Annotated in this window: 53 protein-coding genes, 2 tRNA genes and 1 pseudogene (1 of these 56 running past the window's edge); 43 read left to right on the plus strand and 13 right to left on the minus strand. The window is 45.5% G+C overall.

Annotation, left to right across the window (positions count from 1 at the left end; translation table 11 throughout):
* The first annotated feature begins 159 nt into the window (after positions 1-159).
* From QD47_RS15880 to QD47_RS15935, 12 genes are all read left to right on the plus strand, one after another.
* Positions 160-576, plus strand: coding sequence for a hypothetical protein (locus QD47_RS15880; protein ID WP_044647063.1), 417 nt, complete (start codon positions 160-162; stop codon positions 574-576).
* A gap of 216 nt (positions 577-792) precedes the next feature.
* A complete protein-coding gene (locus QD47_RS15885) occupies positions 793-1662 on the plus strand; it encodes an SDR family oxidoreductase (RefSeq protein WP_044647121.1) in 870 nt (289 codons plus the stop codon).
* A gap of 111 nt (positions 1663-1773) precedes the next feature.
* A complete protein-coding gene (gene pnpS / locus QD47_RS15890; RefSeq protein ID WP_044647064.1) occupies positions 1774-3576 on the plus strand; it encodes a two-component system histidine kinase PnpS in 1803 nt (600 codons plus the stop codon).
* Between the two features lie 128 nt (positions 3577-3704).
* The gene (locus tag QD47_RS15895) at positions 3705-4436 is read left to right on the plus strand and encodes a response regulator transcription factor (protein ID WP_044647065.1); all 732 of its coding nucleotides are present in this window, start codon (positions 3705-3707) and stop codon (positions 4434-4436) included.
* 161 nt (positions 4437-4597) lie between these two features.
* On the plus strand, positions 4598-5722 hold the full coding sequence (locus QD47_RS15900) for a methyl-accepting chemotaxis protein (RefSeq protein WP_044647066.1): 1125 nt from the start codon (positions 4598-4600) through the stop codon (positions 5720-5722).
* A 127-nt stretch (positions 5723-5849) separates the two neighbouring features.
* Positions 5850-6608, plus strand: a complete 759-nt coding sequence (pstB, locus tag QD47_RS15905) for a phosphate ABC transporter ATP-binding protein PstB (protein WP_044647067.1) — start codon at positions 5850-5852, stop codon at positions 6606-6608.
* Between the two features lie 39 nt (positions 6609-6647).
* Positions 6648-7307, plus strand: coding sequence for a phosphate signaling complex protein PhoU (gene phoU / locus QD47_RS15910; RefSeq protein ID WP_044647068.1), 660 nt, complete (start codon positions 6648-6650; stop codon positions 7305-7307).
* A 176-nt stretch (positions 7308-7483) separates the two neighbouring features.
* The gene (polA, locus tag QD47_RS15915; RefSeq protein WP_044647069.1) at positions 7484-10138 is read left to right on the plus strand and encodes a DNA polymerase I; all 2655 of its coding nucleotides are present in this window, start codon (positions 7484-7486) and stop codon (positions 10136-10138) included.
* A gap of 71 nt (positions 10139-10209) precedes the next feature.
* A complete protein-coding gene (gene mutM / locus QD47_RS15920; protein WP_044647070.1) occupies positions 10210-11040 on the plus strand; it encodes a DNA-formamidopyrimidine glycosylase in 831 nt (276 codons plus the stop codon).
* Positions 11041-11152: 112 nt separating this feature from the next.
* Positions 11153-11845: a sporulation membrane protein YtaF gene (gene ytaF, locus QD47_RS15925; protein ID WP_044647071.1), complete on the plus strand. Its 693-nt coding sequence runs from the start codon at positions 11153-11155 to the stop codon at positions 11843-11845.
* A gap of 11 nt (positions 11846-11856) precedes the next feature.
* Positions 11857-12453 carry a dephospho-CoA kinase gene (coaE, locus tag QD47_RS15930; protein ID WP_044647072.1) on the plus strand — a complete coding sequence of 199 codons (597 nt, stop codon included), beginning with the start codon at positions 11857-11859 and terminating at the stop codon, positions 12451-12453.
* Complete coding sequence (locus QD47_RS15935; RefSeq protein ID WP_044647073.1) at positions 12450-13013, plus strand: lytic transglycosylase domain-containing protein; 564 nt, start codon at positions 12450-12452, stop codon at positions 13011-13013. Before coaE ends, QD47_RS15935 begins: the two co-directional genes overlap by 4 nt.
* Positions 13014-13148: 135 nt before the next feature.
* On the opposite strand, the gene QD47_RS15940 is transcribed toward QD47_RS15935, so the two are convergent.
* Positions 13149-13373: an alpha/beta-type small acid-soluble spore protein gene (locus QD47_RS15940; RefSeq protein ID WP_044647074.1), complete on the minus strand. Its 225-nt coding sequence runs from the start codon at positions 13371-13373 to the stop codon at positions 13149-13151.
* Positions 13374-13479: 106 nt separating this feature from the next.
* On the opposite strand from QD47_RS15940, the gene nrdR reads away from it, so the two are divergent.
* The 3 genes from nrdR to QD47_RS15955 all read left to right on the plus strand — a co-directional run bounded on the left by nrdR (position 13480) and on the right by QD47_RS15955 (position 14229).
* On the plus strand, positions 13480-13947 hold the full coding sequence (gene nrdR / locus QD47_RS15945; RefSeq protein WP_013309614.1) for a transcriptional regulator NrdR: 468 nt from the start codon (positions 13480-13482) through the stop codon (positions 13945-13947).
* A 121-nt stretch (positions 13948-14068) separates the two neighbouring features.
* Positions 14069-14144 (plus strand) — tRNA-Ala (locus tag QD47_RS15950).
* Positions 14145-14156: 12 nt separating this feature from the next.
* A tRNA-Lys gene (locus QD47_RS15955) sits at positions 14157-14229 on the plus strand.
* Between the two features lie 199 nt (positions 14230-14428).
* On the opposite strand, the gene QD47_RS15960 is transcribed toward QD47_RS15955, so the two are convergent.
* Positions 14429-14890 carry a MarR family winged helix-turn-helix transcriptional regulator gene (locus QD47_RS15960; RefSeq protein WP_044647075.1) on the minus strand — a complete coding sequence of 154 codons (462 nt, stop codon included), beginning with the start codon at positions 14888-14890 and terminating at the stop codon, positions 14429-14431.
* Positions 14891-15098: 208 nt separating this feature from the next.
* Between QD47_RS15960 and QD47_RS15965 the strand changes: the two genes are divergently transcribed.
* The 5 genes from QD47_RS15965 (at position 15099) to QD47_RS15985 (ending at position 21190) form a co-directional block, all read left to right on the plus strand.
* The gene (locus tag QD47_RS15965; RefSeq protein ID WP_044647076.1) at positions 15099-15983 is read left to right on the plus strand and encodes an SDR family NAD(P)-dependent oxidoreductase; all 885 of its coding nucleotides are present in this window, start codon (positions 15099-15101) and stop codon (positions 15981-15983) included.
* 247 nt (positions 15984-16230) lie between these two features.
* Positions 16231-17886 carry a helix-turn-helix domain-containing protein gene (locus QD47_RS15970; RefSeq protein WP_044647077.1) on the plus strand — a complete coding sequence of 552 codons (1656 nt, stop codon included), beginning with the start codon at positions 16231-16233 and terminating at the stop codon, positions 17884-17886.
* Between the two features lie 181 nt (positions 17887-18067).
* Positions 18068-19018 (plus strand): iron-hydroxamate ABC transporter substrate-binding protein, encoded by a 951-nt coding sequence (locus QD47_RS15975; RefSeq protein ID WP_044647078.1) that lies wholly within the window; start codon positions 18068-18070, stop codon positions 19016-19018.
* Positions 19019-19178: 160 nt separating this feature from the next.
* Complete coding sequence (locus QD47_RS15980) at positions 19179-20186, plus strand: FecCD family ABC transporter permease (protein ID WP_044647079.1); 1008 nt, start codon at positions 19179-19181, stop codon at positions 20184-20186.
* Complete coding sequence (locus QD47_RS15985) at positions 20183-21190, plus strand: FecCD family ABC transporter permease (RefSeq protein WP_044647080.1); 1008 nt, start codon at positions 20183-20185, stop codon at positions 21188-21190. The genes QD47_RS15980 and QD47_RS15985 overlap by 4 nt, the downstream gene beginning before the upstream one ends.
* A 156-nt stretch (positions 21191-21346) precedes the next feature.
* Here QD47_RS15985 and QD47_RS15990 read toward each other — a convergent pair whose 3' ends face one another.
* The 3 genes from QD47_RS15990 to QD47_RS16000 are packed head-to-tail and all read right to left on the minus strand — an operon-like array spanning position 21347 to position 23793.
* Positions 21347-22351, minus strand: a complete 1005-nt coding sequence (locus QD47_RS15990) for an alpha/beta hydrolase family protein (protein ID WP_044647081.1) — start codon at positions 22349-22351, stop codon at positions 21347-21349.
* A complete protein-coding gene (locus QD47_RS15995; RefSeq protein ID WP_044647082.1) occupies positions 22348-23001 on the minus strand; it encodes a GNAT family N-acetyltransferase in 654 nt (217 codons plus the stop codon). Before QD47_RS15995 ends, QD47_RS15990 begins: the two co-directional genes overlap by 4 nt.
* Before the next feature lie 27 nt (positions 23002-23028).
* The gene (locus tag QD47_RS16000; RefSeq protein ID WP_044647083.1) at positions 23029-23793 is read right to left on the minus strand and encodes a helix-turn-helix domain-containing protein; all 765 of its coding nucleotides are present in this window, start codon (positions 23791-23793) and stop codon (positions 23029-23031) included.
* A gap of 201 nt (positions 23794-23994) precedes the next feature.
* Here QD47_RS16000 and QD47_RS16005 point away from each other — a divergent pair, with 201 nt between their 5' ends.
* Positions 23995-24873: a radical SAM/SPASM domain-containing protein gene (locus tag QD47_RS16005; RefSeq protein ID WP_044647084.1), complete on the plus strand. Its 879-nt coding sequence runs from the start codon at positions 23995-23997 to the stop codon at positions 24871-24873.
* 143 nt (positions 24874-25016) lie between these two features.
* On the opposite strand, the gene QD47_RS16010 is transcribed toward QD47_RS16005, so the two are convergent.
* Positions 25017-25583, minus strand: a complete 567-nt coding sequence (locus QD47_RS16010) for a TetR/AcrR family transcriptional regulator (RefSeq protein WP_044647085.1) — start codon at positions 25581-25583, stop codon at positions 25017-25019.
* Between the two features lie 196 nt (positions 25584-25779).
* Here QD47_RS16010 and lpdA point away from each other — a divergent pair, with 196 nt between their 5' ends.
* From lpdA to QD47_RS16030, 3 genes are all read left to right on the plus strand, one after another.
* On the plus strand, positions 25780-27165 hold the full coding sequence (lpdA, locus tag QD47_RS16015; RefSeq protein WP_044647086.1) for a dihydrolipoyl dehydrogenase: 1386 nt from the start codon (positions 25780-25782) through the stop codon (positions 27163-27165).
* Positions 27166-27285: 120 nt separating this feature from the next.
* Positions 27286-29268: an AraC family transcriptional regulator gene (locus QD47_RS16020; RefSeq protein WP_044647087.1), complete on the plus strand. Its 1983-nt coding sequence runs from the start codon at positions 27286-27288 to the stop codon at positions 29266-29268.
* A gap of 470 nt (positions 29269-29738) precedes the next feature.
* A complete protein-coding gene (locus QD47_RS16030; RefSeq protein WP_044647089.1) occupies positions 29739-31433 on the plus strand; it encodes a methyl-accepting chemotaxis protein in 1695 nt (564 codons plus the stop codon).
* A 112-nt stretch (positions 31434-31545) separates the two neighbouring features.
* Here the strand turns inward: QD47_RS16030 and QD47_RS16035 are convergent, their stop codons facing one another.
* The 4 genes from QD47_RS16035 to QD47_RS16050 form a co-directional block, all read right to left on the minus strand.
* The gene (locus QD47_RS16035; protein ID WP_044647090.1) at positions 31546-31956 is read right to left on the minus strand and encodes a DUF4183 domain-containing protein; all 411 of its coding nucleotides are present in this window, start codon (positions 31954-31956) and stop codon (positions 31546-31548) included.
* A gap of 88 nt (positions 31957-32044) precedes the next feature.
* Positions 32045-32857: a DNA alkylation repair protein gene (locus QD47_RS16040; protein ID WP_044647122.1), complete on the minus strand. Its 813-nt coding sequence runs from the start codon at positions 32855-32857 to the stop codon at positions 32045-32047.
* Between the two features lie 87 nt (positions 32858-32944).
* Complete coding sequence (locus QD47_RS16045; RefSeq protein ID WP_044647091.1) at positions 32945-33595, minus strand: peroxiredoxin-like family protein; 651 nt, start codon at positions 33593-33595, stop codon at positions 32945-32947.
* 76 nt (positions 33596-33671) lie between these two features.
* A complete protein-coding gene (locus QD47_RS16050) occupies positions 33672-34346 on the minus strand; it encodes a Crp/Fnr family transcriptional regulator (RefSeq protein ID WP_044647092.1) in 675 nt (224 codons plus the stop codon).
* A gap of 192 nt (positions 34347-34538) precedes the next feature.
* On the opposite strand from QD47_RS16050, the gene QD47_RS16055 reads away from it, so the two are divergent.
* Positions 34539-35621: an ankyrin repeat domain-containing protein gene (locus tag QD47_RS16055; protein ID WP_044647093.1), complete on the plus strand. Its 1083-nt coding sequence runs from the start codon at positions 34539-34541 to the stop codon at positions 35619-35621.
* A gap of 101 nt (positions 35622-35722) precedes the next feature.
* Here QD47_RS16055 and QD47_RS16060 read toward each other — a convergent pair whose 3' ends face one another.
* The gene (locus tag QD47_RS16060; protein ID WP_082067202.1) at positions 35723-36475 is read right to left on the minus strand and encodes a LysR substrate-binding domain-containing protein; all 753 of its coding nucleotides are present in this window, start codon (positions 36473-36475) and stop codon (positions 35723-35725) included.
* Between QD47_RS16060 and QD47_RS16065 the strand changes: the two are divergent.
* From QD47_RS16065 to QD47_RS16080, 4 genes and pseudogenes are all read left to right on the plus strand, one after another.
* Positions 36449-37047: pseudogene (locus QD47_RS16065) on the plus strand (O-methyltransferase); the annotation flags it as partial. The gene QD47_RS16060 and the pseudogene QD47_RS16065 sit on opposite strands and share 27 nt — an antisense overlap.
* Before the next feature lie 312 nt (positions 37048-37359).
* Positions 37360-38106, plus strand: coding sequence for a DeoR/GlpR family DNA-binding transcription regulator (locus tag QD47_RS16070; RefSeq protein ID WP_044647095.1), 747 nt, complete (start codon positions 37360-37362; stop codon positions 38104-38106).
* 2 nt (positions 38107-38108) lie between these two features.
* On the plus strand, positions 38109-39020 hold the full coding sequence (pfkB, locus tag QD47_RS16075; RefSeq protein ID WP_044647096.1) for a 1-phosphofructokinase: 912 nt from the start codon (positions 38109-38111) through the stop codon (positions 39018-39020).
* A 67-nt stretch (positions 39021-39087) separates the two neighbouring features.
* The gene (locus tag QD47_RS16080) at positions 39088-41016 is read left to right on the plus strand and encodes a PTS fructose transporter subunit IIABC (RefSeq protein ID WP_044647097.1); all 1929 of its coding nucleotides are present in this window, start codon (positions 39088-39090) and stop codon (positions 41014-41016) included.
* Positions 41017-41156: 140 nt separating this feature from the next.
* On the opposite strand, the gene QD47_RS16085 is transcribed toward QD47_RS16080, so the two are convergent.
* Positions 41157-42032: a LysR family transcriptional regulator gene (locus tag QD47_RS16085; protein ID WP_044647098.1), complete on the minus strand. Its 876-nt coding sequence runs from the start codon at positions 42030-42032 to the stop codon at positions 41157-41159.
* A gap of 111 nt (positions 42033-42143) precedes the next feature.
* Here QD47_RS16085 and QD47_RS16090 point away from each other — a divergent pair, with 111 nt between their 5' ends.
* The 11 genes from QD47_RS16090 (at position 42144) to tkt (ending at position 56028) form a co-directional block, all read left to right on the plus strand.
* Positions 42144-42530: a tautomerase family protein gene (locus QD47_RS16090; RefSeq protein ID WP_044647099.1), complete on the plus strand. Its 387-nt coding sequence runs from the start codon at positions 42144-42146 to the stop codon at positions 42528-42530.
* Between the two features lie 68 nt (positions 42531-42598).
* Positions 42599-42934 carry a carboxymuconolactone decarboxylase family protein gene (locus QD47_RS16095; protein ID WP_044647100.1) on the plus strand — a complete coding sequence of 112 codons (336 nt, stop codon included), beginning with the start codon at positions 42599-42601 and terminating at the stop codon, positions 42932-42934.
* A 212-nt stretch (positions 42935-43146) separates the two neighbouring features.
* Positions 43147-44004 carry a BglG family transcription antiterminator LicT gene (licT, locus tag QD47_RS16100; protein ID WP_044647101.1) on the plus strand — a complete coding sequence of 286 codons (858 nt, stop codon included), beginning with the start codon at positions 43147-43149 and terminating at the stop codon, positions 44002-44004.
* A gap of 184 nt (positions 44005-44188) precedes the next feature.
* A complete protein-coding gene (locus tag QD47_RS16105) occupies positions 44189-46048 on the plus strand; it encodes a beta-glucoside-specific PTS transporter subunit IIABC (RefSeq protein ID WP_044647102.1) in 1860 nt (619 codons plus the stop codon).
* A gap of 76 nt (positions 46049-46124) precedes the next feature.
* A complete protein-coding gene (locus QD47_RS16110; RefSeq protein ID WP_044647103.1) occupies positions 46125-47534 on the plus strand; it encodes a glycoside hydrolase family 1 protein in 1410 nt (469 codons plus the stop codon).
* A gap of 145 nt (positions 47535-47679) precedes the next feature.
* A complete protein-coding gene (locus QD47_RS16115; protein ID WP_044647104.1) occupies positions 47680-48582 on the plus strand; it encodes a LysR family transcriptional regulator in 903 nt (300 codons plus the stop codon).
* 123 nt (positions 48583-48705) lie between these two features.
* Complete coding sequence (locus QD47_RS16120; RefSeq protein WP_044647105.1) at positions 48706-49845, plus strand: 5-methyltetrahydropteroyltriglutamate--homocysteine S-methyltransferase; 1140 nt, start codon at positions 48706-48708, stop codon at positions 49843-49845.
* 417 nt (positions 49846-50262) lie between these two features.
* Positions 50263-52308, plus strand: a complete 2046-nt coding sequence (locus tag QD47_RS16125; RefSeq protein WP_044647106.1) for a BglG family transcription antiterminator — start codon at positions 50263-50265, stop codon at positions 52306-52308.
* Positions 52305-52586: a PTS sugar transporter subunit IIB gene (locus QD47_RS16130; protein WP_044647107.1), complete on the plus strand. Its 282-nt coding sequence runs from the start codon at positions 52305-52307 to the stop codon at positions 52584-52586. The genes QD47_RS16125 and QD47_RS16130 overlap by 4 nt, the downstream gene beginning before the upstream one ends.
* 15 nt (positions 52587-52601) lie before the next feature.
* Positions 52602-53960, plus strand: a complete 1359-nt coding sequence (locus QD47_RS16135) for a PTS ascorbate transporter subunit IIC (RefSeq protein ID WP_044647108.1) — start codon at positions 52602-52604, stop codon at positions 53958-53960.
* A 55-nt stretch (positions 53961-54015) separates the two neighbouring features.
* Positions 54016-56028, plus strand: coding sequence for a transketolase (tkt, locus tag QD47_RS16140; RefSeq protein WP_044647109.1), 2013 nt, complete (start codon positions 54016-54018; stop codon positions 56026-56028).
* Positions 56029-56170: 142 nt separating this feature from the next.
* On the opposite strand, the gene QD47_RS16145 is transcribed toward tkt, so the two are convergent.
* Positions 56171-56515 carry a helix-turn-helix domain-containing protein gene (locus QD47_RS16145; RefSeq protein ID WP_044647110.1) on the minus strand — a complete coding sequence of 115 codons (345 nt, stop codon included), beginning with the start codon at positions 56513-56515 and terminating at the stop codon, positions 56171-56173.
* 145 nt (positions 56516-56660) lie between these two features.
* Between QD47_RS16145 and QD47_RS16150 the strand changes: the two genes are divergently transcribed.
* The 3 genes from QD47_RS16150 to QD47_RS33225 all read left to right on the plus strand — a co-directional run.
* Positions 56661-57134, plus strand: a complete 474-nt coding sequence (locus QD47_RS16150) for a hypothetical protein (protein ID WP_044647111.1) — start codon at positions 56661-56663, stop codon at positions 57132-57134.
* A 119-nt stretch (positions 57135-57253) separates the two neighbouring features.
* Positions 57254-57352 carry a YjcZ family sporulation protein gene (locus QD47_RS33220; protein WP_235332280.1) on the plus strand — a complete coding sequence of 33 codons (99 nt, stop codon included), beginning with the start codon at positions 57254-57256 and terminating at the stop codon, positions 57350-57352.
* A gap of 314 nt (positions 57353-57666) precedes the next feature.
* On the plus strand, positions 57667-57671 hold the 5' portion of the coding sequence (locus tag QD47_RS33225) for a DUF6386 family protein (protein WP_235332281.1). The gene runs 94 nt beyond the window's last position; the window shows 5 of its 99 coding nt (coding positions 1-5); it begins with the start codon at positions 57667-57669; its stop codon lies beyond the right edge, outside the window.

The raw sequence follows: 57671 nt of genomic DNA on the forward strand, positions 1-57671 counted from the left end.
TTTGACCCATTTCCCCGGTATAATAGAGTTCATATGCATTGATAGTTACATAGAAAAGCATGTCCCAAAACACTGAAAAGATGGTAGTCATTCGTTGGAATATGATCGTTCTATGGAAAAAGAGTTTGTAAGAAAACAAAGAAATGGAGGTTGTAAAAAATGTCTTTTATTCACATTATTGGATCACTGGCGATGGGTTTTTATTTATTGCTCCCCTTCGTGGTTGGCAAAATCGACAAATTGGCTCCTAGCGTACAGGAAGGAACGATATCGGCTGTTCAGCTATTGAACCGTTTGGCTCAATTCGCACTTATCCTTGTGCTTGTTAGCGGTATCTATATGATTTTTGCCTGGGGTCCATATTCCGTAGCATGGATCGTGGTCGTTTTGTTGTTGTTTCTCGCCATTTCTGGTATCGCTGGGGCCATGGGTAAGCCGTTACGGCTGGCGCTGGAAGCGATTCGTAACCAACAACCTATTACGCAATACGCTGGCAAAATGCGAATGTTCAGTACGCTGCTTGCCGTCTTCATGATCTTGATTACGTTTTTAATGATATATAGCGATATTATTTAATTAAGCATTTGGCGAGCGCCTGTAATCGAATGATGATAAATGCTAAATTGAAAAAAGCGGTCTGTGCTGAATAAGCATAGGCCGTTTTTTTGTGCGCTCAAATAACTACATTTTTCTTTTTTCGTTTAACGGATAACTTTGTGTGGTAAATCAGGAGTAGAGCGGATGCAAATGTTGCATCCTAAAAAATATCTGATTTTGAAGGGAGAATGTACAATGCCTAAAAGTAACCAACCTCAGCAAACCTTGCCCCCACAGCATCAGGACCAGCAACCGGGGATAGAGTCCAAAATGTCGCCTGCACCCCAGTTTGAAAAACCAACTTACAAAGCCGCTGGCAAGCTAACAGGTAAAGTTGCACTTATTACTGGTGGAGACAGTGGAATTGGACGGGCTGTAGCTGTCACGTACGCAAAGGAAGGTGCTGACGTAGCTATCGTCTATCTGAACGAGCATAAGGATGCTGAGGAGACAAAGCACCAGGTAGAGCAGGAGGGCCGCAAATGCGTACTGATTCCAGGCGATATCGGAGATGACCAATTTGCCAAAAAAGCAGTTCAACAGACGGTTAACGAGCTGGGCAAGCTGGACATAGTCGTGAACAATGCCGCAGAGCAGCATCCACAGCAGAAGCTGGAGGATATCACGAAAGAGCAGCTGGAGCGTACATTCCGTACGAATATTTTTGGTATGTTCTTCCTGACGCAAGCGGCATTGCCTCATTTGAAGAAAGGCAGCGCCATTGTGAATACCACGTCGATTACGGCCTATGCCGGGAACAAGACACTCATTGATTATTCATCCACCAAAGGGGCGATTACTTCATTCACCCGTTCCCTTTCGCTCAATTTGGTCGATCAAGGCATTCGGGTAAATGCTGTAGCACCGGGTCCGGTCTGGACACCGCTAATCCCTTCGACCTTTGATGCCAAGACCGTCAGTGAGTTCGGAGGCGCACAGCCGATGAAACGTCCCGGTCAGCCGGAAGAATTGGCACCAGCCTATGTGTACCTTGCTTCGGATGATTCATCTTATGTAAGCGGGCAGGTTATTCATATCAACGGCGGTGAAGTCGTCAACGGATAAGAGAGAGGTTGGGGCAACGTGTGCCCTGACCTTTTTTCCTTTTTAACAGTGGAACAAAAGGCAGGTAGCCTGTAGAATGGGACTTAACTTATATAAAGGATGGGCATATTTATGAAGTCGTTTCGTTTCAGGCTTACCTTGATTATGCTGATTCTGATCGGCGTATCTGTCCTTGCTGCTGGAATCACCATGGGACAAATCTTTAAAAACTCGAACATGAAGGTGCTTGAGGAAAATATGGGGCGTGAGATCGACCTGCTTCGTGCTACATTTCCTTTTGTCAGCGCAGACGCTCTTTCCAGTACCGATTACGTCTCCTACTATTCGGAAAAGGCAAAGGAAATTGCACGTCTGACGGACTCACGGGTGACCTTCATTCGCAAGGATGGAACGGTTGTTGGCGATTCACTAAGCGATCCGCGAAAGATGGAGAACCATGCATCACGTGAAGAAATCCGGGAAGCCGCGTCAGAAGGAATCGGACGGACGATACGCTACAGTGAAACTTTGCAGCGGAATATGCTGTACGTGGCAGAGCCTGTCATATCCGACAAGGGGTTCGACGGATATATTCGTTTGTCCATGAATCTGAAAGCAGTAGAGGAAGGTGTGCAGCGTGGCTGGACGGCAATTGGCATTGGTCTGGTCTTGTTGTTCCTTGCTGCTGGATTGGTCAGTTACCGTATCGCGCGTGGCCTAACCTCACCTATTGAGCATATTACAGGCGTAGCCAATCGTATTTCCGGGCTGGATTATGACGCAAGAGTTGGCGTACAGCGCCGGGATGAGGTAGGGCAGTTGGGGGAAGCCATTAACCGTATGGCAGACAGCCTGCAAAACCAAATGAAAACGATACGTGATAATGAGGATTTGCTTCAGAGCGTCATGAGCAATATGACCGGAGGGATTCTCATGATTGATGCCGGGGAGCGGATTGCGCTTGTGAACCGCGAGTCTGAGCGGATGCTCGGTGTCACTAGCAAACGGGTGACGGACAAGCCGTATCATGAGCTGAAAAAGCACTACGAGCTGACGAAGCTGATCGAGGGCAGTATACAGAGCCGCGAAAGACTGCATGGTGAGGTCCATCTGTATAATCCCGAGGAACGGCTGATTTTGCTCGATGGTGTGCCGATGTATGAAGATGAAGGCAGATATCGCGGCATGCTGTTCCTTTTGCAGGATATTACAGCTATTCGGCGGCTGGAAAATATGCGGAGCGAATTTGTGGCGAATGTTTCCCATGAGCTAAAAACGCCGATTGCCGCAGTCAAGGGCTTTGCTGAAACGTTGCTCGGTGGCGGGGTTAAGGATGAGGAAACATCCCGTTCCTTTTTGCAAATTATTTATGATGAAAGCGAACGGCTGAATCGGCTGATCGGCGACATTCTGGAGCTGTCCAAAATTGAATCCAAGCGTTCTCCGCTGGATTGCTCTCCGGTTCATGTATCCTCGTTTATAGAATCATTGCTGGAAAAATTGAATAATGTAGCTGCTAAAAAAAGAATTACACTGCATATGGATGTCCCGGATGAACTGTTTATGGAGGCGGATGAAGATAAGCTCCAGCAGATTTTTGTAAACCTTCTGTCTAATGGCATTAACTACACACTCGACGGTGGCAAGGTGAAAATCAAGGTTGTAACGGTACAGCGGGAGAATGACACGGAGAAGGTCGTATTTACGGTTAGCGATACGGGCATCGGGATTCCAAAGAAGGACCTGCCACGCATCTTTGAGCGCTTTTACCGGGTAGACAAAGGTCGTTCGCGCAACTCGGGTGGAACAGGTCTGGGATTGTCCATCGTCAAGCATTTGGTGGACCTGCATCATGGGATGCTTTCCGTAGAAAGTGAGCTTGGTTTGGGCACGACATTTACGATTGAATTGCCGTTGTTGCAACAGGAAGAATGAACTAGATCGATTTTTACATTCTGTTAACAATGCCGTGATAAAATATACGGGTGTCGCATGAGTATGGAAAAGATTTTGGAATTTTGACCAATGCGCCTTTAAAAGGTAAACAGGAGATGAATTTATTTATGGGACAACGCTTGCTGGTTATTGAGGATGAACCAACGCTTGCCAGATTGCTATCCTACAATTTGATACAAGAGGGTTATGAAGTAGATACGGAGGATCACGGCAGTGCAGGGTTTGAAAAAGCCTCCAGAGAGTCCTACGATTTGATTCTGCTGGATTTGATGCTGCCCGGTATGAACGGACTGGATATTCTGAGCAGACTTCGCCATCAGGGACTAACGACTCCGATCATTATTTTAACAGCCAAAAACGGCGAAGCCGAGGTTGTCCAAGGATTGAAATCAGGAGCGGACGATTACATCACGAAGCCTTTCGGTGTTTCTGAGCTGCTGGCCCGCGTAACGGCTGTGCTGCGAAGAACTTCCGGTGGGGATGAAGGGGTGCTGTCCGATCAGAAAGACGGCTCCAAGATTCAATTAGGCGAGCTGGAGATTTATCCTGAAAAATATGAAGTCATTCTCGGAGGACAATCTATCAGCTTAAGGCCGAAGGAATTTGAGGTGCTTCTCTACTTGTCCCGTAAGCCGGGCGTGGTATTGACTCGCGACGATCTGATGAACGCGGTTTGGGGCTTCGACTACATTGGCGGTCAACGGACGGTGGATGTGCATGTTAGCTCATTGCGCAAGAAGCTGGAGCTGGATCCCGATTCGGTTCATATTGATTCGATTCGCGGAGTCGGATACAAACTGGTTGTTAATAAAAAAAGAAGCGCTTCTCATTTACTATAAATGAGGAGCGTTTTTCTTTATGTTCGATTTTTGTATGCGACGATTTTTGTGTCCATTTCGTGATTTTACATTTCGTTAACATAAACAAACGTTACAATCAACAAATGACCGATATGATGTTCCCGTCACTTCAAGTAGTTAAAAAAGGGGACTTCAGAACGATGATAACGGAACCAAAGACCCAGCCGAGTTCCACTGCCGTGATTGAACGTGAATCTAACAAGCCAATTACTACCTACGTGCCTTGCCGGGAGGTTCCGATCATTGGTACGGATATGTCTTGTAAAGAGCTATTAGCACTAATGAAAACGCAGGAAGACATTCCTTGTGTCATTGTCGTTGATAAAAATGGCCTTCCGTTGGGCATTATTATGAGAGATGCGTATAACCGCCATTTTACGGGCAGGTTTGCTGCGGCTCTGTTTTATGACAAGCCTGCTGCGATATTTGCCGACCCCGATACATTAATTGTGGATCTGGAAAGCCCGGCATCGGACATTGTAGAGCAGGCGATGCTGCGCCAAGATCAACGATTTTACGATTGTTTGTTAATTAAGGAGGGGACGAGGTTACTTGGCGTGCTAACGATTCGTGATATCCTGACGGTTGTACAGCGAATGCAAAGAGAAGCGGACGAGCATCGGGGTAAGGTGGTTCGGCATAGCTATGATGGTGCCCATCGGATTCAGACAACTGTGCTGGATGCCGCTAAAGAGGCCGGTGACAGTGTGCGTCTAACCCGCTCGATGAGTGAATTATCACGCCGTGGCAAAATAGAACTGGAAGATGTTCTGCTCTCCTATCGTGCAGTCACAGAGCAAATGAAGCGCCAGCATGAGCAGATTACAGCGCTTACCCAATCGCTGAATGACATTGCAGGCATGGCTTCCTCCATCCGCGCACTCGCGGATCAAAGTGGACTGCTGGCGATCAACGCTTCAATTGAAGCAGCACATGCCGGCGAACACGGGCGTGGCTTCCAGATCGTGTCTCAGGAGGTGCGGAATATGTCACTTCAGACGAAGGTCTTTTCCGCACAGATTACAAGCTTGCTTACAGATATTGAACAAATGCTGCGTGACACTGCCGATCTGACGGATACGAGCATACAGCAGATTAATAGCGGCTCCCGGTATATATCCGCTGGAACCCAAACGTTTACCCAACTGTTACAGGCCGTTGCTGAAATTGAGACCAAAAACAACGAAATGTCCCGTTCCGCAGAGGAAGCGGCTTTGAATGCAGCCGGGATTGCACAGGAGCTGGAGCTTATGCTGAATTCCTGATCATTTTACATACCGTTAACAAATCCACCACACTGAATTTACACACAGCTTATATAATCTTCATATTGTGCAAATCAGGTGCAATGCTTGAGGACCATAACTGCAACACGAAGGAGATCATAAATCAATGAATGATTCCGTTATTCGGATTGATAAGCTGAACTTGTATTATGAAAATTTTCAAGCGCTGAAACATATAAACCTGGATATTCCTGAAAAAACGGTAACAGCCTTCATCGGACCGTCCGGCTGCGGTAAATCTACCTTGCTGCGTACGCTGAATCGGATGAACGATATGATCCCAGGAACGCGTATTGAAGGAACGGTGAGTATCGCAGGTCAGGATATATATGGCGATACGATGGAAGTAGAAGCCCTGCGCAAGCAGGTGGGAATGGTTTTTCAACAGCCTAATCCGTTTCCTAAATCTATTTATGATAACGTGGCATACGGTCCGCGTCTGCATGGAATCCGGCAAAAGGACAAGCTGGACGAACTTGTTGAGCAAAGCTTGCGGCAGGCGGCACTCTGGGAAGAGGTTAAGGACTTTCTCAAGCGTTCAGCCCTGAGCTTGTCCGGTGGACAGCAGCAGCGTCTGTGTATTGCCCGGGCGCTTGCTGTGCAGCCGGATATTCTGCTCATGGATGAGGCAACGTCAGCCCTGGACCCGATCTCCACGATGAAGATTGAAGAACTGGTTCAAGAGCTGCGCGACAGGTATACGATTGTTATGGTGACGCATAACATGCATCAGGCGGCTCGTGTGTCCGGTCGGACTGCGTTTTTCTTGAACGGTGTCGTGGTAGAGGCGGCGGATACAGAGACGATGTTTTCCACGCCGCAGGATTCCCGTACGGAAGATTATATTTCCGGCCGATTCGGCTAAAGCCAACCAGATAGTAATGCCAGGAGGGGTGACTTCGAAATGATACGCAGAAAAGGTTTTGATGAAGGATTAGATGAGCTGAGAGCCGTACTGCGCGAAATGGGTGCACATGTATCGAAGGCACTCGATCAGGCCATTGAATGTTTGCAGACCAATAATACGGAATTGGCCCAGCAGGTGGTCAAAAATGATGCATCCCTCAATGCGCTGGAAGAGAACATTCTCGATATGGGCTCCAAGCTCATTATTACCCAGCAGCCGGTAGCCAAGGATTTACGCCGGATCATTGTTGCTTTTAAAATTTCCAGTGATCTGGAAAGGATGGGGGATTTGGCACTCGATATTGCCAAGGTCACGCTGCGTCTGGAAGGGCAGCAGGTCATCAAGCCGTTGGTGGATATTCCGCAGATGGCTTCGATCGTCAAAGAAATGATTGACGACGCAATTACATCCTATCTGGATGAAAATACAGATTTGGCTTATAAAATGGCCAAAGAGGATGATCGTGTAGATTCCATGTATAGCCATATGATCAGCAATCTGTATGTGTTTATGGTAGAAAAGCCTGAGGAAGCTCCACAAGGCATGCTGCAACTGCTCGTCGGACGATATATTGAACGGATTGGTGACCATGCGACGAATATCGGTGAAAGCACTGTATATCTCGTGACAGGGGAGCGACCAGATTTGAACCAGTAGGGCTTTTTAGGTATATAGCGGTTGTTTCTGACCCAGACTTGTCTTTGTGCAAAAGGCGAATCTGGCTAGGAAACAGCCGTTTTTTTCTGAAAAAGGAGCCTTTATGTTAAGATAGGAAAAGGAATGCGTAAAGCGAAAGAACCTTTCGATGCATTGATGAACTTGCGAGGTGCTAAATGGATAAACTTATGCTTATAGATGGCAACAGTATCATTTACCGGGCGTTTTTCGCTATACCGCCGTTAACGAATTCGAGCGGACAGCAGACGAACGCGGTGTACGGATTTACAACGATGTTGCTGCGGCTTTTGGAGGAGCACAAGCCGACACATATACTGGTTGCCTTTGATGCCGGAAAAATAACGTTCCGCCATACAGGATACGAGGATTACAAGGGTGGACGGGAGAAAACGCCGCCGGAGCTGTCCCAACAATTCCCGCTGCTGAAAGAGCTGTTGACCGCCTTCGGCATTGCCCAGTTTGAGCTGGATGGCTATGAGGCGGACGATATCATTGGAACCCTGTCTAAAACTGCGGACGAAGCTGGTTTTAACGTGCTGGTGGTTACTGGAGATAAGGATATGCTTCAGTTGGCTTCGGACAACGTCACTGTCGGCTTAACCCGCAAAGGGGTTACCGAGGTGGAGACATACGGACCTGAACAGATTCAGGAGCGTTACGGCTTGAAGCCGTTGCAAATTATCGACCTCAAGGGTCTGATGGGCGATACGTCGGACAACATTCCCGGGATTCCGGGTGTGGGGGAAAAGACAGCGCTCAAGCTGCTGCACCAGTATGGATCGGTCGAAGAGGTGCTGGCGCATACAGATGAGCTGAAAGGCAAAATGAAAGAGCGCGTTGAAACGCATGCAGATGATGCACGGATGAGCAAGGATTTGGCGACCATCTATCGGGATGTAACGCTGGACAAGCAACTGGAGGATGTCGTCTTCGGTGGGCTGCAAGCTGAAACGGCGGGACCTGCGCTGGCGAAGCTGGAGTTCAAGTCCTTGCTGGAGCGTTTATCCTTTTCGGGTGAGGTTGGCAGTGCTGGAATAGACGTAGAGGAAGCTGCGGCTGACGTGACCGTATTGGACGAACAGCGGATTAGCGAGCTGGTAAATGTACTAGATACCGTCGATCTGCTACATGTAGAGACCCATGGCGATAATCCGCATCATGCTGAAATTGTGGGTCTGGTCTTTGGCGGAGCGGGGCGACAGTTTTTTATGACCTTGGATGTACTGCAAACTGATGCAGCCAAGCCTGTCCGTGAATGGCTCGCCGATGCTGGGCGCAAAAAGCGGGGGCATGATTTGCACCGTACGGATTTAGCCTTGCATTGGCACGGGATTGAATTTGCCGGGGCGGAGTTCGATGTACAGTTGGCCGGATATTTGCTGGACCCGACGGATGCAAACCAGTCGCTGAGCGGATTGGCAGCCAAGCATGGCTTGTCCTCGATTCGTCCGGACGATGAAGTCTTCGGCAAAGGCGCTAAATATAAAGTACCTGATGTGGATGTGCTGTCCGATCATGTGGCGCGCAAGGCGGCGGTGATTGAAGCGCTGGTGCCTGTACAGCAGGCCGAGCTGGAAAAAACGGAAATGCACAAGCTCTTCCATGAGCTGGAGATGCCGTTGTCTCGCATTTTGGCGGATATGGAGAAGCAGGGCATTTTGGTGAATGTGGAAGAACTGCGCGCTTTGGGTAAAGAATTTGAAGCCCAGATTGAAACGCTGGTGCGCGAGATTTACATCATTGCAGGTGTAGAGTTCAATCTGAATTCGCCCAAGCAGCTAGGTGAAATTTTGTTCGATAAGCTGGGCCTTCCTGTTATCAAAAAGACGAAAACCGGGTACTCCACCGATGCCGAGGTACTGGAAAAGCTCGCTCCATATCATGATATTGTGCAAAACATTTTGCAGTACCGTACGATTGCGAAACTCCAATCCACGTATGTGGAAGGATTACTTAAGGAAATTTCGGATAAAACGGGCAAGTTGCATACGTATTTCCGGCAGACGGTTGCAGCAACCGGACGATTGAGCAGCCAATTCCCAAATTTGCAAAATATTCCGATTCGTCTGGAAGAGGGACGTAAAATCCGTAAGGTATTTGTGCCGTCCGAGCCGGGCTGGTCTATTCTCGCGGCGGACTATTCGCAGATCGAGCTGCGAGTGCTGGCTGATATTTCGGATGATGAGCGCTTGAAGGAAGCCTTTGTCCACGATATGGACATTCATACGAAGACCGCGTCCGATGTGTTCGGCATCCCTGCGGAAGACGTAGATTCTAACATGCGCCGTTCTGCCAAGGCGGTTAACTTCGGGATTGTCTACGGGATCAGTGATTACGGTTTATCGCAAAATCTGAATATTACGCGCAAGGAAGCGGCTCGCTTTATTGACCAATATTTTGACGTGTTCCAGGGCGTTCGTCGTTACATGGATGATATTGTGAAGGATGCGAAGCGGGACGGATACGTAAAAACGCTGCTGGAACGCAGACGTTATTTGCCGGAGATTAACGCCAGCAACTTCAACCTGCGTTCGTTCGCGGAGCGTACCGCCATGAATACGCCGATTCAGGGTACCGCAGCCGATATTATCAAGCTGGCGATGGTACAGATGGACGCTTCGCTTCGCGACCGTAATCTTCGCAGTCGTATGCTGCTTCAAGTACATGATGAGCTTGTTTTCGAAGTTCCGCCGGAGGAAATGGAAACGATGAAAGAGCTTGTCCCGGCTACGATGGAAGCGGCGCTGAAGCTGTCTGTACCGCTCAAAGCGGAAGTTAGCTATGGAAGTAATTGGTATGAAGCGAAATAAGTTATTTCAACGAGTAGATAGTCCCAATTTAACGCTGCTTCCGTTATAATATAGGGTGAGGTGAAGACATCATGCCGGAATTACCGGAAGTAGAAACGATTAAACGAACGTTAAACGAGCTTATCGTCGATAAACATATAGATCATGTGACCGTGAATCTGCCGCGCATTATTCAGCGGCCTGATGATATACACGCTTTTTCTATGGAATTGGCTGATCATCGCATTACAGGAGTGGAGAGACGCGGGAAGTTTTTGCGGATTCTGCTGGACGGGCTGGTGCTCGTTTCCCATCTCAGAATGGAAGGACGGTATGGCCTCTATTCGCAAAATGATCCTGTGGAAAAGCATACTCACGTTATCTTTCATTTTACGGATGGTACGGAATTACGCTATCAGGATGTTCGCCAATTCGGCACGATGCATTTATTTGCAGAAGGACAGGATTTGCTGGAAAAGCCGCTGAACAAGCTCGGTTTGGAGCCGATGGACGAGTCCTTTACACCGGAGGCACTTCGCGCCGCTGTGGGGACCCGTTCGACTTCGATCAAGGCTGCGCTGTTAAACCAGTCATATGTCGTGGGCATCGGGAATATTTATGTGGATGAATCATTGTTTAAGGCGGGGATACATCCGGCACAGCTGGCCAAAAGCTTGGATGACAACCAATTTCGTGTGCTGCATGAAGCAATTATCTCTACATTGAGCGCGTCGATTTTGGTCGGAGGCTCGTCCATCAAATCATTCGTCAACGGTCAAGGCCAATCGGGCGACTTCCAGCATCAATTGCAAATCTATGGACGTAGCGTTAAGCCTTGTGTTAACTGTGGTACATTGATCGAAAAATCCGTCGTAGCCGGACGTGGTACACATCATTGCCCGGTCTGCCAACCTCTGCGTTAAACAGGTACAGTCACCCAAAGCCCATTCCTCTCATATATTGATTCCAAGTACCAATACTGCGAAGGGTTCCGGCTGCTTTAGGGCCCTTCCTTCGCAATGGGAGGGAATTGGAGTGGCTAATCATTGGGGAGCCCTGCTGCTGTTGGCATTTGCACTAAGTCTGGACAGTTTTGGAGTCGGTGTTACGTATGGGCTGCGCAAAATGAAAATTCCACTGCTATCCATTGTCATCATTTCAGTATGCTCAGGTTTGGTCATCGGCATATCCATGCAGCTAGGCGCATTGTTGTCCCAGGTTCTGTCTCCTGTATATACGACGGTTTTTGGCGCTGTCATTCTGATTGGGATTGGCTGCCACTCTTTGTATCAGTCCCTGCATCGCAAGGAAGATTTGATTGATGATCATGATCCTGTGAGCAGAAATGTTCTGGAGGGTGAGAAATCTTTAGAAGTGCAAGAGGAACGGACCGTATTTTCTTTGGAATTGCGCAAATGGGGTCTCGTTATTCGGATTCTCCGAAGTCCGTCTGCTGCAGATATGGACCGTTCAGGCAGTATATCCGCTACGGAGGCGATTTGGTTAGGTATCGCTTTATCGGTAGATGCGTTCGGTGCAGGATTGGGAGCAGCTATGCTGGGCTTCCAGCCACTCGCTACCGCGCTGGCTATTGCATTATTCAGCGGGACATTTTTGATTGCTGGTATGAAAGCAGGTTTCTGTCTGTCGGCATTCCGATTTATGAAGGCGCTGGGTGTGTTACCGGCATTATTATTGATTATGATGGGCATATTGAAGCTGTTATGAGGTGAAAGAGCATGAATATCGGATTAACCGGAGGTATTGCTACCGGTAAAAGCACCGTGTCGGCTCTACTGGTCGCCAAGGGTGCGCTGCTGATCGACGCAGATGCCATTGCCCGGGAAGTGATGCTTCCGGGGCACCCGGTGCTGACGGCGGTCATACAGCATTTTGGACAAGCTGTGATGAACAGTGATGGGACTCTGCACCGCAAAAAGCTGAGCGAGATTGTATTTGGAGACCCTGTCCTGAGGCAGGCGCTTAACGATATTACACATCCTGCGATTCGTGAGGAAATGCGTATGCGTATGGAATCTTACGAGCGGGAACATCCGGACAAGCTTGTTTTGGCGGATATCCCGTTACTGTATGAGTCCGGGCTGGAGAGCTTGTACGATGAAATTATGGTGGTATACGTACCACGCGATGTGCAGCTCCAGCGTCTGATGCTCAGAGATGGATTGACCGAGGAACAAGCCGGACTTCGGTTATCCGCGCAAATGGATATTGAACAAAAAAGAAGCCTGGCCGATATCGTCATCGACAATAGTGGAACACAGGCTGAAACAAAACAGCAAATTGATCAATTCTGGCAGCGAAAGGGACTGGCATGAATATTTTGCGCAAAAAAAGAGTCCTGCTGACTTTGTTTGTTGGGTTTGTCTTGATTCTGTTTTTTAATTCAAACTGGATGTCGTGGTTCTATCCGATTCAATATAAGGATGAGATCCGGCAATACTCGCAGACGTATGAAGTGGACCCGTTTTTGGTGGCGTCCATTATCCGTGTTGAGACGAACTTTAAGACCAGCAAGCAGTCGCACAAGGGTGCACTGGGACTCATGCAAATCATGCCCGATACGGCGAATTGGATTATGGACAGCGCCCAGATCCAAAAGGTTCCGCTGGATAGCGTCAAGCACGAGCCAGGCACCAACATTGAGCTGGGAACCTGGTATGTGCATAACCTGTCGGTGAAATTTAAGGATAATCCGGTAGCTATCGTTGCGGCTTACAACGCAGGCCCCGGTAAAGTGCAGGAGTGGCTGGATAAGGGCGTATGGGATGGGAAAGAACAATCCATCAAGCAAATCCCCTTTGGCGAGACACGACATTATGTACAGCGGGTTATTTACTACTACAGGCAATACACAAAAATTTATAATCAGTTTTAACGGATGGCGAGGCTACATGCAAATATGTCATGACAGAATGAGTCTGATGGCATTAAAATGAAAAAAGCGCAGGACAGACTGTTTTTAGCAGTCCGTCCATACACTTTCCTTGTTGCTTCTGCGTTATTACTGCGATTATTGGTATTGACCTGCCAATTGTTGTTCGGCGATCGTTACGAGGCGTTTTGTGATATAGCCCCCGATCGAACCGTTCTCATAGGAAGTCATGTTACCTTGGTATCCATCTTGAGGAATGCTGATACCCAGCTCTTGAGCGATTTCAAATTTCATTTGCTCCAGAGCGCCGGAGGCTTTGTTGACTACCAGGTTGTTGGAGTTGCCATTGTTTCCTTGTGCCATTGTTGTTCACCTCCTCGCGACGTGGTAAACATATTATGAACCGTTTTGACAAAATTATTACGAAAAAAGTATAGAGAATTTATTGGAAAAAGAAAGTGGTGAATTTATGAAATGTCCTTACTGTGCCTACAATGGAACAAAGGTGCTGGACTCGCGGCCAGCGAATGACAACAAGTCCATCCGCCGCCGCCGCGAATGCGAGCAATGTGCTAGGCGTTTTACCACCTTTGAAATGGTGGAGGAGACTCCACTGATGGTCATTAAAAAGGATGGCAGCCGTGAAGAATTCAGCCGTGATAAAATGCTGCGCGGTCTCATTCGGGCCTGCGAGAAGCGTCCCGTATCTGTCGAGCAACTGGATATGATCGTATCCCAGGTGGAAAACGCTATCCGCAACACAGCCGCTACTGAGGTGGACAGCCAGCAGATCGGCGAACTGGTCATGGAACAGCTCTATCCTGTTGATGAGGTTGCCTACGTGCGCTTTGCGTCCGTCTATCGGCAGTTCAAAGACATCAACATGTTTATGAAGGAACTGAAAACACTGTTATCCAAAGACACAGCCAGCGACTGATCGCTGGCTGTGTCTTGGTTGATGGCGGAAGGGTAATAATTTTTTTATTAAAGTATTGACACAGGGATGAAAATTTTATATGATATAGAAGTCGCTTGAAACGTTTTTAATTACATATAATGGGGCCTTAGCTCAGCTGGGAGAGCGCATCGCTGGCAGCGATGAGGTCAGGGGTTCGATCCCCCTAGGCTCCACCAATTTTATATTATGGACTCTTAGCTCAGTTGGTAGAGCAGTTGACTCTTAATCAATTGGTCCAGGGTTCGAGTCCCTGAGAGTCCATCCTTTAGAAAAACGGCAGAGATGCCGTTTTTTTATTTTGAATTTAGCTTTGTTTTCCTTCGTGGTCACACGTTTGGTCACAGAAGGCCCTACTTTCTTGATGAAAAATAAACGCCATGTTCTCTTTAATGAGGACACGACGTTTATTTTAGTTTTACTCCATGCTTTTAAGAAAGGCAGTCATCAACCTATGAACTTGTTACTTGTGATCAAATCCGTTAAAGTCCCTGAGCATTCCGATAAAATTTTCAAGTTGTTCATCGTCCCATCTTGAAATGTGTTCGTAAAATACAAATTCTTTCTCTTTTAGAGCATCAATCGTCTTTTGGCGCCCAAGCTCAGTGAGGGATAGAAGTATTCCTCGACGATCATCAGGAGAGGCCTCCCTTTTCACATAACCTAAAAGCTCAAGTTGTTTGACAAGACGGCTAACCGAACTGCGATCCATAGCTGTTGATTCCGCCAGCATAGTGGCGCTTGTTGGGCCATACGAGTAAAGCCAACGGATAATATGGAAACCCGCAGGTTGTATTGAAGGATCGAAACGTGCTGCAGTTTTGACATTTAGCGCATGTGAGGCGCTTATGAGGGCATTGATTTGCTCGCCGAGCCCCAGTTCCAATTGGCCTCTCGGCGTATTTTTGTGTCGATCATCATTCATCCTATTTCACCTAACCTTAATTGATAAAGTAAATCATTCAAGTCAATTAATTGACATATATCAACCAAAATAATATAGTTGATTTATATCAAGTATATGACTGCGTCAGCTGCATGTCAAAACTTGAGACGGGTCTAACGGAGTAAAGCAATGAACGGCCAATTACATTGACATTGACAATGACTATTCAGCACAAAGGAGAATCACCATGATGGCTAATCCGATTGTTGTAATAACTGGTGGAACGAGTGGTCTGGGGCAACTCGTTGCGATTGAATTGGCTAAACGTGGTACTCATCTTGTCATGACAGCCAGGAGCAAGGATCGCGCTGAAGCTACTAAAAAAATTATAAAAGATATGATTCCCTCAACAAAAGTAGACTTTTTTTTCGGGGACCTATCCTTAATGAAAGATGTCAGACGTATGGGGAACGAGATTTCAACTGCATACCCCAAAATAGATGTGCTTTTGAATAATGCAGGACTGCATGCATTCGAACAACGGGTAACCTCCGAGGGATTTGCAGAAATGATAGCTGTGAATTATTTAGCACCGTGGTTATTGACACACGCCTTACAGCATTCCTTGAAAAATGCAGGAAGCGCTAGAATTGTAAATGTTGCTTCTGAGGCTTCACGCAATCATGGCGAGCTTAAGCTCCCTGAGGATTTGACCAATATAGCTCCTTTTACTTCCAGAGGCTCATCTGCAATATATGGGAAAACCAAGCTGTATAACATTATGTTTACTGGTGAACTGGCACGTCAATGGACTGGAACGGGAATCAGTGTTAACGCTCTGAATCCAGGGTTTAATGTTACAGGTCTCGGACGTGAGCTCTGGTTTGCATCAATGCTTGAGCGTTTTTTGAATTTTTTTCATATTGGTGATCCACGCAGAGGAGCTGATATTATGACTCGTTTAATTGTGGATCCACAGTACCAGGCAGTTACAGGAGGGTATTTTAATGTCGGAACCGGACATTCAATTGTACCTGTAGACCCCGGTGGAGATATTGCTATGCAAAATAAACTGTGGAATTGTACGAAAGAATTACTACAACAAAGAGGTCTTCTTAACTATATGACCTGATTTTATGGATTACAGCGGTAAACTTAGGACTGTTTTGTAAAAATCTAAGGTGGGGTTCACGTCAATTGAATCCATAAAGCTAACTAACGAGGGGCCTAAAAAATAGGAGAATAGGCGTAGCATGAAAAAGGTTTGATCATTTATAGTATAGATATCGTTTTTATGCTATATAATTGGACTTTTTCGCTTAATACGATGCAGAGGACTGAAAGACGTTCCTCAATATTTTGTAATGGAGGCTTTGCTTGTGGATAACGTTTTCTCGGAGTGGGCAGAGTCCCATTTTCCTTTATATACTGCTGACAGTATCCATTCGCTGTACAGCACCTCGAATTTTCCGATGTATAAGATTCATGAGAGTGTAACCGTACTGATTGCGATTGCCAGCGGCAAAGGTATTCTCAGGATTAATGATCAAATGTACGAGCTCATGGAAGGGAGCATCATTCTTCTCCCGGCCCATAGCCATGCCGCTTTAATTACGAATCTCCAGCAACCACTTCATGCTTATAAGCTTTTAATCCGTACGCGAGAGCAGGCAAATCCTCTACCCACAGGTGTAATGATGCGGAAAAGCGAGGTGGCCTCAAATGCTAATATTCAGTTTTTCCCTTATGAACCTGCGATTGTGGCCCATGTGGAGGAGCTGTATATCCATCGTTTACCTGCTAGTGAAGCCCGTCATGTGCAGAATCAAATTATATTTCACCAAATCATTCTTCTACTGTTGAAACAGCAGGAGGCCAAGTATGCTGCCAGTGAGCAGCCGTCGATGGAACACAGTATTACTTATTTGGAAAACAACTATAGCGAAAAAATAACGCGTGAGCAATTGGCCTCGATTGCAGGCGTAAGCCGATCACATTATTCTATCCAGTTTAAGCAGTTTACCGGTTTTTCCCCGAACGAATATTTGTCGCGGCTGCGCGTTCACCGAGCCAAAGAGCTGTTAATTAGCGGATCAGGCACGCTCCGGGAAATTGCGATGAAGGTAGGTTACAAGGATGAATTTTATCTAAGCCGTCGTTTTAAGCAGCATACAGGAGCATCACCTTCAAGCTACAACCGCGGATCATCCCAGCGTGTGGCTGTATTGCTCATACCTTACGCCAGCCATCTGTTGCTGCTTGGGTTGGAACCTGCTGTCACCATTTCGGAAAGCAGCGAATATGTGAAGACGAATGGTCTGGAGCCGCCGCAAACGATGAAGTTTATAAGCACGAACTGTTCTGCTGAACAGGTGAACTCGGTATTGCTCGATACCAACATTGAGCTGATCATTGCAGCCAAACAGCATTTGCACCAATATGGGTTGAATCCTGAGCATTTGCGAGTTGTAGCGCCTATCGTGGAAATTTCATGGATGGAAATGGGATGGAAAGAGCATCTGCGTCGTATTGCACATGCTGTTCAGCGGAGCGATCGGGCAGAGCAGTGGTTGGCTGTTTTTGAAAAGGAAGAACAGGCAGCCCGTTCACTGGTGCAGCAATGCGGAGTCGCTAATGAAATCATAACGATTTTGGTGATTAAGCCGGATAAGCTGCTCGTTTACGGAGCGAGAAATGTCGGATATATTATCTATCAATCGCTTGGACTACGGCCTCCTGAATTGATCGGGCAGGAGATGAAGAAGCTAGGGGATCAATTTCATTCCATTCCCATTGAGATATCCCAACTCGCAGCTTATGCAGGGTCTCAATTATTGGTTGCAGTGTTTCCGGATGAGAAGGGCTCCACCGCACATAGTGAAATGATATTCAAGTCCTCCTATTGGAACAGCCTTCCCGCTGTACAGCGGAATAATGTACGTCTGCTTGACCTGGATGAATGGTTGCCCTACAATCCGGTTTCTATTCGTTTACAGCTTCAACGCGCGGTAGCTTTATTTACAAGTAACCAATAGTCCAAGTCATTTTCCAAACAAAAAGGCATGGTTCGGCGCATAGTGGTTCCATATAATTAGTTCATACAAATGAGAATGAATTTCATAATCAATGAAAAGAGTACTAAGTTCAAGATTAGTATCTTATCTACGATATGATGATTCATTGAACATAGCGTTTTGAAAGGGAGAGAGTTATTTTATGAGAAAGCTTTTTATTCCGCTGGTACTTTTACTTGTGGTTGTATTGAGTGCTTGTGGCGGAAATCAGGCGAACAATGCCGAGAATGGTAAAAGTTCGTCCTCTGAGGCTACTTCGGACTCGAAATCGAAATCTACCACATTTGTCTATCAATCCGAGAATGGCCCCGTGGAGGTTCCGACCCATCCGCAACGCGTCGTTGTGCTTACCAGGTTCTTGACGGGTAACGTGATGGCGCTCGGTGTGCCTCTAGTCGGCGTGGACGAAATGTCCAAGACCAACCCGAATTTTGAAGAGAAGCTGAAAGGCGCAGAGGCGGTTACGGACGAAAGTCTGGAGAAGATCATCGAGTTGAATCCGGATCTTATTATCGGGCTTTCAGATATTAAGAACGTCGATAAATTTAAGCAAATTGCTCCTACTGTCACTTATACATATGGCAAGGTGGATTTCTTAACCCAGCAACGTGAAATCGGAAAATTGTTGAATAAAGAAAAAGAAGCACAAGCCTGGATCGATGATTTTACAGCCCGTGCCCAAAAAGCCGGAAAAGAAATCAAGGCGAAGATCGGTGCCAACGCGACGGTTTCGGTCATCGAGACATTCAATAAGCAGCTCTATGTCTATGGCGATAACTTTGGACGAGGAACAGAAATTCTCTATCAGGAGTTCGGACTCGCCATGCCGAAGAAAGTCAAGGAGGCGACCCAGAAAGAAGGTTATTTTGCCTTATCGTCTGAGGTTATGAAAGATTACCTGGGTGACTATGTCATTTTCAGTAAAAACGCGGATGAGGACAATTCGTTCCAGAATACCGAAACGTACAAGAATATTCCCGCGGTCAAGAATCAACATGTCTTCGAGACTAACGCGAAGGCGTTCTACTTTAACGATCCACTGAGCATGGAATACCAATTGAAATTTTTTATTCAACACTTTCTTGGTCAGTAGGGGTTGATCCCTATTTCGGGACCGCAACGCTTAGGGTCGTCTACGATTGAAATCATGGCAACGATTCGTCTTTCGTTGTGAATCATTTTTATTCGATGCGAAGGAACTGGTTATTTAACAGTTTCTTCGCATATTTCATTAAAGAAGAGATGAGAGTCCGATGAAGATTAAACAACATGCTTTTCCCTTTGCATATAAGCTTCTTGGCAGCGTGCTGGCGCTCATTTTGTGTTTCATTATTTCAATGGTATTTGGTGCAGCGGAAACAACGCTCCACGACCTGTGGCTTGCTCTCACCTCGGGTACCAAGGATGACAAAATTCTCATCCTGCGCGAGATTCGGCTGCCCCGCGAGTTGGCGGCGATGCTGGTCGGTGCCGCTTTTGCCGTATCCGGAGCGATTATGCAGGGAGTTACCCGCAATCCATTGGCCGATCCGGGCTTGCTGGGCCTGACTTCCGGCGCTAATATGGCGCTCGCGTTGGCTTTCGTATTCTTCCCGGGGATCAACTACTTCGGCATTATGGTGGCCTGCTTTCTCGGTGCTGCTCTGGGCGCAGTTTTGGTCATCGTCCTTGGCTCAATGCGCCGAGGCAACCTGTCCCCGATCCGAGTCGTTCTGGCGGGAGCGGCTGTATCCGCGTTTCTGTATGCCATCTCGGATGGCGTCAGCATCGCATTTAAGATTTCAAAGGATGTATCCATGTGGACCGCCGGGGGTCTGATCGGAACGACGTGGGGACAAATACAGGCCATTGCACCAGTCATCCTTCTCGGCATTATGGTAGCTCTGATGCTTTCCAACCAACTGAGTATTCTCAGACTGAGTGACGAAGTGGCGGCAGGATTGGGCCAAAATCTGGTATGGATCAAATCCATCCTGTTTGTCCTTGTCATTGTGATTACGGGCGCATCGGTTGCGCTTGTCGGAAACATGGCATTCGTGGGTCTAATGATTCCTCATATCGTCCGCAAGATGGTTGGCACCGATTATCGGTATATCCTGCCTTTTTCGACTTTTGCGGGAGCTACGTTCATGCTGCTCGCAGATACGCTGGGCCGCACGATTAATGCACCTTACGAGACGCCAGTGGCAGCCATCGTGGCGATGCTAGGCTTGCCCTTCTTTCTGCTCGTTGTGCGTAGAGGAGGTAAAGCTTTCTTATGATCCTATCCGCTCTTGTTCGAAAACAACGCCTGATCCTGCTCGTCAGTTTAGGGCTAATCATTCTAACAGCTACAGCAGGCATGGCGTGGGGGTATTCCTCTTTATCGTTTGACAGGCTGATCCCTGTTTTGTTCGGTCAAGGTACCTTCAAAGAAGAATTTGTTCTGTTCTCCGTCCGGCTGCCAAGGATTTTTATTACGTTGCTATCGGGTATGGCGCTTGCGTTATCCGGCTCTATACTGCAAAGTATCACCCGTAACGACTTGGCCGACCCAGGCATCATCGGCATTAATTCTGGGGCAGGCGTAGCGATTGCGTGCTTCTTTCTGTACTTCCCGATCGATGTCGGATCGTTCATCTATGTTCTGCCGCTTGTCGCTTTTATTGGCGCATTGGTAACAGCAGCTTTGATCTATGTTTTCTCGTATAGCCGAACGAGCGGACTTGATCCCATCCGGCTGGTGTTGGTCGGGGTTGGTTTCTCCCTTGCGTTGTCGGGGATTATGATCGTAATCATCTCCTCGGCTGAACGCTCGAAGGTCGATTTTATCGCGAAATGGATTGCGGGCAATATATGGGGCACGGACTGGCCGTTCATTTGGGCGCTGCTTCCCTGGCTGATCCTGCTTATCCCTTTTACCTTGTACAAGTCTCAACGGCTCAATCTTCTTGCTTTGAGCGAGCCGTCGGCGATTGGCGTCGGTCTGAAGCTTGAACGGGAACGCCTCGTTCTCATTCTGACGGCGGTCGCTGCGGCTGCATCTGCGGTATCTGTCACGGGTGGTATCGCGTTTATCGGGTTGATGGCCCCGCACATGGCCAAGGCCTTGGTCGGGCCACGCAATCAGTTGTTCATTCCCGTCGCCGTTTTACTCGGTGGATGGCTGCTGTTAACCGCGGACACAGTCGGTCGCAATCTCACAGATCCCGACGGTATTCCCGCAGGCATCATGGTGTCGTTAATCGGTGTGCCTTATTTTGCTTATTTACTGCTTAGGAAGTAGCTCCGACACGAAGTCGGGTAGGTTAATTCAGGTAGTCCAGAGCTAGAGAGCTAGAGTCCCGCATTATCAATCCTTAAAAAACGGCAGAGATGTCGTTTTTTATTAGTTTATACGAATTGGTTACTGCCAGCATTACAGCGAGGTACTAAAATACTTTTAACGCTGGCTGACATAATCGGCGAGGATTTTCAAGTACTCATCATTTACCAATTTTCTGGGGGCAAATACGGCTGTTAAAAAAGTTAGAGATTTTGAATGCGCGACTTTTTCATTCATCATGGAATGGTCGGCTTCAGGTAAACGGATGACGGACAGCAGCTCTGAAGGCACCTTCTGTCGATATACTCGTTCAGTATCTTTTACATCAACGTTAATATCTTTTCCAGCCAGAACCAAGAGTACAGGAGAATTAAAGTAGCCTAATTCTTCGGTGGAATCAGACCGGAAATTTTTGCCTATAAAGCTCCATCTTTCTTTGGAAATCAAATTGTCTGGGTTGGCTATTTTCAGGTATTCTTCATAAGAAGCTTGTTTTTGTAGTAATTGCAAAATCTGTTGATTGTAGTCCAATCTCTTTGTAATTTCTTGCGGAGTAGCCCCTTCCTGTTCCATCTCTTTTCTGGTGTTAAATTGCCCTTGTGTAATCCAGATCACGGCGGGCGATACAAGGATGCTGAAAGCAATATTGTGCTCCTTTTTAACGATCTTCGGAATGACCCATCCTGCTTGACTGGCTCCCCATAGGCCGATTTTTTGCTTATCGATCATTGGTAAGGTTCTCGCCCAGTCTATTGCATATCGGATCTCCTGTGCCCGGTCCTCCATGCTTTGATCCTGCCAATTTCCAGGAGCGCCATTAATACCGGGCTTATTCAAGGATAAGGAGGCGTAACCCTTGGAAGCGAACCTTTCCCACAGTGGTTTGTATCCATCATCATATGTGTCATTGATAGGACCATCCCCATGGACAAAAACAACCAGTCCAATCTTTCCCGAGTGGTCCTTAGGCAAAGCTAATGTACCCGTTAATACCCCTTTAGGAGTCGTAATTTGTATTTTTTCTTCCGTCATCTTGTAGGAATTTTGATATAGAATAATCAATATTAAGGCAACAGCTAGACCTGACGCAATACCAAGGGTAAGCTTGGATGTTTTTTTCAACGGTGTTCTCTCCTCGAATGCAGTTTAGTTTCTTTCCAAGTCATCAGATGCCATACAGGCTCCTTGAACCAAAAATGCCGCAACCCATTGCATTTGGATTGTTCTACTTCAAACGCTAGTTTCTGATACAAACGGATGGCCCCTTGGTTCTTATGCGCTACATGAAGCGTCAACACATGAAAACCGGATTCAACCGTAAATTGCTGTGCGAAAGCTAGAAAACGTCGTCCTATTCCCTGATTACGATGACTTGAGTGAATCGCCAAATGATCAATATAGCACTCATCTGCGGCAGGCTTATATTCCAGCACATGCATACCTGTCAAAAATTTAAATACATTGAAGCAGCCAAACTGTTTTATGAGCGGAGCCCAAGAAATGGGTTTTGTTTTAGGGAGCGAAGAGGAAGGTGCTTTCCATTTGAGGGAGAGAACACCGACAACTTCTTGGTTCTTTTTAACTACAAATTGCTTCATAGTTGAAGGATTAGGGTCTTGAACCCAGACCTTCATGAGTAACTGCTGTATATCCTGATCCTCCAGTGTAACAAGAGCTTGAAATTTAGTTTTAAATGATTCCACCAAGAGCTTACATACAGCTTCATAATCTTGCTTTTGATAAGCAACAATGTCAATTGATTCTGGACTCATGTAACGGCCTCCCGCACTCTAAGAAGTTTATTTTACTTTTACTTGAATCTCATATTGCAGCTTGTTGTTGTCGAACATGGATAGGTAGGATTTTTCTACTAGAATAATCTTGCTTTGGCACTTATATTGGTGCTGAGTGACATAGCGCTCTAATTGTTGGATTTCATACTCAATCTCGTCGTCTTCAGTGACGGAAAAATGCTTATAAAGATAGCTGCCTTCTTCCAGCATATAGTCAGCTGTATCTGTCATATCTGTCGTTTCATAACATAGCTTCACTTGTCCAGAGTCAGATAGATAATGCAGATCATTTTCAAATAACTGAGGTGGAGCGGGTCGTTGTTCGAATAAATCTCTGGCAGTGAGCTCTTGATCTCTCTCAAATGCAAACCACAGCTTTAAATGTCGGGGACCTAGCAGCCTAATCTGATACTCATTGTCCTGATGAGTGAGGTTATGATGTTCTTTTAGCACTTTGTGAATAAACTGTTCGAGCAACTTCAAATTAGTTATTTCATCCTGTACCCTCTGCAGCGAATCCTCTAAAAGCTGGTTGTAATCATCGGCAGCGTAGGAAGTCATGCATTCTTCAATCTGACCCACAGAGACATTTAATTTACGTAGCAATAAAATATGGGAAAGCTGATAAATTTCATGAAGCCCGTACATTCGATATTGATTTTTTTCTGTGTATGACGGATACAGGATCCCCTTTTCTTCAAAATATCGCAGTTGATGTACAGATACATTCATAAGCTGTGAAAGCTGGCTGATCGTAATGTGTTCTTTCAATGACAAGACTCCTTATGGTGTAGTTGAATAACTTCACTATAAACCTTAGGTCAGACCTAAGGTCAATAGCAAATTGACGACAGCAAAGGATGAGCAAATGAACGAACATAAATGATTTACCTGTCAGTGATAACCCGTTATAATTATAAGATTAGTGAGCATAAACAAGATGCTTAGGATGAAGGTTAGAATGGGGAAATCATGTTGAAGACTTTCAAAAAGGTATATATTGAAATTACAAGTATCTGTAATCTCGCTTGCAGCTTTTGCCCTCAGACGCAGCGTGTTAAAAAATTTATTGATCCGGAAATTTTTCGCGACGTTCTTGATCAGGTCAAGCCGCATACGGATTTCATTTATTTGCATGTAAAAGGAGAGCCGTTGCTCCATCCGAAGATTGATCTTTTGCTGGAGAGCGCTCATGAAAAAGGATTGAAGGTGAATATTACCACCAACGGCACTTTGCTGCCCAAAACCGGACATAAGCTGTTGGGCCAACCCGCGCTACGTCAGATGAATTTTTCGCTTCACAGCTTTGACGGGCATGAAGGCTCGGTAGATCGGGAAGGGTATTTGGGCAATATTTTTACGTTTGTAAGGGAAGCTGTGAAGCATAATGTCATTATTTCGTTCCGTCTCTGGAACCTGACTCAAGATAATTTGACTAATGTGCAGCGTCAGCGCAACCGGGAGACACTTGAGCGACTGGAGCAGGAGTTTGGGCTGGACTACCGGATTGAGGAAAAGGTTATACCTGGGAGTGGGATTAAAATTGCCCCCAACGTTTATTTGAATCAGGATCACGAATTTGAATGGCCTAGCCTGAGTGCCCCGGAGGATGATGGCAAAGGCTTTTGCCATGCGCTTCGCAGCCAGGCGGCGGTATTGGTGGATGGAACAGTTGTCCCTTGCTGTCTTGATGGGGAAGGCGTCATTAATTTAGGTAACGTGCATGAGCAATCTTTTTCCGACATTGTTGAAGGGGAGCGCGCAAATCGCTTGTACTTCGGGTTCTCCAAAAGAGAAGCGGTGGAAGAGCTGTGCCGCAAATGCGGGTACCGTAAACGATTTGGAACATAACTGAGATTTGGCAGGTGGAGACTTCGAATCTATGACAAATCGCTATCCCCGTTTTGAGCTTAGGCTCATAGGAAAAAGCCGCTAAATACCAAGGATTGATTGGTGTTTAGCGGCTTTTTTGCGTACGTGAAACATGTTCACATTCAACTGTTAGCCAGCGCTTTGGCGTGCTGTTTGCCTGCCGAGAGAAGGCTGTCACTCAGTTCAGGATCATTAACAGAACGTGCAAGCACAAGAGAACCGACCATACTGCTGAACAACGCGCTACCTTTGGACAGATCCATTCCCGCCAGATTGGAGATAAACGTAATCATACGTTTCAGCTCCTGCGTGAATATCTGCCGGATTTCTTCGGAAGAACGGGCTATGTCTACGGAAAGAGCAGGAATAATACAGCCCATTTCTGTTCGATCACGGTGATGGGTGCTTAAATAGTAGTCGATGATAACATTAATGTTGGGATCTTGCTCTTCTTGGTCAACAGCCTTCTGAAGAAGTGCGAGGGTATCACTGACAGCATAGCGACAGGCTTCGGCGACTAGCTCTTCTTTGTTGTCAAAGTGTGAATAGAACCCGCCGTGAGTTAATCCGGCCCCTTTCATAATAAAGGGCACACTTACATCGTGGATACCGTTGGCGCGAAAAGCCTGGGCAGCACTTTCAACGATCTTACTCCGTACTTTCATCTTATGGCCTTTTGGATAAGGCATTGTAATCACTCCACGGCTTCATAATGCTAACTTCAAAATATTATAATCATCATAATAAAACGTGTCAATTGGTCTTCTTGCAACGACAACTTCAGCATGGCTGATCACGACTATTGACGTATACAAAATATGATGACTATAATATATTATGATCATCATATTTAAATCGGGCAATTATAAAGGGAGGCATCAGGTTATGAGCAAGCTTGAATCTGTAGATACACTGGTCATTGGATCAGGTCCGGGAGGTTATGTGGCGGCAGAGCGTTCTTCTCAGCTTGGAATGAAGACAGCGATTGTCGAACGCAGTCAGCTAGGTGGAGTCTGCACACATGTGGGCTGCATTCCATCCAAAGCTTTGATTGCCGAAGCACACCGCTATGAGGTACTCAGGCAGTTAAATCAGGCAGATGCAGCAGCGTCATTCGTGAATGCTCAAGCTTTCAAACAGGGGATTGTAAATAAGCAGGCAGGCGGAGTCGGCTATTTAATGAAAACGGGAGGTGTGAGTATTCTGGAAGGGGAGGCAAGCTTGGTTGACGAGCATACAGCCATTATCAAGCAAAATGGAGCGGAACAAACCATTTCCTTTAAGTATGCCATATTGGCAACTGGTTCCCGTCCAATCGAGCTGAGGGCCTTTCCGTTCGGCGGACGTATTTTGTCCTCTACAGAGGCGCTTTCGCTCCCAGAGGCTCCGACCAGTCTGGTCGTGATAGGCGGTGGATATATCGGCGTCGAGCTTGGACAGATGTATGCCAAATTTGGAACAAAGGTAACGATTCTGGAGGGAGGGGCGCGGATACTACCGGGATTTGAAGCGGATCTTGTGGCCCCTGTTGTCAAGCAGTTGAAAACAGATGGTGTAAACATCGTAACCGGGGCGACAGCCGAAAACGTCGTGCAGAATGCGGATACCATTACGCTGCATTATTCAAAAGATCAGGAGCAGCATCATGTTACCGCAGAGTTTGTATTAGTTACTGTAGGCAGAAAACCCAATACAGATGGAAGGTTAGGACTGGAGCACATTGGCTTGCCAGTGACGAGCAGAGGGCTGATCGAGACAGACGAGCAGTGTAGAACGGCTATTCCACATATTTTTGCCATTGGAGATATTACCGCGGGTCCAGCGCTTGCCCATAAAGCTTCCTATGAAGCGAAGATTGCGGCAGAAGCGATTGCAGGCCAAGCTGCTAAAGTGGATTATAAAGCCATACCGCTGGTTGTCTTTTCTGAACCGGAGCTGGCTAGTGTTGGCCTAAGTGAAACAGAAGCCAAGGAAAAAGCCTTACCGATTATCATTGGCAGAGCTTCTTTTTCGATTAACGGCAGAGCATTGGCACTAAGGGCAGCAGAGGGGTATATCAAAATCGTAGCAAAGCAGGACTCGGGAATCCTACTGGGGGCGCAAATTGTGGGTGTCGAAGCGTCAACACTCATTTCGGAGCTTGCTCTAGCCATCGAGATGGGCGCAACCGTAGAAGACTTGGCTCTAACCATTCATCCCCATCCTACATTGGGAGAAGTAATTATGGAGGCTGCGGAGAACGCGGTCAGAAAAATGGATAGTACAAAGTAGAGGCTCCGTACAAATCACTTCATTGCCTGTGAGAATGATTATCAACTATAATGGGTTATAGTTTGAATCTGAATGCGATCAGGTACGTGGATGGTTTGGATCGGGGGCTGGACAAAAGCAATGAAATTAAATGATCACATTTTGCTCTGGAATCATGTTTTTATACAAGTGATGGATGTTCGTCATAAGAAAATGGGTAAAGGGGAGGAGTTGCGAACCTATAGACTTCCGGCCAGTGCGTTCTTGTATACTCTGCGCGGAAGTGCGCGAGTGCGGCTGGACGACAGCATTCATAGGGTGGGGCGTTTCCATGTGCTGCATGGGGGAAAAGGGATGTGCCTGAGTATCATCACGGAAGATGTGCTTGAATATTACATCATTCTGTACAAGGCAACGTTGGCCCTGCCCAGTCGCAAGGAGATTGCACAATTGTTGGAAAAGGAGAATCCCTTTCAGAATCAGTATGCTTTCTCACCTCATTATCCGCTGCCTTTGTATGATACAGTGAAGCTGTTGGAGCAAGAATGGCGTGAGGCTTCCGAACTTGGTAAACTGCATGTCAAAGCCTTATTTCATCAATTTGTATATGAGCTGTTGCAGCAGTTGTATCGACAAGGCATTGAACCCCTTAAGCCCGACCTGGTAGCGCAGGCTGTAGCTTATATTCGTGAGCACTCTAGCCGATCTTTGACGCTTGAGTCCATTGCAGAGGAACTGGAGTGCAGCGCTGGGCATCTATCGAGGCTGTTCAAGAATAAAATACACACCAGTCCGATTCATTACTTGGGTGAGGTACGGACAGATCGAGCAGTTCAGCTTTTAATGCAGACGGATGCCACTTTACAAGAAATTGCGGAGAGTGTGGGGTATCCGGATGCTCATTCATTAAGCCGCAGCTTCAAGAAATACAAGGGATTATCTCCCGTACGATTCAAAAAGGAGCGGCAACATCATTTCGGGAACCAAGATCAGGATATGCCCCAAACGATGCTAAAATATGCCCTTCAGCAGGCACCTTTCACACGTTATACTGATATTGATTATCAATATCGGTATAACGTGGAGGGAGATTTATTTATGCACGGAAGAGTCAAAATAACGGCCATGATGATTATGCTGTGTTTATCATTGATGCTGGGAGCTTGTTCCGCTCCTACAAATACAAATGGAAGCTCGCAAATAGAGGCTAATCCTACAACGACATCATCCAATGAGGATGGACAAGCAACGGTACAAGCAAAAACAAGAATAGTATCGACACTAAAAGGAGATGTAGAAGTACCTGCAAACCCGAAACGAGTTGCATCTGATCAGTATATGGGTCATCTTTTGAAACTGGGAATTATTCCGGTAGGAGTCAGAAGCTTTATGCTGAATGAGGCTTGGATTAATAAATCGGGATATCCAAAAGAGAAGTTGGCCGGAATCAAGGATCTCGGCGAATTCCCTATGAATCTGGAGAAACTGACGGTTCTGCAACCGGATTTAATTATAGGTTCGATAGAAAAAAACATCGACAGCTACCAAAAGGTTGGAACAACTGTGTTCCTGCCATATTGGGAGGGCGAATCTACAGCGGGGCCGCTGGATAAATTCCGCAGAATCAGTGAAATCTTTGGCAAGCAGAAAGAAGCGGAGCAGTGGATCACTGAATATGAGAAGAAAGTCGCAGAGGCCAGAAAGAAAATTGACGGTATCGTTAAAGATGGTGAGACGGTTTCCATCGTGCAGGTCGCGAACAAATCAGTATATGTTTTAGCGGCAGAAGGCGGAAATTACGGAAGTCCAACCATTTATCAGATGCTAAAGCTGCCACCTACGAAGAAAGCATTGAACATGAAAGAAGGATTCGAAAGTATTTCGCTTGAGGTTTTGCCTGAGTACACAGGGGATCATATCTTTGTATATGGTTCTGAAGATGAAGGGGCCAATCAAGTTCTAAATAGTGAGCTGTGGAAAGGCCTTCCGGCTGTAAAAAAAGGACAGGTTTATATGTATGGCTCATTCAGCGAAAAGGGCGATGAGTTTGTCATGGAAGATCCTTATTCGCTGGAGCTTCAACTCGACACTATCGTGAATATCCTATTAGCCCACAAAAAATAAAGTTTTATATAACTTTAAAAAATCGGCCCTTGGCCTGATTCGTGCAGAACGTGTAACATACATTTCCGATAAATCATTTGGTTCAAAGAAAAATAAACCGCTAAATACGAGGGGAAACCCTGTGTTTGGCGGTTTTTTATGGTTATTTTATGATAAGTCAGCTCAGTCGCATATAGTAGTTGTCACTTTAACGTTGTTGATAGCGGTTGAGGAGGCGCTAGAGTTGAAATTGATCACCTCAATGACTACCGTTGTGCCGACAATCAAGCTAGTATTTATGATTCACCACAATTCAATGCTTTTGGGCTTGTTGTATGGATGAAGCAAAAAAACAATGAGTTTCCTCACATAAAACGACATATTCCGACACCTGAATGCCATATTCTAGCAAGTGTTGATAGGCTATAATCGTAGCAGTGACAACTGATTGTCACTAAAATTTATTAGAGTCAGGATCGGTGGTTCAAATAATGAAGCTGGCAACAAAATTAACTTGGATGATGCTCGTCATGTTGTTTCTCGTAGGATCCTCCATTGGATACTTCGGATATCGTACCGCTTACCATCAAGTGGATGAAGCTGCAGGGATCGAGCTGGTGGGCTGCGCCAATATTACGACTGGCCTTATAGATCCTAAGGATATATCAGCTCTGGTCAGTGGAGATAAGAGCAAACTTGCTGCCGTTGAAGACCGGATAGGCTGGATCGTGGCACATAAGCCTATTTTTAAAGAGGCTTTCATTCTCTCTCTGGATGGAAAAATTCTCGCCGCCGATGCCAACTTCAAGCAAAGAGGCTATCAAGCTGGCGATTCCTTCTACTTCACGGACGAAGACAAGGAAATGATAACTACTATGAAGCATTCCGCATACTCCAAGGTTTATACATATGAAGGAACCTCGCTCAAAACCGGATATGGCCCCATTTATCAGGACCATGATCCCACCAAGCCCATTGTTGCACTGATGGCTATCAATTTTGACGGCTCGTTAATTCAGGAACGGACGTTGGATATTATTGTTCAGCCCTTCATTATTGGCGGCTCCATCTTCATCGTGGCTATCCTTGTCGCTTACCTGTTGATTCGCCGTATGGTAAGTCCGCTTACCAAGCTGTCAACCTCTGTGAACACTATTACAAAAGGCGACCTTACCCATGAACCGCTTCTCTTCAAAAGCAAGGATGAAATCGGGAATCTGGCCCGCGACTTCAACGATATGACAATGAACCTGCGCAACCTGATTACTCAGGTCAATGACACCTCCATGCTGGTCGCATCTTCCTCCCAGGAGCTGTCTGCCAGCGCCCAGGCAACGAACCGTGCCGGAGAGCGCGGTGTGAATGTTACGATTGAGCTGGCCGATGGGGCGCATACCCAACTGCAAAACCTGGAAGGAAGCTATAAAGCCGTTCAGGATATGTCACGCTTCATCAGCGATATTGCCGGCAATGCGGTCATCGCGATGAATAAGGCCGCCGATAATGTTCAGAAAGCGCGTCTTGGCCGGGAATCGATGCATTCCACCACCTCCCAAATGGGAGTTGTGAGCGAAAGCATCGGCGATCTCTCAAGCATTATTGATACGCTTAGCAGTCATTCCAAGGAGATTGAGAACATCGTCGGCACCATTGCCAGCATCGCCGAGGAGACCAACTTGCTGTCGCTGAATGCGGCGATAGAAGCTGCGCGCGCCGGAGAAGAAGGCCGGGGTTTTGCCGTTGTCGCCGGCTCCGTCCGTAAGCTGTCCGAACGTTCGGCCATATCCGCCAGACAAATCACCGAGCTGGTCAGTCTGATTATCCCCCAAATCGACAAGGCGGGAGAAACTATGAAGCGTTCCACGGACGAAATGCTGCAGGGCAAGGAGCTGATCATATCGGCCGGACGCTCCTTCTCTGAGATCGAAGTCTCCGTATCCGATATGTCTGCCCAAAGCGAGCAAATATCAGCCACAGTCCGGGAGCTGGCGCTAATCTGCGAAGGGCTCGTTGAAGCCATTCAGAATATCGTTACGGTCTCTAATCATACGGCTGAAGGGGCGGAGTCCCTGTCCGCCTCTTCGGAGCAACAGCTTGCCGCCATGCAAGAAGTGGAATCCTCCGCAGCGCTCCTCTCCTCACTGGCTGAGAAGCTGCAGGTTTTGGTGGAGAACTTCAAGATTTAGGTTTCGTGCAGAACGCGTATACATTTCCGATAAATCATTTGGTTCATAGAGAAATAAACCGGTAAATACGAGGGGAAACCCTGTGTTTGGCGGTTTTTTATGATGAGTCAGCTCAGTCACTTATGATAGTCGTCACTGTGACGTTGTTGACAGAGGTTGAGGAGGCGCTAGTGTTGAAATTGATCACCTCAATGACTACCGTTACGCCAACAATCAAGCCTGTATTTATGATTAGATTAGCAGTGGAAAGCGTTGTTAACCCGCCTCGCTGCAACGCCCCATTTATAAATATATTATAGTATCCGCTACTGGTGGGAACGATAAGTCCGTTTGCCGCGACTGAAGTACCACTATCATTTGTAAAACTTTGTGCCGGGATGGTGGTCACTCCTCCTAAAATGTTTCCAAGCACCACGGTAGCTGTGTAACGATTGACGATGGGAGTGATATTAATATTCGTTGTGACAGCTATGTTTCCAGAAACGATGCTGTCTGCTTTCAGATAGATTCGGATAATAGACATAGGAATTCCTCCATTACTAATATTCCAGATATATCTCATAGTTTATGTGTATCATCTGGATATGGATTGGATGGGGAAGAGTCTCTAATTACTGCTTTTTTATCAAGCTTCTTGTGGCTCTTGTGACTATTCGCTTCGTTTCTTTTGTATCCGAAGTCTTCAGCCACGCATCACAAACTTGGAGCACCCATTCCGGCTTGGTTTTACTGGCATCATTCAGCCAATTGCCTACCGAGTCCTGAACATATTTGATCGAGTCGGATTGAACAGCTTCCAAAAGTGGAAGTGCCAGCTCTGGGTGTTCTTTCAGTTCAGGAATGTGCTTGGCCCAGACACCTTGTGGCCGGGTCAATTCGATGGCAAAACGACGTATATTAGCATCCTGATCTCGTACCCAATCGTTTAAAAGCACGAGCGATTCCAGCAGTTGCATGGCTACGGGACCTCTTACAGCCATCCAGGCAATTTCACGCACTCCGAAATGGGGGTCCGCTGCAAAGGGGCGAATGCCTGCCAATTTTTGCTCAATACTTAAACGGGGGTCAATCCCGACGATATAGGCAGCCCAACAGCGAATGCTGTCTGAAGGATGGGGGGCCATGACATTAAAGATTCGAGTACGTTCTTGATGTGTTTGTTGCTCGAACAAGTTCAGCCATGCTTGGGCAATCGCAGGGATTATTTTCATGATCTTCTTTTCCTTCAGATGATCCAATTCGGACAGGAAGATATCGGATGATCGCTGCAATCCAAACTTATCAAGTGCATTTTGTAGTAGTAAAGCATGGTCGACAGCTAGCCATTCGGTAAGATTCAACGTCTGAAGCTGTCCTTGCTGTAGCAGGTGAAGCACATCATCAGGAATGTCTGTTCCCTTGCGAGCCGCTTTTCGTTGTAATATCGAATCTGGAATTAGGAATTGTTTTTTAGGATTCATATATTGCCCCCATCAGTGCAGATAGATAAGAATTATTTTTTAATGGTAATTCTAGAGAGAGCGTAGAACTTGTAATACGTCTGCAGGCTGCATTCGTTTTTTATAGTCAGCATCAGCAAATTCTGCACGAATAATACCTTCTGAATCAATTACATATGTAGCGGGTACAGGCAGCTCCCAGGCACTGTCGCCATTAAATGTATCCAGTGAAATGTCTAATGATCTGTAAATTTCATGTGCAAATTCAGGAAGTTTAAATTTAAGATTGTATTTTTCTGCTGTTTGATTATGCAGGTCACTTAAAACATGGAAGCTCAATTCGTTCTTCTGTTGCATGCTCATTGAATGTTCGGGAGTTTGCGGACTCACGGCAATCAGTTGAGCATGGAGCGACGTTATATCATTCATGTACCGTTGGTAGGCTTGGAGCTCCAGATTGCAGAACGGACACCAATGTCCTCTGTAAAAGATAAGAACAACAGGCCCCTTAGCCGTCTCTTCAGACAGTGTTATAGTTCGACCTGTATAGTCGGGTAAGCTAAAATCAGGTGCTCTGGTTCCAATGCCTAGCCCTTGAGTGGTATTCAACTTGCCAATATCCTGGATCGTCTTATCAAATATATCCAGTACTTCTGAAGGAAGCATTTTTTCCATGTCTGCTTTGGCTGCATTCAGTTCTCTTTGTAAATTTTGATTGGCCATTTCATTCACTCCATATCGTATATTTTCTGGTAGGTATACGATACTTCTTTTCTCTGGACTATAGATGTAATGTAGCTTACAACTCCAGCAGCTTTTCGCGATGGATATAAATCGTCTTAAAGCCGGTTTTAATGACCTTCTCTTTTACAAGCTCCTGTAGAGCCGTCGTTACAGCTTCTCGGGTGGCTCCGACCAGATTAGCGATTTCCTGGTGGGATAGCGGGAAATTGATTTTATAATACTCATCTTGACTTTGGAGGGCGAACTGATCGGACAGTTTTATAAGAACATACAAAATTTTATCCTGTAAATTCCCCAAAGCCAGATATTGGGCCAACCGGCTCATGCCCGAGATTCGATCGCTTAACACTTTGATCATGTTCATCATGAATCGGGGATGTTGGATTAAAAAATGCTCAAAACGGTCTTTGTGCATCCGGCAGATATCGCATTCTTCGATGGTTTCTATGTACATATCCCGTGTCCCTAGTGAAATCATATCCATTTCGCCAAATACATTTCCTTCGCTGAGGATATCCAAAGTAAATTGCTTACCGTCCGCATTCAGCTTGTACAGACGGACCTTTCCCTTTTTCACAAAATAAAGTCCCTCGGAAAAGGTATCCGGGGTTTGAATAAATGTATTTTTCGGTAGGGTCGTAATGGAAGTCATTTGATCCATTTCAACTAAATCTTCTAATGAGAGACTATCAAGCAGATTGAATTGGGATAGGTATTGAATGCTATTCATGTGTTCTCCTTATGGTTGCTTTGTGACGTACAGAATCATAATACAATTATAGCTTCTCTAAGGAACTTTGGTCTCCTATTGCTCACTTTTTTATAAAGGAGAAGGTAATGAGCGCTTGGAAATCAGGCGGTTTTATGTTAAAGAGGGGATGGTATAAAATAGAGATATAAATACATATGAAAGGGAATGACTATGATCAAATTAAAAGATATCGGTAACTTTGACATTCTTCCTGAGGTCGCAATGCATATCGTTGAAGGGAATATACCTGCTTTACGCCAAGCGCTAACCGAAGACTGGGATATTGAACAAGGCATCGTACTCAGCAAATATACAACATTAAGTCCCTTGGACATTACGCTCATTTACGGGCACTTGGATGTGTTGAAGCTGCTGGTGGAGCAGGGAGTTCAACTCAATGTGAAAGACAATCCTGCATTCTTGACGGCTGTTCGCTATGGTACAGAAGAGATCGTCCGCTATGTAGTTGCCCATGGTGCCAAGCTGGACGGGAAGAATCAAGTAAAATCCGGGGCCTATGAACAAGCCTACTACGGTAATAAAAAGAATATCCCGCTTATTCATGAGCTTGGGCTGGATATAAAGCAACATGGTGGAGCAACGCTGCGCAACGCGGTTAGTAAGCATGACTTAAAAACGGTAGCTTTCCTTTTGGAGCATGGTGTAGATATTAATTTCAATGCCCCTAATATGGTATATCCTTATCAAGCCACGCCTTTAACCGTAGCGACCAGAGATAATAATTTTGCGATGGTGAAGTATCTGATCGAGCAAGGCGCTGATGTGACGTTGGCAGAAAAAGATGGAGAACGGGCGTATACAATTGCCATATCTAATAAAAACACGGAGATAGCAGAGTATTTAAAGTCTGTGGAGCCTCCAGAGTTTCATAACCTGGAAAATAAACGACATGCCTTAAAAAGCTACAAGCTCCCTAAGGACCTTGTGACCTTCCTAACGAGTGACCAGCTTCGTGTGGATGTACCTGAAAATGATTATGATATTGGCTTTGTTGAATTTTTCTCATTGGTAGATACCGTTGAGATGAAGGTGGGGCGACAAAAGCTGCTGCGTGTTTCTTTAAAAGTAGACAACTACTCGGATATTCTGTTGGTGTGGAATCCGAAGCAAAAGTGTCTGGGTTATTACGACGAGGAGCATCAGGAATATGCGGATGTGTGCAGCTTTGCTGAATTTTTGGCACAGCCCGCAATCTTTCTGGAGAAGATTCTCGAAGGAGAGCTTTTAGATTAGGCGAAAAAAGCAAAAGAGCCATAGCTGCGGGTACCACCGTACTTATGGCTCTTTGCTGTGTTCAGCACGATAAGGGCTTTTTACAGATGCATAAACCGATTTTATGAATAAGAATGGTTGCGGATGAGCTGAATAAGGTTCATGCTGGCCGCAGATAGAGGTTCGTTTTTGCGGGTACAGATAGCGATTGAATTTTGAAGCTGGATGTCTTCGACGTATACCCGGCACAGCTCGCCGCGTTCTACATATTCGCGCACGACCAACGAAGACACAAAGTTCGCACCGTATCCGGCAATAACTGCGGTAATCGCTTCATGCAACCCTGTGAAGTTCAGGGTGATTTGGGGAACTGGAGCATTGTAGGTTCGACATAAGGAAAACAATCGCTCCCGTGTCGAGCTTCCCTTTTCACGCATAACAAAGGGTTCATGCATCATCTCTAATAAAGTGACCTGCTGATTAGCGTAGCGGTGATCCGGTGCGACGACAAACCATAGCTCATCACGAAACAATTCTTCTGTCTCAATCGTATCCGGGTGTTGCTCCGGTAGTCCCCCATAGACGGCAAAGTCCACTTCTATATTTAATAGCTGCTTCAATGCATCATTGGAATTGGTTGTGTTAATCGTCATTTCGACGTGTTCATATTGTTGCTTGAACTTCGCAATCCAGGTCGGAATTAGAAAATGAGCTGGTAAATAAGTAGCAGCCAGCCGGATATGCCCATGGGTTCCATCACGATAATCCTGTGAAAATTGTTCGATTTGCTGTTCAACGGCAAAGAGCCGTTTGGCGAGTAAAGCAAGCTTTTCACCGGCATCGGTCACTTGGAAAAGGTATTGGCTGCGAACCAAAAAGCAGGATTACCTCCGCATGATGTAACACCCAATCAGGGAAAGCTGTTAAATATCTTTGCTCAGATGCAAGGCGCACGACGTGTGCTAGAGATTGGTACTTTGGGAGGATACAGTACGATCTGGCTGGGAAGGGCATTGCCGACGGATGGAAAAATAGTTACGCTGGAAACAAATCTGCTTCATGCTGAAACAGCCCGGTCCAATATAGCGTTGGCTCAGTTGGGTGGGATGGTCGAACTTCGAGAGGGAGAGGCTTTGAAACAGTTAGCACAGATGGAGGAAGAACGCGTAGCCCCCTTTGATCTAATCTTTATTGATGCAGATAAACCGAATAATCCATTGTATCTAGCTTGGGTACTCCGTTTTTCGCATCCTGGCACGGTGATTATTGGCGATAACGTCATCCGTGAAGGAGAAGTCATTCAAGCCTTAAGCACAGACCCTCGTATACAGGGGGTAAGAAAATTTTATGATTTGCTGGCTGAAGAATCGAGGATTACAGCTACAGCCATCAGACGGTAGGGAGTAAAGGCTATGATGGTTTCGTCATCGGAATCGTAAATGGTTAAATGGCCGAAATCTGCTAAGCACAGAGGGGACCGACCCGAGTGTTTAGCTTTTTTGTTGTGGTAAAATAATACTGATGGAAGCATCAGAACGTTTTTGAACGTTTACTGCTGAATTCCTATGTAAGAAGAATGAATTTACATAAAAATGGATGGCTTTTCCTTTCAATGTAAACGCGATCATGATGATTGGAGCAGGAATTCACCATTTTGTAAAAAAATGAAGTTGGAATGAAGCTTTTTGAATTTTTTTGAAGAAAAATGATTGTTTTTTGTGAGGATTATGGTACGATATGAACAGTTGGGGGAATGAAGATGCTGACGGAAGAAAGATACAAGTTAATAATACAGCGCTTACAAGAACGCGGTGTTGTAAAGTTGCAGGAATTGGTCGATCTGTTGGGCGCTTCTGAATCAACGATTCGGCGTGATTTAATTGATCTTGAAGCCCGTCAGTTGCTAAAGCGGATTCATGGCGGGGCTTCCTTGCTGAATCAGAAAAGTCAGGAACCTGGCATGGAAGAAAAAGCATTCAAAAACGTTCAACAGAAAAACGCAGTCGCCCGTATGGCCGCCAAAGAAATTTTGGATGGCGAATGTATTTATCTGGATGCGGGAACAACAACGATGGCGATGATTCCTTACATTGAAGCTAAAGACGTGACGGTCGTGACAAATGGCCTATCCCACGTAGAAGCACTGGTAAGCAAACGAATCAGAAGCTATCTACTGGGAGGGATGATGAAAATTCATACCAAGGCCGTAATCGGGAGTATTGCCCTGCAGAATATGGACAATTTTCGGTTCGACAAGTGCTTTTTAGGAACGAACGGGGTAGATGTGGAAATGGGGTATACAACTCCTGATCCCGAAGAAGCGCTGATTAAACGGCGTGCCCATCAGCTATCAGGCAAAACGTATGTGTTGGCCGATTCCAGCAAGATTGGTGAAGTTACCTTTGCCAAGTTGTTCGAATTGAAGGAAGCTATCCTTATTACAGAATCGGTGCCTGAACGATCACGCCGATCCATTGCTCAGAAAACTAAGATAATCGAGGGATAACGATGATATATACAGTAACGCTGAACCCTTCCATTGATTATATCGTGGAAGTTGACGACTTGAAGCTAGGTGATTTGAACCGGATGAAACGTGATTTGAAACTGCCGGGCGGCAAGGGGATTAATGTATCCCGGATACTGTACCAATTAGGAGCAGACAGCACGGCGATTGGTTTTCTCGGAGGATTCACAGGCAGGTTTATCAACGATACATTGCGCGAAGAATCCATTAAAACTAATTTTGTAATCATCGAAGATGATACTCGGATCAACATTAAGCTCAAGCATGGCGATGAGACGGAAATCAACGGCTTGGGACCTGCTATACATGAGCAAGAGGCAGATGCGCTGGTGCAAAAGCTGTCGAGTCTCCAGAAAAATGACATTGTCGTCTTGTCTGGAAGCATCCCGCCATCACTAGGGGGAGACTTCTATGATCGGTTGATTAGCGTATGCCAGCAGACCGGGGCTGAATTCGTCATCGACACCACAGGTGAAGCGCTGATGAAGGCACTGGTTCATAAGCCGCTGCTCGTCAAGCCGAATCACCATGAGCTGGCTGAGTTGTTTGGCGTTACTATTAACTCCAAGGAGGGGATTGTCACTTACGGCCGTAAGTTACTGGAGGCAGGGGCTAAGAATGTACTGATTTCCATGGCAGGAGAAGGCGCTTTGCTCATTACGGCAAACGAAGTGTACCACGCTAATGTACCGGCAGGAACGGTTAAAAATTCTGTAGGCGCAGGTGATTCTATGATCGCTGGATTTGTGGGTACGCTGGCCCTTCATGGCGACCCGATCGAAGCATTCCGTGCGGGTGTGGCTTCCGGAAGCGCAACTGCGTTCTCCGATGATCTGGCTACAAGAGAGAAAATTGAACACTTACGGCCGCAAGTCACGATTTCAAAATGGTAATCCAGCTACATCATGAGCTTATTATGCGTGTGTCGACACGCTGATCGAGCATAGGAGAGTGTGAAAAATGAGAATAACAGACCTGATGATTAAAGAAACGATGATCATGGACTTGCAGGCAACGACAAAAGATGGGGCGATTGAGGAACTCATCGCTAGTCTCGAAGCCAGCGGACGCATTAATGACCGGGCATTGTTCAAGGAAATGATTTACAAACGCGAAGCAGAATCCAGCACCGGAATCGGCGGCGGCATTGCAATGCCGCATGCCAAGACCAAAGCTGTGAATGAAGCGACTGTCGTTTTTGCAAAAAGCAGTAAAGGTGTAGATTTCGAATCGTTGGATGGAGAGCCAGCGAACGTATTTTTCATGATCGCAGCTCCAGAGGGAGCAGCAAATACGCATCTTCGCACACTGGCGGCACTTTCCCGGTTATTAATTGATACCGATTTCATCGGTAAGCTTATGAATACGCAAACACCGGATGAAGTATCCGAGCTGTTTGATACCAAGCAGGCCGAAGTAGAAGCAGCCAAGCAAGCAAAAGAGGCGAAGAAAGAAGCTGCCAAGGCACAGCAAACGCCAGACGTTATCGTTGGCAACCCGAATTCAGACGAGTTTGTAGTTGCGGTGACCGCTTGCCCTACAGGCATTGCGCACACGTATATGGCTGAAGACGCTCTCATTAAGAAAGCGAAAGAGATGGGCGTAAATATCCGGGTAGAAACGAATGGCTCGGAAGGTGCGCAAAACGTACTGACAGCGGATGAAATTCGTCGTGCCAAAGGTGTAATCGTCGCAGCTGACAAAAAGGTTGAAATGGCCAGATTTGACGGTAAGCCTGTATTGCAAAGACCGGTAAGTGACGGTATTCGTAAATCTGAAGAACTGATCCGCAAAGCGCTAAACGGCGATGCTCCAATTTACCGAAGTGAAGGTAAGGGGAACATGGAGGAGACGAAAGCAGAAAAGGCCAGCGTCGGCAGCAAAATTTACAAGGATCTAATGAACGGTATTTCTCATATGTTGCCGTTTGTTGTAGGCGGCGGGATTTTGCTGGCTATCTCCTTCCTGTTCGAACAGATGGCGGGCGCAGAGAATCCAATCGTCAAGCTGTTACAAACGATTGGTGGCGGAACAGGTGCGTTCCACTTCCTGATTCCGATACTGGCCGGATTTATCGCGATGAGTATTGGGGATCGGCCGGCATTGATGCCAGGTATGGTTGGTGGTCTGATGGCTGTAAACTCTAATGCAGGCTTTCTTGGCGGTCTGGCAGCAGGTTTCATGGCTGGTTATGTGGTTATCTTCCTGCGTAAAGCTTTTGCAGGTCTGCCGAAAACGCTGGATGGTTTAAAACCAATCCTGTTATACCCGGTATTTGGACTCCTAATTACAGGCGCGATTATGTTCTACCTGTTCGATCCGATTTTCGGTGGTATTAATACGTGGCTTGTCAATGTTCTGAACAATTTGGGTACAGGTAATGCAGTGATTCTGGGTCTGATTCTGGGTGGAATGATGTCGATTGACATGGGTGGACCTTTCAACAAAGCGGCTTATGCATTTTCAATCGGTGTCTTTACTTCCAGTGGTAACACGAACGGGGCTATGATGGCTGCTGTTATGGCGGGCGGTATGGTACCTCCGCTGGCGATCGCATTGGCTTCGACGTTCTTCAAAAATAAATTTACTGAGCAAGAGCGCAAGTCTGGTTTGACAAATTATGTACTCGGTTTGTCCTTTATTACGGAAGGAGCAATCCCATTCGCAGCTGCTGACCCTCTGCGCGTCTTAACCTCTTGTATTGTAGGTTCAGCGATTGCCGGTGGTCTGACGCAGTTTTGGAAAATCAATCTTCCAGCTCCACATGGCGGAATTTTTGTAGCGGCTCTCGCCAATCATGCTTTGCTGTTCTTACTTGCAGTGGCGATTGGCTCCGTGATTTCCGCGCTCATTCTGGGACTGTGGAAAAAACCGCTCGAAGCGAAATAAGTGGCGAAATAACCGACATCACTTCCTCTAGTCTCCATAATAGTAAAGCCGCTAAACACTAGGTTTATGAGTGTTTGGCGGCTTTTTCTTTATGCAAAGGTGTCGGCTTGCGTACTAAAACGATTTGCGCCTGGCCTGAGCTATCGCCTACAAAGCTCCTTAACCAGTTGCATAAACAGCTTTCGGGCTGAGGACATATATTGCTGATGCTGGTTGCTCTGTAATAGTCCAATAGGAATATTAGGGTCTGTTAGCTGGAGGGGTAAGGTGACTAAATCATCCGGCAGAGGTAATGACGATAGAACCACTCCAACCGAAGGAATCGTTTTTACAAATGAAGGTATAGACGAGATTTGGCTTACGGTATAAAAAAACGGCATCGACGGAAAGCGGGAAAGCTCTTTTTCCAGCCGGATATGGTACAGGCAGTTCTTCCCTCCAACGATAAGCGGGTACTCATACAGGTCTTCGAGATGAAGCTCGCTTTTTGCAGCGAAGGGATGATCACGGGATACAATAAAGGCGATTTGTTCGTGATACACAGGTTCAAAGTGCAGGGCAGGAACAGAGTGAGGTTCCCCGCAAATTGCAAAATCAAGCGTGTTGTCCATCAAAGCGTTCGAGAGCGTATCCGTGTTTCCAACTGTAAAATGGCACGTCATATTCGGTTTATGCTCCCGAAACTGAAGCAGAACCGCGGGCAGTACGGAAGCCGCCACCGTTTCGATCACACCGATGTGGAGGGTGCCGATTTCCTCCTTTTTCAGAGACTTGGCCTGATCTAATACATAATTCCAATGCTGAATAAGCCCATTTACCTCTTCTGCATACACTTTGCCTGGGGCCGTTAATTCTGCATCCCAACCTCGTTTAAAAAGCTGAAATCCCAGCTCTTTCTCCAGCCTCTGGATTTGGCTTGTGACTGTAGACTGCGCGTAGTTTAATTTGGCGGCAGCCTTTGAGAAGGTTCCTTCTTCAATAATAGTACGAAACGTGGTTAGCTCTTTCAGATCCATGAACACTCATCTCCATCGACAAAAATGAATATATTTATGATTATTTTCAATTATATAGATGAAAATAGATAGAGTACAATTAATTTATCCCAACGGACAGGAGAGATAAACATGCCATTTGTACGCGTAGGTTACATGGAGCAGCAATACACAGAGCAAGAACTGCCCTGCATTAGCCACTGTATTTTGAATGCCTTGATTGAGCATTTTCAGGTACCGGCAAAGGATTATTTTCAGGTTTTTCATGCTCATAAGCAAAGCGAGTTTTATTATAGTCCGGATTATTTGGATATACCCAGAACAGATAAGCTGCTGTATATCCAAATTACGATGGGATCGGGTAGAACTACGGAGCAAAAAAAGAGTTTCTACCAAAGGTTAGCCGAACTCTTATCCACCGAATGTAAGATCAGGCCGGAGGATGTATTTGTAACACTGGTGGAAACGGAATTAGAGGATTGGTCCTTTGGCAACGGACTTGCCCAGATGATTCTGTAGCTGGAAACTGCACATCTGCATACGATCTGCATAACTGCACATCAGGGACGAAGGGAAGTGTTGAATGAATGAAGCATAAATTAATCACGTCGAGTGTGCGGGAAAAGGTTGGTGATTTTGCACCCGCTTTTGTGAGCTATACGGAGGATGTTCTTTTTGGGGATGTATGGAGAAGAAGCGAGCTATCTCTCAGAGAACGGAGTCTCATAACCGTTTCCGCATTGGTAGCGGGTGAGCATGGGGGGCAGCTTCCCTATCATCTGAATTTGGCCAAGGATAACGGATTATCGGAAGAAGAACTGGTCGAGGTAATCACACAGCTTGCTTTTTATGTAGGATGGCCCCGAGCCGCCTCAGCGATTCAAATCGCCAAAGACGTATTTTGCAAAGAAAAAGAGAGTTAAGCATGAACCTAAAAAGGTTTTTTAATCATGATTGTATTGTTATTCTGGTTTGAAAGCGTTATAGTAAAAGTAATTGAATGAAGGGGCAAGTAACCTTCGGGATTGTTACTGGTTAGCAGGCGATACCCAAATAATGACTAATTATTTAGTCGTTATTTGGTTTTTTTTGTTATTACAAACTTTGTCATTACATCAATGAGGTGAGTAGATATATGATCATCCGGCAAATATTTAACAACAATGTTATTCGGGCCGAAAATCAGGTTGGTCATGAATTTGTTGTCATAGGGAATGGTCTGGGCTTTAAAAAGAAAAATGGTCAGAGGGTCGATGAGGAAAAAATAGAAAAAACTTTTGTATTAAAGTCCGATAAAATTCCGCAAAAATTAATTGATCTCATTGGAGAAACATCTGTAGAATATTTAAAGGTGGCGGATGAAATTGTAGGGAACGCGAAAAAGGAAATGGGAGATATTTTTAGTGATAACATTTATATCTCTTTGATTGATCATATTCAATTTGCTATCTCTCGGTACAGGAAATCCGTGGGACTAAAAAATTCACTTTTGTGGCAAATTAAAAAATTTTACAAAAAAGAATTTATGATTGGTATGAATGCACTGGATATGATCCACGCTCAATTTGGTATTCACATGGACGAGCATGAAGCAAGCTTTATTGCCATGCATTTTGTCAATGCAAGGCAAGACGGTCAGGGAATGAAGCAAACGGTTGAGATTACGGAGGTCATTGATGACATTTTCAACATTGTAACCGATTACTATCAGCTGGCATTGGATGAAACTTCATTCAACTATTCCCGGTTTATTACCCATTTACAATACTTTGCTCAAAGAATGCTGAGTAACGAACAAGAGCAACGAGCTTCAGGCGACAACTTCTTGTATGAGCAGGTCAAAGATAAATACACGAAGGCTTTTCAATGTACCCATTTGATTAATCAATACCTGGAAAGCAAGCATGAAAGCGCTATGTCGATTGATGAAAAGGTGTACTTGACGATTCATATACAGCGTGTGACTTCCAGAAACGATATGGCTGGTTCCTAGAAAAAAAAGCTTGCAAACGATTTCTGAGTGATTTATAGTAGGTTCACAACTTAAATATAAGGATTGTTACTGGTTAAGCAGGCGATACCTAAATGAATGGCAGTGATCATTTTCTTTGATTACACAGGCCTTTCGTTTAGGTATTTTTTTGTTTTCAGACAATCTGCCCAGAAGGAGAATGAACATGGACCATAAGAAAATGGGCGATGACATCGTACGCCTCGTTGGAGGAGAAGAAAATATTAACGGGCTTGTGCATTGTGCGACACGGCTCAGATTTGACCTGAAAGATTCAAGAAAAGCCGAAAGAGAAACGCTAGAGAAGCATGAAGGTATCATCACTGTTGTCGAAAGCGGAGGGCAGTTTCAAGTGGTTATCGGGAGCCACGTTGCCTATGTATATACGGAGATCATGAAAAATAGGGATTTTGGATCGGACTCTCCTGCGGCTGGTGAATCAAGCGGAAAGAAGAGATCGGTCATATCTACAATCTTTGAAGTTATTTCCGGCAGTTTCTCCCCGTTGATTCCGGCGATGGCAGGCTCGGGTATGCTGAAAGCACTCCTGACGGTTTTGACCTTGCTGGGATGGATGTCTGCGACAAGTGATACCTATCTGATCCTGTCCGCTGCGGGGAATGCTGTGTTTTACTTCTTGCCGATTTTGCTAGGGATCACGCTTGGTATAAAGCTGAAGGCGAATCCTTATGTAGCCGGTGTCATCGGTGCGGCCCTCATGGAACCCAACTTTACGGGGCTGATGGACAAAGGCTCTGATGTATCGTTTTTAGGAATACCGGTGGTCATGATGAACTACTCAGCCAGTGTTTTCCCGGTTTTCATATCCATCAGCATATATGCGTTGGTGGACAAGTTTTTGAAGAAGATCATTCTTAAGGATTTACAGCTTTTTTTAGTTCCGATGCTGGCTTTAATGATTATGGTTCCGCTATCTGCGATGGCTTTCGGACCTTTCGGTACAGGGGTAGGAGATTGGATTTCTTCAGGTGTGACATGGTTAATCGGTGTAAGTGGCATTTTGTCAGGGATTGTTCTTGGCGGTTTTATGACCTTTATGGTCGTCTTCGGACTTCACTGGGGTTTTACGCCCATCACGATTCAAAATATCGGTGTTGGTGGTGATCCGATTGAGGCGATGGCTGCAGCAGCTGTATTTGCTCAAATTGGTGTCGCATTTGGTATCTTCCTGAAGGCGAAAAAAGATAAAACACTTAGAACTCTTGCGGGTTCCACGAGTATTACAGGATTGCTGGCTGGTGTGACAGAGCCGATTGTGTATGGTCTGGTGCTTCGCTTTAAACGTGTCATTCCCATTGTCATTATCGCAGGGGCTATAGGCGGAGCTATCAATGGACACTTTGGGGTAAAAATGACGGCTTATGTTTTTCATAATATTTTTGCTATTCCAGTGTATACGCCAACCTTGATTTACGTTATCGCCATTGCATGTTCATTTACAGTTGCAACGGTACTGACCCTTTTTTTGGGGTATGAAAGTAAGGTTAAGGGGGGGACCCCGGAAATGGATGAATCCGTGAAAACAGAAGAACCCGTGGCCGTCGACATCAAGAAAGAAACGATATACAGCCCGATCACAGGCAAGACTATACCACTGAGCCAAGTGAATGATTCTGCATTTTCTACAGAGGCCATGGGAAAAGGGTTAGCCATTGAACCGTCTGTCGGTGAGGTCGTAGCGCCGATAGACGGAGTTGTAACCTCGCTGTTCCCCACAGGACACGCGATAGGCTTGACTTCAAATGCGGGTACAGAGATATTGATTCATATCGGAATTAACACGGTTGCGCTGAAAGGGAAGCATTTTAATCCAGTGGTTAAAGAGGGGGACAGTGTCAAACAGGGCGATTTGTTAATCCAATTTGAAAGGGAACAGATTATAGAAGCAGGATACGAAATCGTAACGCCTGTCATCGTCACACTTACTAAAAATAAAGTGGACGTATTCGAGACAAATCAGGAGCAGGTTCAGAAAAACGAAGTATTGTTAACTTTGGTTGTGTGATACAGGAAAGCGTCATCATCACATACATGGATTGCGAACATCAGAAGGATATAACTATAACTGGAGGGACTATATTATGAAGCATAATCAATTGAAGGCATTTCCCGAAGATTTTTTCTGGGGAGGTTCAACTTCCGCTTATCAAGTAGAGGGTGCATGGGACGAAGATGGAAAAGGACCCTCTGTCATTGACATGGCTAATCACGTCGAAGGGGTCACTGATTTTAAGGTAACCAGTGATCATTACCATATGTTCAAAGAAGACGTAGCTTTGATGGCCGAAATGGGCTTTAAAGCGTATCGCTTCTCTATTGCCTGGACACGTATTTATCCACAGGGCGCAGGTGAAGTTAATCAGAAGGGAATCGCGTTTTACAGCTCATTAATTGACGAACTCATTAAATATGGTATTGAACCGATTGTTACTATGTATCATTTTGATCTGCCTTATGCTCTTGAAAAACAAGGCGGATGGTCGAAGAGGGAGACGATTGACGCCTTCGAGCAGTATGCCAAAACATTGTATGAGAACTTTGGAGACAGTGTGAAATATTGGTTAACCATCAATGAGCAAAATATGCTGATTCTCCATCCCGGCTCCATCGGAACTTTAGATACAAGCCTGGAAAATCCGCAAAAGGTACTGTACCAACAAAATCATCATATGTTAGTAGCGCAAGCAAAAGCGATGGTGTTGTGCCATGAGATGCTGCCTGACGCGAAAATCGGACCAGCGCCGAATATTGGGGTCATTTATCCAGCGAGTTCCAAGCCGGAAGATACGCTGGCGGCTGACAACTACGCAGCCATTCGCAACTGGCTCTATCTGGATATGGCGGTATTTGGTCGATACAATCACATTGCCTGGAGCTATTTGGTCGAAAAAGGATATGAGCCTGTCATTGAAGAGGGCGATATGGACATATTAGCGATGGGAAATCCGGACTTTATCGCCTTTAATTATTACACCTCTCAAACCGTAGGAGAAAGCTTGGATGACGGAAATGATTTTTCACATACAGGAGATCAGCATGAGATTGTGGGTGAGCCTGGAGCATACAGAGGCTCGGTGAATCCCAATTTGCAAACGACGGAGTTTGGCTGGGAGATTGATCCGGTCGGTTTTAGATCCACGCTGCGTCAAATTTATTCTCGCTACCAATTGCCTCTCATCGTGACGGAGAATGGTTTGGGCGCTTTTGACAAGCTTGAAGAAGGCGATGTAGTGAATGATCCTTATCGAATTGACTTTTTCAAAAAACATATTGATCAGATTCAACTGGCAATTACAGATGGCGTAGAAGTATTCGGCTTCTGTCCATGGTCTGCGATTGATCTTGTTAGTACCCATCAGGGCTCCAGTAAGCGTTACGGGTTTATCTATGTTGATCGTGAAGAGTTTGATCTCAAAGATTTGCGCCGTATTCGTAAACAAAGCTTCTATTGGTACCAAAAACTGATCACCACGAATGGTGAAGTCCGTTAATTAAAGCAATAATATAAGAGCACCTCCCTGAAATGGATGTTACCATTTTGAGGAGGTGTTATTTTGGGTTTAGGGGGTTCTTGAAACAGCAGTGTTATCATGTGTTATATAATAGAAGAAACACAAACGGAAAGGATATCATGCATTGACCTTACAACAATTAAAATATGTCATCGAGGTTGCCAATCGCGGTTCCATGAATGAGGCGGCAAAGCGGTTGTTTATTTCCCAGCCCAGTCTGTCGAACGCGATTCGGGATCTGGAGGAAGAGATTCATATCACGATTTTTGACCGCACCAATAAAGGTATTTCTTTGTCCAAGGAGGGTGTGGAGTTTCTCGGTTATGCGCGTCAGGTCGTCGAACAGGCGGAGCTGCTGGAAAGTCGCTATCTGGATGCCAAGCCTTCACCGCAGCATTTTTCCGTATCCACGCAGCATTATGCCTTTGCTGTAAATGCATTTGTGAATCTGGTGAATCAATATGGTCAGGATGAGTATGAGCTGGCTTTGCGGGAGACGAAAACCCATGAGATCATACAGGATGTCAAAAGCTTGCGCAGCGAAATTGGAATTTTGTTTCTCAACGAATTTAACGCCAAGGTGATTATTAAGCTGCTAAAAGATGCAAATCTGCAATTTAACAGCCTGTTTATCGCCAAGCCGCATATTTTTATCAGTGCCAAAAATCCGCTATCCCGGCAGTCCATCGTGACCATTGACCAGCTTCATCCTTATCCGTATCTGTCCTTTGAGCAAGGGGAGTACAATTCTTTTCACTTTTCCGAGGAGATTCTGAGCACGCTGTCGCATCCGAAAAGCATTCGTGTCAATGACCGGGCGACCCTTTTCAATCTGCTGATTGGCCTGAACGGGTATACCATTTCTACCGGGGTGATCAGTGCGGATCTGAACGGTAACGAGATTATTTCCGTACCTTTGGAATGTGAGGAGTCTATTAATGTGGGATGGATTTGTCATAAAAATGCTGCGCTCTCCAAGCTGGCTTCCGTCTATGTAGAAGCGCTGCATGAGGCGATAGGCGAGTAAAAAGTTTGTTATAGCTTTAGGCTATAACTAGCTATAGTTTATTGGAGTTACATTATAACTGAAAATGTATGTTATCTTTCTTACAAGAACTTCACTACAGAAGCGAAAAAGGAGATAACCCTAATGAGCAGCATCCTTGACAATGCATCCCAACGAAAAGTGACCCCTTTCAGACATGATATGGTCGGCAGCTTTCTGCGTCCGCAAGCGATCAAAGACGCCAGAATTCAATTTCAAAATAACAAAATTTCTGCGGACGAACTGAGAAAGATTGAAGACAACGAAATTATCAAGCTGGTAGAAAAGCAAAAATCCGTAGGACTTAAAGCTGTGACAGACGGCGAACTCAGACGCTCTTGGTGGCATCTTGATTTTATGTGGGGCCTGGATGGCGTGGAAAAGGTAGAGCTTTCGAACGGTTACCAATTCCAAGGCGTGGAAACAAGAGCGGAAACCGCACGCTTGACTGGTAAAATCGGTCACTCCCGTCACCCTTTCATTGAAGATTTCAAATTCCTGAAGCAAGTAGCGGGTGAGGATGCCATTGCCCGTCAAACCATTCCGGCACCTGCGCAATTCCTGGCCGAGCTGTTGCGTGGAGAAAATAAAGAAACAACCGATACCTATTACAGCAATCTGGATGAGCTGGTGACGGATATCGCCAAAGCTTACAAATCCGTGATTCAAGCATTCTATAATGAGGGCTGCCGCAGCTTGCAATTGGATGATTGCACATGGGGTATGCTCTGCGATAAAAACTATTGGGAAGCCAGACAGCATGCGGGTGAGAATGTGGAAGATACCAAAAAGCTGTTCGCCCGCGTGAATCAGGAAACCGTAAATGATCTTCCAGCCGATTTGGTCGTTACAACCCACGTATGCCGTGGTAACTACCATTCCACCTGGGCATCCTCCGGCGGCTACGAGCCAGTTGCTGAAACCCTGTTCGGCATCGACAACATCGACGGCTACTACCTCGAATTCGATACCGACCGTGCAGGCGATTTCACACCGCTGAAGCATCTGAAAGGCCAGCAGCAGATCGTCCTGGGCCTCGTTTCCTCGAAAATAGGTGAGCTGGAAGATAAGCAGACGGTCATTAACCGCATTAAGGAAGCGACTCAATTCGTCGACATCAACCACATCTGCCTCAGCCCACAATGCGGCTTTGCTTCTACGGAAGAGGGCAATATCTTGACGGAAGAGCAGCAGTGGAAGAAGCTTGCCTTCATTAAAGAGATTGCGGACGAGATTTGGAAGTAAGGGTTTAGGGGAATTGATTGGGTAGGTTCTTTAAACTAAAGATTCCGTTATCATAAAAAACACGCCACATGGGGCGTGTTTTTTTATTTTGGCGTGTGACTTAGCTTCATTTCTTAATTAATATTCCCATAGTTTTATTCCGCTCAGATAGCACATGACTTGGTGTATAATCCTTATTCCCATTTATTTCTTGCGTTTGAGCGCACCCTGTAGAGGGCATACCTGTTTTGTAGAATTATTGCCTTCCCCTCTACAAGTCACACTATTGATTTTACAGGAGCCTCTTGCCTTTCGCATGTAAGTAAAGGATGACATTTCAGTCCAATACACCTGCCAACATCACAACAAAGATTGGATTCAACAGCTATGATATGGCTCATAATTTTCATTTATAATAAGCACAAGGAGGCTCATAAGATGTTTGACCACAAGTCATTGCAATTGCTAACTCAGATGGTTAACTATCCGAAGTTGTCAATTCCGGAGTTGAGACTTCAATTGAATTTATCGCCTCGACAGTTTGAATATACGCTGAATAAATTAAATGACGGACTAATTGAGTTGGATTTACCGAAGATTGAAGTAATTGAAATGGGGTTTAAGATTGACGAAAGAGTTAAGAAACACTGGAAAAATGAGGAATTATCACTTGGTCGCAAGCAACTGGTTTTTCAAGAGAATGAACGACTGTATTTGATTTATTTATACACGTATATCCGGCGGGAGCCGATTTCGATCGTTCATTATCAGTCTTTGCTCCAGGTAAGCAGGAATACGGCCTTGGCAGATGTCAAAAAGCTACGTGCGCTTTGTCAGGGAGAAGGTGTCAAATTAGATTATAACCGAACGGACGGTTTTAAATTGGAGGGAGAAGAGCGTCACAAGCGGCGATTTGCATCGGTATGTATTGGGACACTATCACAGCTGCCGATGGGACGCCCGGGTATCAAGCAGGTGATGGATAGTTGGAAATATGAAGATGCGAGTACAACGATCAAGCAGCAATTAACCGATATGGCTCATGAGTATCAGGTCGTCTTTGTGGGCAACAGGCTGGATCAACTTATTTATGAGCTGTTGTTTCTGCAATTCCGCTATGGGCGTAATGCACTGTTTTTGCCCGTTAAGCAAACAGAGTTAATACAACAACAACCACTCTTTCTGATGGGCAAGAAATTATCCGCTTATTTGTTTAATGAAGCGCATGAGATGGAGATCGTATATCTAACGATTCAATTATTGTCAGCTACGCAGGGCGTGCCCCATATTTATCCCAGTGAAGAGCTGAGTTATGTATCTGACGAAATTATCAGGGAAGTAGAACGCCTGACCCTAGTACCCTTTAAAGAAAAACCTATTTTGCAATCGATCTTGTACAAGCATTTGGTACCGGCTTACTTTAGGATTATGTGTGAAGTGCCTTTATCTAATCCTTTAATTGACACTATCAAAGCAGAACATGATGCCCTGTTCAAACTGGTCAAGCAAGCGTTGAAGCCATTGTCTGATTTTACAGGGGAGTGGATCTCGGATGAAGAGGTTGGATACTTTACCATTTTGTTCGGGGGGCATGTCCGCAGATTAGAACCTGAACCTAAAGTATACCGTGCTACAATTGTATGTCCAAACGGGATCAGTTCCTCCATGATGTTACGGACGCAATTGTGTCAGCTATTTCCGGGCGTGCATTTTACGGAATCACATTCGGTTGCGGAATTAAAACAGATATCTCCGGATAGCTATGACATGATTTTTTCTACTATTTATTTGGAATCATCCAAACCTGTTTACTTGACTCGCCCATTATTAACCGTATTAGAAGAAGATTATTTGCAACAAGCTGTTGCTGCTGATTTTGATCTGCCCGTACCTTCTGCGGTGCCCATAGATGAATTAATGGCTACCATACGGAAACATGCCACGATTAAAAGCGAAAAAGCACTTTATACAGATTTAACAAATCATTTACGACAGATGCGTTCAATTGAAAGGAGTCATTCCCCTATGTTGTCCGAGCTTTTAACTGTAGATAAAATTCGATTCACGGATGCTCCCCTGGATTGGAAGGAAGCGATTCAACTAGCAGCCAAACCATTAGAGGAACAGAACTATATTACACCTGACTACACACAGGCAATGATTAACAGAGTTTTGGAAATCGGTGCTTTTATTCATGTCGGCAAAGGAATTGCTATCCCACATGCTAGGCCGGAACAAGGTGTGCAGAAATTGGGAATGTCGCTGTTGCGAGTGAAAAAACCGGTGTTGTTGCTTGATCAGCCGGAGCATGCGATTGATATGTTTATTTGCCTAGCGGCGATTGACAATAAGTTGCACTTAAAGGCGCTGACGGAATTGACTTCGTTTCTGGTCAACGACGATTCGTTAAACCGTTTGAAAGAAGCTACAACAGCGGACGAAATTATAGCCATGATGCAAAAAAAAGGAGACGATAAAAAATGAAAATTTTAACAGTTTGTGGTTCTGGTCTGGGAACAAGCTTTATGGTGGAAATGAATATTAAGCAGCTATTGAATGAGATGGGCGTAGAGGGTGTGGAAGTAGATCATTCCGATCTGGGTTCCGCTACGCCTGGGAGCGCAGATGTGTTTTTTCTTGCCAGAGACATTGCTGAAGGCGGAGCGAGCCTGGGTGATGTGGTCGTTCTGGAAAACATTATCGATCTCGAGGAATTACGCACAAAACTAACAGCAGTCTTACAAGATAAAAATCTATTGTAAGGAGATTTGGCCCATATGAATAAAGCTTTGAATATACTGATTAACGTTTTGAGTGAGCCGTCTGTGCTAGTTGCGTTGATTGCTTTGGTAGGGTTGCTGGCTCAGCGGAAAAATCTCTCGGATATCCTGAAGGGAACGACCAAAACGTTTGTAGGATTTCTTGTCATCAGCGCAGGCGCAGGTGTTTTGCAGCAAGCTCTTGCACCTTTTGGCGATATGTTTAAAGCAGCGTTTCATGTAAGCGGTATCGTTCCAAATAATGAAGCTATTGTGGCTCTTGCCGTGAGTAAGTATGGTTCCTCCACCGCACTGATTATGTTTTTCGGTATGATTGTGAACCTGCTGATTGCTCGTTTTACACGATTTAAGTACATTTTTTTAACAGGTCATATTACGCTATATATGTCATGTATGATTGCTATCATTTTATCAGTGAGTGGTTTCACATCCGTCTCCCTTATCCTTTTTGGAGCGCTGACTGTAGGTATTTTCATGTCGCTTTCTCCAGCCGTTGTGCAGCCATTTGTCCGTAAATTAACGGGCAATGACAATGTGGCTTTGGGGCATTCTGGCGCGGTCGGCTTTGCTATTGGCGGGCTGGTAGGTATGGCAGTGAAAGGCAAGAAAGACATTGTATCCACTGAACAAATCAATTTCCCTAAAGGACTCGGCTTTCTGCGGGACAGTACGGTCAGTATTGCGTTAACGATGGCGGTCTTCTACATCATTGTAGCCCTTTTTGCAGGTCCGGCTTATGTCGAAAGTCACTTGAGTAACGGGAAAAACTATATTTTATTTGCGCTACTTCAGGCAGGGTTGTTTTCTGCAGGCGTATTTATCATCTTGTCGGGTGTACGTCTGGTCTTGGCTGAAATTGTACCGGCATTTAAAGGGATTTCCTCGAAAATTGTACCGAATTCCAAACCGGCGCTGGATGTCCCTATTGTTTATACCTATGCTCCGAACGCGGTACTGATAGGCTTTTTCTCCAGTTTTGTGGGGGGGATTGTCAGCATGCTCATTCTGGTTTTATCCGGCGGGATTGTTATTTTACCTGGGGTTGTCCCGCACTTCTTCACAGGAGCAGCAGCAGGAGTGTTTGGAAATACCATGGGCGGTGTGCGTGGCGCCATTTTAGGCGCATTTGTGAACGGAGTGCTCATCAGTTTCATGCCAATTCTATTAATACCTGTATTAGGGGATCTCGGGTTAGCCAACGCAACCTTCTCCGATTCCGACTTTGGTGTAGTGGGGCTGTTCTTGAGCGGGCTAAACCAGATGGGTGGAAAAACGATAACGATGATCGGGATCGGTTTGGTGCTGCTCATTATGATTTTGGTAAGCCTGAAAAAGCCGAAAAGCAGTGCGCAATAAACAATACAAATGAACACTATAAAAAAACGAGGATCAGGAAGAGAGGACAAACTTTATGAGATTTAACCAGCAAGACCTTCAAGCCGTTATGGCCATCCGAGCATTATCTTTAGACGCGATTGATGAAGCAAACTCCGGGCATCCCGGATTACCTTTAGGTGCAGCACCTATGGCTTATGCTCTTTGGTCACAGGCATTACTTGTAAATCCCAAAAATTCGCGATGGGAAAATCGGGATCGGTTCGTTCTGTCTGCAGGCCATGGATCCATGCTCCTTTACAGTCTGCTTCACTTATCCGGTTTTGATGTGACGATTGACGATTTGAAGAAATTCCGGCAGCTAGGTTCCCGAACGCCCGGGCATCCAGAAGTCGGACACACCGACGGTGTGGAAGCGACGACGGGACCCTTGGGACAAGGGGTGGCGATGGCTGTTGGCATGGCATTGGCAGAACGGCATTTAGCAGGTTTATATAATAAGGAGTCCTTTCCGATTGTGGATCACTACACGTATTGTTTGTGCGGAGATGGTGATTTAATGGAGGGCGTGGCTAATGAAGCGATCTCTCATGCCGGCCATGAGCAATTGGATAAATTAATCATGCTATACGATTCCAATGACATATCGCTGGATGGAGAACTGAGTCACTCTTTCTCAGAAAATATAAAACAGCGGTTTGAGTCCAGTGGGTGGCAACATATCCTGGTTACAGAGGGTAATGATCTTACCGAGATTACTGCAGCGATTGACTTGGCACGAGAAAATCATACACAACCTACAATTATTGAAGTGAAGACTGTGATCGGGTATGGCTCACCGCATGCCGGTACGCATAAAGTTCATGGTTCACCTCTGGGAGAAGCAGGAACGGCTGCGGCAAAATTGAGCTATCAATGGGAACTACCGGCTTTTACCGTATCAGAGGAAGTATATACCCTTTTTCGTGAAAAAGTAGCAGCTCGTGGTGCCAAAGCCGAGGCTGAATGGCAGGCTCTAATGGTGAATTATACGGAAAGTTATCCAGAACTGGCTAAACAGTTTCATGACAGCTTTACCAATATACTGCCCGTAGATTGGGAAAAACCATTGGCTGATTACGAAGCAAGCTCAAGTAAAGCAGGACGAGATACCGGCAGCGACATCTTGAACTTGATTGCACAGCAGGTCCCTTATTTCTTTGGAGGTTCAGCTGACTTAGCGAGCTCCAATAAGACATTAATTGCAGGAGATGAACGTTTTTCTAAATCAGCCCCAGCAGCACGTAACATTTGGTTTGGTGTACGTGAATTTGCGATGGCAGCTGAAATGAATGGCATAGCACTGCACGGTGGGTTAAAGATTTATGGAGGAACTTTCTTTGTATTTTCCGATTATTTAAAAGCAGCTATACGCTTGGCGGCCATTCAGCAACTTCCGGTGATTTACGTACTAACCCATGACTCCATTATCGTAGGAGAAGATGGACCTACCCATGAGCCGATCGAGCAACTGGCAGGATTGCGTGCGATGCCGAATTTAAATGTAATCCGTCCCGCAGACGGCAATGAAGTGATCGCTGCCTGGCATATGGCGATCTCATCAGTTTCAACACCGACAGCACTTGTCCTTACACGTCAGGCTCTGCCGATCCTTGCAGGCAGCTCTGAAAAGGCGTTGGAAGGTGTGAAAAAAGGCGGATATGTTTTAGCGCCTGCTTCCAAAGAAGTACCAGATTTGCTGTTAATCGCAAGTGGTTCAGAGGTGAAGCTGGCTGTCGAAGCACAGAGTATCTTGGAAAACGAAGGCATTTCAGCATCTGTCGTAAGCTTGCCGAACACATCTGCTTTTGATCAGCAGGACGAAGCTTACAAAGAAAGAGTCTTGCCCAAAGCAATACGTGCCCGCGTCGGCATTGAAATGGGGGCAAGCTTTGGCTGGGAACGCTATATCGGACTGGACGGAAAGATGTTAGCCATTGATCGTTTTGGCGCATCCGGTAAAGGAACTGAAGTTGTAGAAGCCTTTGGCTTTAACGCAGCCAATATCGTTGCTTTAGCGAAAGAGGTACTCGCTGAATTAAGGAAATGATAAGAAATTAGAAACACTGAAAAGGCGCAAACACGCTACTAAGCAGTTACGCAAAAAAAGTCGTTCATTAGATCAATCTGATGAGCGGCTTTTTTGATATGTTTCTACACGATGTAACTGAACCACATATGCGTGCGTGTCATTATTCATTGTTTAAAATCTCTTTAACAATATTTTTCGCTAGCTTAATTTTTTGAGGGTTTGACTTTCTAAGCAATGTTAGTATTTCATTTAGTTCGGCTTCATGCTTTGTAACCTTAATTTCCTCATTTACATAAGCAAAAAGCTGAATCAAATTAACATCCAGTGCATTTGCAATTTTAGCTATATTTAATAAGGATACGTTCTTTTCCCCACGTTCAATCTGCCCTATGTATGAAAAATGAAATCCGCCTTTTTCTCCAAGCGATTCCTGAGACAAGCCCTTTTCTTTTCGTAAAGCACGTATTCTGGCACCCACTAATTTGAGAACTTCTTTATCTTCCATCGTCTACACCTCACTATTCTAAAAGTGTAGACAAGATATCTAAAGGAAAACATTGAATGATGAATACAATAAATATTAATGATATCTATAAGTATTATTTCGGGGTATAATAAGACTAATATTGAAATTCTCTGGAGGAATAGATATGAAAAAAGATCCTTCTACCCTTAACCGAAGTCATGCCCAGTCATCCAGACACGAACAACACTTACATCATTCAATAACCGATTTTTACACCCTAGCCCAATACCACATGAAACTAGCCAAAATCCTGCAAAAGCACAACCAGCTCCAATGCTGCATTATCCTGTGCGACTGGGCTTTGACTTCCATGCTGAAAGCCCTATATATGAAGGAAAACAATACCCTTTGCCCTCCAGATTTCCTGAGCATGAGTGACCTGCTGCACTTATTACATACCGACACCAACCCGGGATTGGATGTTGTTGTTTTTAACGGCACCACTCAATTTCTGTCATCCCAGTTAGAAACCCCGCTCCTTCGAAAGATGAAGAACAAGGATGTGGGCAGACTGCTGCGCAGAACTGACGACATTTTGTGCCAGTTGTCCCCCCGTGTGATTACCGATCCATCCGAAACGTATCAGTCCATTTTCTAAGAAGTCCTATCCTGTCAAAATAAACTCGCTTGCCAAATAAACGTTGCCATTGCGCCCTGTCGTAAACCGTTTTTCTTCATACGATAAGAGTATGCTTTAAAGCAAGGAGGGATTCAGACATGGGTGAAGTTGGTTACGGTGGAGCATGGACATCCACAGGCGCAATTCTGGTATTGTTTATTTTGCTGGTGATTATCACTAAATCTTTTATGATCTAACAGCAGGTTAGCGCCGCTTAAATTCACAAAGCAGCCTTCTTTCACTATATAGTGAGGGAAGGCTTTTTTTGTGTAGAACGGATGCTAACCTAAGCATGTTGTCTGTCCCTGCAAGCATTGCTATACTTTATATACAGGGAAAATTTCCCTTAGCAATGTGACATACATGGATACGCAGAATACGCGAAAAAAACGGAGATTCGTTGACCAAAATCAGGAGGACTACACAATGAACGTAGCGAGCAGTCCATTTTAATTCACGACAGACACGGCGACCCTTTGCGTATTTGATACGGAAGCACTTTAAGCATCGTTTGGA

It is taken from the genome of Paenibacillus terrae, assembly GCF_000943545.1.
In the GTDB taxonomy this organism is placed as follows: Bacteria; Bacillota; Bacilli; order Paenibacillales; family Paenibacillaceae; genus Paenibacillus; species Paenibacillus terrae_A.

Coding starts and splice junctions, on each gene's coding strand:
- pstB (WP_044647067.1), top strand. CDS start 5,850: ATGAATGATTCCGTTATTCGGATTGATAAGCTGAACTTGTATTATGAA.
- QD47_RS15880 (WP_044647063.1), top strand. CDS start 160: ATGTCTTTTATTCACATTATTGGATCACTGGCGATGGGTTTTTATTTA.
- QD47_RS15975 (WP_044647078.1), top strand. CDS start 18,068: ATGAGAAAGCTTTTTATTCCGCTGGTACTTTTACTTGTGGTTGTATTG.
- pfkB (WP_044647096.1), top strand. CDS start 38,109: ATGATATATACAGTAACGCTGAACCCTTCCATTGATTATATCGTGGAA.
- QD47_RS16135 (WP_044647108.1), top strand. CDS start 52,602: ATGAATAAAGCTTTGAATATACTGATTAACGTTTTGAGTGAGCCGTCT.
- QD47_RS15995 (WP_044647082.1), bottom strand. CDS start 23,001: ATGAGTCCAGAATCAATTGACATTGTTGCTTATCAAAAGCAAGATTAT.
- QD47_RS15935 (WP_044647073.1), top strand. CDS start 12,450: ATGAATATTTTGCGCAAAAAAAGAGTCCTGCTGACTTTGTTTGTTGGG.
- phoU (WP_044647068.1), top strand. CDS start 6,648: ATGATACGCAGAAAAGGTTTTGATGAAGGATTAGATGAGCTGAGAGCC.
- QD47_RS16125 (WP_044647106.1), top strand. CDS start 50,263: ATGTTTGACCACAAGTCATTGCAATTGCTAACTCAGATGGTTAACTAT.
- pnpS (WP_044647064.1), top strand. CDS start 1,774: ATGAAGTCGTTTCGTTTCAGGCTTACCTTGATTATGCTGATTCTGATC.
- coaE (WP_044647072.1), top strand. CDS start 11,857: ATGAATATCGGATTAACCGGAGGTATTGCTACCGGTAAAAGCACCGTG.
- QD47_RS15895 (WP_044647065.1), top strand. CDS start 3,705: ATGGGACAACGCTTGCTGGTTATTGAGGATGAACCAACGCTTGCCAGA.
- QD47_RS15965 (WP_044647076.1), top strand. CDS start 15,099: ATGATGGCTAATCCGATTGTTGTAATAACTGGTGGAACGAGTGGTCTG.
- QD47_RS15940 (WP_044647074.1), bottom strand. CDS start 13,373: ATGGCACAAGGAAACAATGGCAACTCCAACAACCTGGTAGTCAACAAA.
- QD47_RS16005 (WP_044647084.1), top strand. CDS start 23,995: ATGTTGAAGACTTTCAAAAAGGTATATATTGAAATTACAAGTATCTGT.
- QD47_RS16035 (WP_044647090.1), bottom strand. CDS start 31,956: ATGTCTATTATCCGAATCTATCTGAAAGCAGACAGCATCGTTTCTGGA.
- lpdA (WP_044647086.1), top strand. CDS start 25,780: ATGAGCAAGCTTGAATCTGTAGATACACTGGTCATTGGATCAGGTCCG.
- QD47_RS16050 (WP_044647092.1), bottom strand. CDS start 34,346: ATGAATAGCATTCAATACCTATCCCAATTCAATCTGCTTGATAGTCTC.
- QD47_RS15980 (WP_044647079.1), top strand. CDS start 19,179: ATGAAGATTAAACAACATGCTTTTCCCTTTGCATATAAGCTTCTTGGC.
- QD47_RS16110 (WP_044647103.1), top strand. CDS start 46,125: ATGAAGCATAATCAATTGAAGGCATTTCCCGAAGATTTTTTCTGGGGA.
- licT (WP_044647101.1), top strand. CDS start 43,147: ATGATCATCCGGCAAATATTTAACAACAATGTTATTCGGGCCGAAAAT.
- polA (WP_044647069.1), top strand. CDS start 7,484: ATGGATAAACTTATGCTTATAGATGGCAACAGTATCATTTACCGGGCG.
- QD47_RS33220 (WP_235332280.1), top strand. CDS start 57,254: ATGGGTGAAGTTGGTTACGGTGGAGCATGGACATCCACAGGCGCAATT.
- QD47_RS16105 (WP_044647102.1), top strand. CDS start 44,189: ATGGACCATAAGAAAATGGGCGATGACATCGTACGCCTCGTTGGAGGA.
- QD47_RS15960 (WP_044647075.1), bottom strand. CDS start 14,890: ATGAATGATGATCGACACAAAAATACGCCGAGAGGCCAATTGGAACTG.
- tkt (WP_044647109.1), top strand. CDS start 54,016: ATGAGATTTAACCAGCAAGACCTTCAAGCCGTTATGGCCATCCGAGCA.
- QD47_RS16085 (WP_044647098.1), bottom strand. CDS start 42,032: ATGGATCTGAAAGAGCTAACCACGTTTCGTACTATTATTGAAGAAGGA.
- QD47_RS15900 (WP_044647066.1), top strand. CDS start 4,598: ATGATAACGGAACCAAAGACCCAGCCGAGTTCCACTGCCGTGATTGAA.
- QD47_RS16150 (WP_044647111.1), top strand. CDS start 56,661: ATGAAAAAAGATCCTTCTACCCTTAACCGAAGTCATGCCCAGTCATCC.
- mutM (WP_044647070.1), top strand. CDS start 10,210: ATGCCGGAATTACCGGAAGTAGAAACGATTAAACGAACGTTAAACGAG.
- QD47_RS16120 (WP_044647105.1), top strand. CDS start 48,706: ATGAGCAGCATCCTTGACAATGCATCCCAACGAAAAGTGACCCCTTTC.
- nrdR (WP_013309614.1), top strand. CDS start 13,480: ATGAAATGTCCTTACTGTGCCTACAATGGAACAAAGGTGCTGGACTCG.
- QD47_RS16030 (WP_044647089.1), top strand. CDS start 29,739: ATGAAGCTGGCAACAAAATTAACTTGGATGATGCTCGTCATGTTGTTT.
- QD47_RS15885 (WP_044647121.1), top strand. CDS start 793: ATGCCTAAAAGTAACCAACCTCAGCAAACCTTGCCCCCACAGCATCAG.
- QD47_RS16010 (WP_044647085.1), bottom strand. CDS start 25,583: ATGCCTTATCCAAAAGGCCATAAGATGAAAGTACGGAGTAAGATCGTT.
- QD47_RS16020 (WP_044647087.1), top strand. CDS start 27,286: ATGAAATTAAATGATCACATTTTGCTCTGGAATCATGTTTTTATACAA.
- QD47_RS16145 (WP_044647110.1), bottom strand. CDS start 56,515: ATGGAAGATAAAGAAGTTCTCAAATTAGTGGGTGCCAGAATACGTGCT.
- QD47_RS16055 (WP_044647093.1), top strand. CDS start 34,539: ATGATCAAATTAAAAGATATCGGTAACTTTGACATTCTTCCTGAGGTC.
- QD47_RS16090 (WP_044647099.1), top strand. CDS start 42,144: ATGCCATTTGTACGCGTAGGTTACATGGAGCAGCAATACACAGAGCAA.
- QD47_RS16095 (WP_044647100.1), top strand. CDS start 42,599: ATGAAGCATAAATTAATCACGTCGAGTGTGCGGGAAAAGGTTGGTGAT.
- QD47_RS15985 (WP_044647080.1), top strand. CDS start 20,183: ATGATCCTATCCGCTCTTGTTCGAAAACAACGCCTGATCCTGCTCGTC.
- QD47_RS16070 (WP_044647095.1), top strand. CDS start 37,360: ATGCTGACGGAAGAAAGATACAAGTTAATAATACAGCGCTTACAAGAA.
- QD47_RS16045 (WP_044647091.1), bottom strand. CDS start 33,595: ATGGCCAATCAAAATTTACAAAGAGAACTGAATGCAGCCAAAGCAGAC.
- QD47_RS16130 (WP_044647107.1), top strand. CDS start 52,305: ATGAAAATTTTAACAGTTTGTGGTTCTGGTCTGGGAACAAGCTTTATG.
- QD47_RS16080 (WP_044647097.1), top strand. CDS start 39,088: ATGAGAATAACAGACCTGATGATTAAAGAAACGATGATCATGGACTTG.